Here is a 57,671-nt window from a genome sequence, read left to right as displayed (position 1 = left end):
AAGACATTGAGGAATCCCCACACATCGAAGTCCTTCTCGCGTGTACGCTTCTCCTTGAGAATATCCTGATACTCGTCACGGATAAACTCATAGAAGGTATTGAACGAGGGCTTGATGCTCTTGTCGGCACGAATACGCTCCAAGAAGAGGTTCACGGCATTGGAGAGTGCCACCTCCTCGGCTCTCGTCGGTGGCTCATCGTCCCTTTTCCACAGCGTGAGGATAAGTGTCTTGATGGACTCCTTCTTCTCGATGTCGAACACACCGTCCTCGACATAGAAAGGATTGAAGGCTATCGGATCACTCTCTTCATAGGTGAAGTAGATGCCGTCCTCGCCACCTGTACGGGCATTGATAAGGTTACACAACCCCTGATAAGAGTTACCCGTATCGACAAGCAATACATGCGTACCCTGCTCATAGTACTGCCTTACCATATGGTTGGTAAAGAAGGACTTTCCACTGCCCGAAGGACCGAGGATGAACTTGTTGCGGTTGGTGATGATACCACGCTTCATAGGCAAATCCGAAATATCCAGATGGATAGGCTTGCCCGTCAAGCGGTCCACCATACGCATACCGAACGGAGAGAGTGAATCCTGTCCTGTGGTCTCCTCGATGAAGAGGCATAGTGCCTGCTCGATAAAGGTGTAGAAGGACTCCTCGGCAGGAAAGTCGCCTGCATTGCCGGGGATAGCAGCCCAGAACAAGGTGGGTGTATCTACCGTATTGTGTCGGGGCTTGGCCTCCATCAAGGCGAGCTGACTGCCTACATCGTTCTTCACACGCTTGAGGCGTTCCCTATCATCGCTCCACGCGAAGACATTGCAATGGGCACGGATAGCCGTCAGCCCCTGGCTGTGTGCCTCGTTCAGGTACTCCTCAATCCACTCGCGGTTAATCTGGTTGGAGCGGCTGTAACGCGATAGCGAGTGCATATTGCGTGCTGTCTGCTCGAACTTACGCAGCATCTCCGCAGAGTCATCGATGAAGAGGTACTGGTTCACGATGTGGTTGCAGGTGAGCAACACCCCGATAGGTGCGGCAAACGAGAGGCGGCAATCGCTACGGTCTGTCGAGAGACGCTCGTAACGGCTGTCGGTAGCCACGCTTGTCGGCAGGTCTTCGGGATCGGAGAGCGTGTGCAGGCAGAGGTAGTTGTCGCCAATCTTCATCTCGCCAGCTCCGAGGGTGATGTCCTGCAAGCAGGTGGTATCCTCCTGCGAGAGCGAGAAGTATTTCTCGATGATGCCCGCAGTTGACTCCGTACCTGTAATCTCATCGCCCGTAAGTCGGGTAAGCGTGATGAATCCGCTGTCGTTGATGATACGCTCGAACTGCTCGCAACACTCCAGGAATCGGCTTACCGCCTCCTTGTCCTGCATCTCCTTCGGGATAATGAAGCCACGGGTAAGGGCATTAAAACTGCTGGTCGTGCGGCTATGCTCCTTGGTGGTCTTAGTAAGGAACAGGTAGCAGTAGTGCTTCAGGTAAGGACGCTCGTTGAAGTGACGCTCAAAGGAGCGGCTGAGGAAACTGAGGTCTTCCTTCTGCAACTCGGGGGTGTAGCTCTCCTCAATGAAGAAGTCCTGCTTATGCACGATACTGTAGTTCGGCAAGACCTTGACCGCCTTAGCCCACGCCGAGTGTATCGCCTCATACTCCGCCTGTGTGACGGTGAAGAGTTCGGGAAGCTCCACACGATAGCAGACCGTGATGTCGGCATCCTTGCTGATGATGCAGTCGTGCTCAACCGACAGAATCGGGAACTTGCTTTCGAGGGTAGCTGCTTTCATTACATTTCTCATGACTTTCTGTTTTTGAGGTTAGGAATAATCAATCGCAAGAATCGCTTGCGGCTGATGATGTAGCGGGGATGGTTCTTTGCAGCCTGTATCTTCATCAAGCCCCACTCGCCATACTTGGCATTCAGGTGGAAGGTCGCCCAGACAAGTACCGAAGCGGAGATGACTCCCAGTGCGATACATATCCATTGATTCACGCCTGCCATATACAGCACCATAAAGGCAATGAGTATGGCGAGCAGACCGCCGGCGAAGATGAAGAGGTATTGGCTGCGTAGCCCCTTGAACTCGGGGCTACGACCAATCCCTTTGTTGATTGAATAGACCGCCATATTAGAGGAAGAATGAACGTAAGATGGTGGCGGCTACAATGAGGAAGATACAGGCACCGAACCAAGAGGCGGCGGTCTTCGAGGTGTCGGGGTCGCCCGAAGAGAACTTCGAATAGACCTTCACGCCACCGATGAGACCGACTACGGCTCCCACTGCGTAAATCAACTTGGTACCCGGATCGAAATACGATGTTACCATGTTGGTAGCCTCGGTGATACCTGCGATACCGTTACCCTGTGCGTAAGCACCTACTGTTGCAAGCATAAATGCTGCTGCGAATAATACTTTTTTCTTCATACGTCGAAATGTTTTTTAGTTATACAAAAAGTGATTTCGACTGCGAATATATAGCACTTAATCCATTGATTTTCAAATCGGTCTATACACGTCATAACGTGTCATCAGATGTCATGGTTGGGACATTTTGGAGGGTAGATTTTGGGGTGAAAAGAGGGACAAGAAGGCTTGTTTGAAGGATGAACTTTCAACCTTATATTGTCGGGTTAAGCGGGCGAAAACTTCCAAAAATCACAAGTTTTTGCCCGCTTAAAGAGCAAAAAGTATAGGTGTAATGAAATAAACAATGGATTCTTTTGTCACTTCGCAATATTTTCATACCTTTGTGGTCGGAAAAAAACGCTTTTATTCCGACTTAAAATAAGCTAAAAATCGTATGCAAAGAACTGTGGAACATAAAGTTAAGGCAAAGATAACCTACGCAAGATATGGCGAGGTGTTTTTTGTGTCTACATTCCATCAATTTGATGTGGAATATGTAACCAAACTCCTTGCTCAATTTGAGAAAGAGGGTTTGATTACACGAATAGCCAAAGGCGTATATGTTAAGGCAAAAAAAACACGATTTGGAGTGGTATATCCTTCTGCTTTTGAACTGGTGACGGAGATTGCCAAGAGAGATAAGGCAATAGTATTTCCAACAGGTGAAACCGCTGCTAATAGATTGGGATTTTCCACACAAGTCCCAATGAATGCTTGTTTCATAACATCAGGAACTCCAAGAACTCTGAAATTGGGCAATAGAACTGTAACATTAAAACATGGCGTTCCAAGAAATTTTGCATACAAAGGAAAACTAATGCCCGAATTGGTACAGGCTCTTCGTAGCATTGGAGAGGATAATATAACAGAGAGCGTGGAAAAAAGAGTTGCTCAACTATTATCTGCAACACCTGAAACAGAAACAATTGAACACGATCTATTATTGGCACCGGTATGGGTAAGACAGATTATTAAAAGAAACCTCAAAACGAATACTGACAATGAGTAAATGGATAGACTTTTCGATAGATGAACGCAAGGCCATGATACAGGGCGTTGTGGAGGCAAAGAATATTGATGAAGCCGCAGCGGAGAAAGATTGGTGGGTAACAGCCATATTGTACGCCTTGTTCCACACAAAAGCTTCCGAGTATCTACTTTTCAAAGGCGGTACAAGTTTGAGTAAAGGTTGGGATATTATAGACCGTTTCAGTGAGGATATTGATTTGGCTCTTGGTCGTGACTTCTTCTTAAATGAAATGAATTTGTCGTGTGCCAGCTGCACCAGCAACACCCAAATCCACAAGTTCAGAGAAAAAGCTCAAGATTATCTTTTCGGTGAATTTAAAGATGACTTAAAAGAACAGCTGGCGAAATTAGGTTTGGATGTGATTGTACTTGCAGAGAATGAAGTTGTTGAAGAAAATGGTGAACTAAAGAAAGTGGATCACGACAAAGATCCATCTGTGATTTTTGTTCAATACCCATCACTCTACAATAGCGATGCTCCCTATGCAATACCGACTGTGAAGATTGAAATCAGTGTCCTTTCTATGGCTGAACCATACGAAATGAAACGCATATCTTCATTGGTTGAACAGGTCTATAAGGATGAAGATGTTGATTCTGATATTGTTCAGACCATCAAGACCGTGAGTCCTGCAAGGACATTCTTAGAGAAGGCATTTTTGCTTTGTGAGGAATACCAAAAGAAAGAGCCAAGAACATATCGTATGTCTCGCCATTTCTATGATTTGGAAAAGTTATCACATACCGATTATATGGATAAGGCATTGAATGACTCTAACCTTTATTATGACATTGTAGAGCATAGAAAGAAATTCTATCATGTCGGATATGTAGATTATGATAAGGAACTGCCAGAATCCATTACGATTGTTCCAAGTGAAGAACTTGTCCCGAAATATGAGGTGGACTACAGCGATATGCGTTCTAGCTTTATCTATGGAGAGGCTCTGGAGTTTGCAGATTTGCTTAAATTCCTCGAAACATTGCAGGAGCGATTCCGAAAAGTTCCTCCATGTGGAATTGATTTTCAATGACTTTTGTTGCTGAAAATCAACCATATAATAAAATAACGGTACAACTATCCGTAAAGGAAAAGAGGGAGTGAAAAAGTTGCTTTGAGGGAGTGAAAGGATTAGAAAAGGTGTGTGTGTTGAATGAAAGATTTAACTAAATCTTAACAGTTGATAAGCATTTTTAGTGTTTTGAAAAATAGCGAATTGGAAGGATAAAAGACACCAAATGCAACTCTTGAAATTGTTGATATATATCAAGAATACTATAATTCTACCCCAAAAGGCAACGTATCATTTTGATATATCGCTATAAAGTAGTACCTTTGCACAAAATAGTTATTTGCAATCATGTAAAAAGAAAGGTTATACACGAAATACAAATTATAGAGCGGGCTGGATTTATGCCAGATCCTTGTGTATAACTTATGTCATATCCCGTTTTGTTTTACATTTAATAATTGCAAATAATTATGAGCTTAATAGTTCAAGATTTATCGTATATACATCCAAATAAGGATTTCCTGTTTCAAAATATCACTTTCACCATACCGGCTGGAGAGAAATGCGCTATTGTCGGGAATAATGGTGTAGGAAAATCCACACTCCTGAGAATATTGGCAGGAAAAATCCCTCCTGCAACAGGAACCATCGTGTGTGATGACATCTTGTACATGATACCACAGCATTTCGGGCAATTCGATGGTATGAGTGTTGCGGAAGCATTAGGATTGGCAGATAAGTTAAGAGCTTTGTCAATCATATTGGACGGGCGTGGTACAGAGAAAGAATACGAACAGCTAAACGATGAATGGGACATTCCGGAAAGGTTGACGGAAGCTTTCGCCAAATGGCAAATCGGACATATCGCTCCAGATATGCTCATGGGCAACCTTAGCGGCGGCGAGAAAACAAGAGTCTTTCTTGCCGGACAGGATATTTTCAAACCCTCCATTGTCCTAATGGATGAACCGACCAACCACCTCGACACGACAGGCAGAGCTTTGGTGTATGAAGACATTGCCCATACAAACCGTACCACCGTCATTGTCAGCCATGACAGAACGTTATTAAACAGGCTTTCCGCAATTTATGAAATGTCTCCGACAGGGATGCAATTCTATCCCATGAATTATGATGCGTATCGGGAAACTGTTGATGCGGAAACTAAAGCTAAAGTGACACGGCTGGAAAATCAACAGAAGGAGCTAGCAAAAGCCGAGAAGTCTGCCCGTAAAACAATAGAACGGCAACAGAAACATGCTTCGAGAGGAGAAAAGCAGAATGCAAAGAAATGTGTCGCACGCATTTCCATGGGATTATTACGTAACAAATCGGAAGCAACAACATCGAGGCTGAATAAGGTGCAACAGGAAAAAATGGAGGCAATGAGACGAGATATACACGAAATACGTTCGTCCATCAATGAATATACAGAGATAAAAATCGACATGGGAAATTCTGCCTTGGCAGGCAAAAAGCTACTTGTGGAGGCAAAACATGTTACTTTCAAGTATGTTGGTCGGAATACTATGTGGAGGCAACATCCCTTGGATTTATCCATATTCAGCGGTGAACGCATACGGCTTCAGGGAGATAACGGATGTGGTAAAAGCACTTTGCTCAAACTTATAACAGGGGCATTGCAGCCTACAAGCGGTAAAATACTTCGTAAAGAAACGCTGAACATATTGTATCTTGACCAAGAATATTCGTGCCTTGACAATGAGTTGACTGTTTACGATCAGTTGGAGGCTTGTAACTCCAAGAGACCAGAGCACGAACTTAAGATGCTGTTGAACCGTTTTCTGTTTACACCTTCTACATGGGACAAGAAGTGTAGAAGTCTTAGTGGAGGAGAGAAAATGAAACTTGCCTTATGTCACCTGATTGTCTGCGAAGATGCGCCAGACATGATCATCGCTGACGAGCCGACTAATAATATCGACATAGCAAGTATGAATATACTGGCAGCGGTATTAAAAAACTACAAAGGAACATTGCTTGTAGTCAGTCATGATGAGCAATTCATCCATGATCTGGGTATAGAGCGGACAATAAAATTTTCTTAATATAGTTGTCAAGGAATTATCTTTTGCCATTATAAAACAGGCTTTTGGACGCTTTGAGGAACAATGGCGGTACAAAAAGAGGAAAAATGAGCTTTGAAACGCTGATTTTTACCTGTAAACGAAGGTTCTTTAAGGTATTTGTATTACCTTTGTATTTGGATTGGGGTAACTCTATCCAAGACATACGAAATTAAGAAGCGTTATGCTCAATCTTGTAACTTGAAAACGTAGGACACTTTCAAATGGGACAAGGATTAGCATAGTGACTCCCTCGCATATGCGTGGGTCACTATTGTTACATCTGTCCTAATGGTTTCCTACGACCTTCAAGTTAAGACGTGGCATAGTTGGCTCACGTTTTCTTATAGAATCAACCTCTTGATAGAGTCAATCGAGAATATAGTAAGTAAAAAATGAATAAACTTTTAATCACACTATTTTCATTCCTTGCTATCGCTGTTGTTTCATGCAGTGATGACGATGAACCGAAAATGCCGACTAATGCTATCGCATTGAATATGATGATTGGAGATAGCGAAACAACCATTGGCGGCTCTGATGTTTTCATCAATGCTTCCAATAACTTCACATCGTATGATTGTGGAATTGCAGACCTCGGTAGAAAAGGAGGTTTCAATCAGAACCCAAATCTATCGCAGCTTGCCCAGGAGATTGCGGTTACGCCCGGCAATTTCTACCAGATTGTTCTTGCCAACAAGGTTCAGACAGTTGCCGGAGACCGGGCACTTCCTATCAACACCAACTACTACAACGTTTATGTTGATTCATGGATTTACGATAAGGACAAAGATATAGCCGGAGCAAAAATCAGCTATACTGAGTGTTTCCCCGAAGTCAAACAGCTTCCCGAATGGGACAGCCATTTCTCCGGGACCCATCAAAATGACGGGTACGGCAAGGAAAGAGCGACATTCACGTTCTCCAAAGGCTGCCATATTGACAAGAATGTAGATGCCTATTTCACAGATGGATATAATAACCTAACTGATGAACTCGAATTCGAGATAAAAGAAAATCAGATAGTGATAACTTATCCGTATTTAACCAGCCATCAGCCGGATGTCAGACTTTTGATCCGCTATGAGAGCGTGTATACACGTGTATTGTTGGACTTCGAATAATCCGATGCAGAATCATGAACCATCGATTCAAATTTCTTTCAATACTTGCTGCCTTAATATTGTTTACGGCTTGCACTACATCGAAGTCTACAGTTTCAACGAATGTCAACCTGTCACGATATGAGTATGCATCTATAATCAATAACGACACCTATCATATTCCGGCAGAGTTGATGGAGTACGAGATTCAGCTTTTTGATGCTGTGGAGAACTCACACTTAAAACTTGTAAGTGATGCCAGAATCTACGAGTTGACACCGTCACAACAGGAAAAACTTTTGTTAGTCAAGTATGGCGTAAACGTGAAGTACAAAATTGGATTTTTGCCCGCTGAATATCAGGGCTTTAAGAAAGGAGAATAAACAATGGGTAACGATTTAGAGACGAACGAAAGACTTCGGTCTGCTTTCTTTTTCCATTGTTTCAAAAAAACTCAATACAAAGATATTACTTTTCAGAAAAAAAGCCTATCTTTGCATAAAATTTAGTATAAACAAATCATGTCAAGCATACGCTGTACATTAGCACGTACCTTTAGAATCCGTGCATAGTCTATACTGAGAAAGGTTTTCTCAGTTTTCTTATAGCCCTCAAATCTTCTGAGGGCGGATTTTCTATTATTATTTATTAATCAGGATTTTGATGCAGATGCTATATCTGTGTCTATATTCATTTATAAGAAAACAAGTATGGACTTAAATAAAAAGCATTTATTATATCTTACTGTATTTTTCCTATTTCTAAGTTTGAATGCTTCGGGACAATCGAATAGCATTTCAGGAAGAGTACTTAATCAAAACACAAAAGAATCTGTTGAATACGCCAGTGTTGTTCTATTCAAGCAGGATTCCGTATTCCTAAACGGAACGACAGCTGATTCAATTGGAAGATTTGTATTTACAAACCTCACTTCCGATGATTACGTATTGTCGGTATCTTGTATGGGCTTTGAAGCTAAAAAAATCTTGTTACAAAACCTTTCAGAATCGGCAGAAATAGACGTGTTATTAAATGAAAGTGTATTGTCGCTTGGTGAGATTGTTATTTCAGCTTCATCCACAATCAATAAAATAAATCAGCGAATAGTTTTTCCGACAAAACTACAACTTAACCATTCGGCAAACGGAATGCAACTATTGAATACTATGATGCTTCCAGGATTGAACATTAACCCAATGACGAATACGATTTCATCCTTCGATGGCGGGAAAGTCATGTTGCAAATCAATGGAGTAAATGTTACTTCAGAAGAGATTCAGACTTTGCAACCATGTCAAATTAGGCGGGTTGAATATTTGGATTACGCAGGAATAAGATATGGAGCAGCATCTAAAATCGTTAATTTTATTGTTATAAGGGACGATAAGGGTGGTGTTATCGGAGTGGACTTGATGAACTCTTTGAATATTCTTGCGGGCGGCGATGTGCTTTTCGCCAAGTTTAACAAAGGGAAGTCGGAATATACATTAAATTACACAACCGCTTTTCAGAAATTCAATAGCAATAATCGGACACGTACCGGAAGCTATCAGTTTGAAAACTCAACTCCGATACAGAGAGATGAAATCGGAGATGGTGGAGATTATTCATATCAGATGCATGATGTTACTTTCGGATATAACTATCAACAAAGTGATTCGGTATTCTTCAATGCAAAGTTGAAGTATGCTTTGACAAATCATCCGCATAATGATTTCAAAAGTAATTTGATAGAAAATGGCATAAAGATAGGGCAGATATTTGATGGCGTTAGTCAGAAAATAAATACCCCTTCAATAGACCTATACTATGAGCGTGGTTTGAAGAATCAGCAAAAAGTCTATGCCAACATTGTTGGGAGTTATGCCAAAGTAGAAACAGGTCGTAATTATATAGAATACGACAATGCCAATACTCTTTTCAAAGAGCAGTTCGGTTTGTCATCTGATAAATATTCATTGATAGCAGAAGGTATTTACGAGAAGGGCTTTACTTATGGCAGTTTGAAATTTGGAGCAAAGCATATTCAATCGTTTACGAAACAAGAAGTTCAGCAAAATGGAGTTTTTAAGTCCGATTTGAATCAAATGGAAACTTCCGTTTTTTCAGAATGGAATCACAGTAAAGATAAATTCAGCTGTTCTCTTGGGTTAAAGGCTAATCGGGTACATTTTTCTAATATCTCAATTAATAAGAGTTATTATAACTTCTTGCCTAAAGCCATGTTGGGATATAGATTAAATGAAAATTCTTTTATTCGTTACGATGTGGAGATGAGCCAAACCAACCCGACTTTAGTTGAGTTGACTGACACGGAAATAAGGCTCGACCCTTATCTTGCCGAAAGAGGAAACTTGTTATTAAAGCCTTACAGCAATCTGAACAATAACCTTTTTTACGAACACAAAAAAGGCTTGTTTACATTCAATGCTAACCTACGACATCATTACAAGCATAATCCCATCATGGAATCAGTCAAAGAACAAGGTAATATTTTCCTGATAATACCCGAAAATATGAAGAGTTGGAACAAGTATAATGCAGAAATGAACCTAAAGGTGGGAATGATAAAAAACATACTGCAATTTTCGCTTACAGGTGGGTACAATCATTTCAACAGTCAAGGGAACAATTATTCTCATGAATACTCTAATTTCTATTATAGTGCGAATGTCTTGGCAATGTATAAGAAATGGATGTTTATCGTTCAGATACAGCCATTTGATGAGAAGCTGTATGGTGAAACCGTTATTAAGAGTGGTAATTATCATTATTTAGCCATTCAATACAATACCGATAACTTCTCTTTTGGTATAGGAGCGTTCAATCCATTCAAGAATGTTTCACGTACTGTGATAGAGAATAAAAATAATCAAGCACCTTTCAGACGGGAAAGTTTCAGTAGTGCTTCACAAACCATCGTTGCTACTCTTACGTGGAATTTTAGTTTTGGAAAAACTCATAGTTCTGGAAACAAATCTCTTAATAATCAAGATGCGGATTATGGAATAAAAGGCAGTTACAAATAAAGTCTATTATGAATAAAATAGATTTGAAGTTATTCAGGCTATTGTCTGATGCTTCACAAGTGACAAATGAAGAAATGCAAGATGCTTATACGCACTTTATGGAGTTGGTAAAGACTATTAGTCAATCTAAACAAAGCTATTCTGAAATATTTCGGATGTTAAGTATTACTCGTATTGAGCTTGATTTTCTGGGAACATCACCTCTTTGCGAGTTGGAAAAAAAATAGGCTCAAAAAAACTTATCAGCGAAAGGCGATTTTATTTCTTGAGTCTGAAATTGACTTACTGAAATTCACATTTAGACAAACGAATCAGCTTATTAATAAAAACGTTATTCCCTACAACTCAAAAGTATATTTCGTCCCCAAGTCGCAAGGCTTGGGGATTGATAGCGTGGGAGAATTTGCTGTTTCATTTGAACTTTCAGGACAGTTCTTTAATGAAGAAGGAAATCCTGCTCCATATATTCATATCGCCCATGCTCTGGAGCAGGCATTCAATTTCACGTTCGGGGATGCCCACAAGTCAAAAGAACGAGTATTCAAACGCAAGCCCTACAACTTAACCAAAGCGTTAGATTACCTGAAAAATCTTATCGTTCGTGAAAGCCGCAAGAAGAAGATGAAAAAAGATGATTTTGTAAATCGTTAATTTACATGAATTTACAAATCTATTTTAGGGGAGTCCATAGAGATTCCCCTATTTTTGTTGCTTCGTTCTGCCGAACTTTGCTCCGTCAATGCATTGGACATAAGTAGTATTAATCTGTAAAACGAAACAAAATGTATATCAATAACGAAGATTTTGAAAAATGGATGCAAAAGCTGTCCAAGAAATTGAGTGAAATTGGTCAGGATTTAAAATCACTCATCAACACAAAAGAAGTATTTGACCCTGACGAGAAACTGCTCGACAATCAAGATTTAGCCTTTCTCCTAAAAGTATCTTATCGTACTTTACAAAGGTATCGTTCCAGTAAAAAACTTCCTTTCTTTATGATAGGTCATAAGACCTACTACCGAGTAAATGATGTTCGCTCCTTTGTCCGTGAACACATGGATTTTCAAACCTATCAAGAGTTTGACAAGAAGCACCCAACGGATGATAAGGATAAAGAACCTGAATAACTCTGCTTTTTGTGTTTAAGCAGAATGGCGCAAGCGGATGAAGGCTTGTTTTAAGTTTACGCCTTCAGAAGTTGCTCCGCATTTGGCTGAAACAACCTCGCCTCCCGGCTCTGTCAGTTTCGCTAAATTAAGCAAGAGGGAACTGGACTTCGTCCTGTTCTTCCTCTTGCCCTGCGGGGCAAAGCCTTCGGCTTTAGTGCTTTAGGATAAAGCACAGTTATAACACTTGCTTATTTGAACAATGTAAACCGAAGACAAACAGCGTTATAGTCAGCCACTTAAAGACACTCAACTGCTGTGTTTTGCTCCGCCTAAAATGGGTAACGGGATAGAAACGGAATGTTTGCTTTTATCCGCTAAAAACTGCATTTCACCCACTCGGCAACCAAAGACATTCAAAGCCAATTACTTCTCATTATCAATCAATTACTCTCTTTTTCTTCCTTTCTCGTTTTGTGCTTCCTGTATAAACGTGCAACCCGAAGAGACTATTGTTACAGTCAATTTTATAGACTATAATACAGGGCGTCCTGTAGCATCATGCAAAGGCGCATATTCCTCTCTTGGGGTTGCAGGAGCTTCGCATGATATAAAAGGAGCAATAAACAGGGTTGCAAAGCAAATATCTGACACATTCAACCCTCAAAAGTGAAAATCTATCTTAGGATTCCACCTCGCCCTCTATCAATCTTCCAATCATACCGACCTTCCGCGACATCGCCAACCTCGTTGAGTGTATGGCGATGTTTTATTTCATCAAAGGGCTGTCGGTGTTCCGCATAGTCACAGAGCCATGTGCCGACCGCTTTCCGCTGCTCGATGGTTTCGCCGTAGCTCTGCATGACGCTCTTGATGTCGGCGGCTTCGGAGGGAGAGAAGATTGACTTGTGCCGTTCCGTGGCGAAATGGATAATCGCTTCAATGGCTCGCCTGAACACCTCGCTTGCCTTGTAGAGAATATCGGCGATGATATTCAGAATATCCCGGCTCGATTTCAGCGCACCTTGCAACTGTCTTATGGTCTTGTCCTTCTCCGCCGTTGCCCGGCTCACCGCCATGCTAATGCGGTGCTGCTCCCCGGTCTTCTGCTCCCGGAGCTGCCGCAGAGCCGTGTCCCTCTCGGATTCATAAGTGTCAGCGATTGCCATAGCACTGTCTCGCTCCAGTTCGACCGTCCGCTTCGCCTCGGTCAGTGCCTTTGTCCGCTTCGCCACCTCTTTCCTGACTTCATCGGGGAACGATTCTTTGATATGTTCGTTCTCGGCTTTCAGTCTCTCGTTCTCCTGCTCGATGGCTGCGTACTTGCCCTTGCCGAAAAGGTTGGCGATGCCGGACTTTATGCTGTCCGTATTCTCCCTGTCAACCTCTCTCGCACGTTCCTCCTTTTCGGCGATTTCGCTGTCAAGTTCCTCGCTGCGCCGCTGCTTCTCCTCGTTCCTGATCTGGAGTTTTTCATGTTCGGATTTGGCATTGTCCGTCTCACGGATCGCGGCATCCCTGTCGGCTTCGGCTACTTCCTTTTCCGCCTTTACCTGTTCGGCTTCCTGCTTCTGCTTGGCAAGAATGAAGTCAGCGCGTTCAAGATGCTCCTTTCCCGTCAGCTCCTTTGAGCTGCCCCTTTCCATGTCAAGACACTCAGCCAAAAGCGTCTGCATATCGCTCATGGCTTTCTCGTCCAGTTTGCAGGATTTCCCGGTGTCGTGGTTCATCCAGTCCCATACGATATGGGCGTGAAGGTTTGGTTTCCATGTGGCGGTATCTCCGGGAGTGCCGTAATGCCCCTCGTCACGGTGGATGAAGATTTGCAGTGCCGTGATTCCCCACCGCTCCTTGCACACCTCACAAAAATGCTGCAACTGCTCCAAAGTGGTATCATTCTTGATTACCACGACACCCTCTTTGAGCGGAGTGCTGCCGCGCACGACGGTCACCTTCCCGGTCTTCTTGTTCACACGTTCACGGTCTTTGGTCTGCATCGCCCGACCTGTCTTTTCCTTTACCATCGCGGCTATCTGATTGTAGCGTTCCGACAGCGAAGTGCCGCCGAAATCAGGTGCTACCCATGTCTCGTTTGCCGCCATGAGGTCAGTGCGGACATAGAACTTTTCCTTGCCGATATGTGCGAGGTATTCCGCTGTCCGCCTGTTGTGCGCCTCGCTGCTTCCGATGTTGCAGGGCTTGATGTTGATTGATGTCTTCTGTGCCATAGGCATGATGATGTTTACAGATTTACAATAGGGAAAGGGTCATTAGGGCGGAGCCTTAATCGGAGGGTGCAGGGAGAGGGTCACTTCCTGCTCGGGGTTCTCAGGGGTAGAGACCTCTGAGCGGAGTTTCCAAAGAGAGGGTCACTCTTTGGTCAGGGGTGTTGGGGACTGAAAGCCTCCGACCGGGTTCTTAGGGCAGAGCCATAAGTGGGACGGGGCAAAGCCCAGCCCCTCGGGAGAGCCCACAACTACGGAAGCGAAGCGTGTAGTTATAGTGGGCTATATCTGGGCAAGCCCAGTCAGTCACCCCACGACAACGGAGTACCGCTCAAAACCGCGCTCTGCGCTTCCCGACCTGCCGAGCCTATGCCGGAGTAGTCTCGCCGCCATTCGTGCCGTCTTGTGCCTCGCTGTGGCTTCCTGCACCGTTCTCGCCGGATGCCATGTCGCCGCTGTCTATGATATGCCGATTTACGGCTGTGTCCGCCATGAACATATCGGACGAAGGATTATGGCAGTCGCCGTCATGCACATCGGCTGACGGATTGGAACTGGCTGACAAAAGAAGGGAAGAAGAAAGGGATGCCGCGCCTGTCGTCAGGCTGTCCGTTTCCTTCCCTCTTGTGTGGCAGTCAACGGCTGCGCCTCCCGGTTCATCCCCTGACGGCAGACTGTCGGAAATAGGTGTCCGCACATCGCCCGTCTGTCCTTTGGCGGTAGCCGAGGGTCTGACATAGTGGGGATTGGTGACAAGGACACCTCCGACATACCAGCCAGTGAGAAAATGCAGGGAATGGACGGAAGTGCGGTTGTTGGTTCGGGTGGTCAGCATACCGAGGCGGTTGAAGCTGTCGATGAGCTTGCCGACCGTCTTACGGTTGCAGTCCAAAAAATCCGCCAGTTCCACATCGGAAGCAGCCACCTGTCCCACCTCCAGCACAATATCAATGCCCTTGATTCTATAAGCGGTTCTTGTCCTGACGGCACCGTTCATCAGGCGGTAGAGGCACTTTTGCCTGAGAGGGGAAAACCTGCCTTCCAAAAGAAAATCCCACTGTCCGGCTGATAGTATGGTGCAGTAGTGTATGGTCTGTATCTCGTTGCTCATGGTCTGTGACATTATGGTGCTACTGCGGACATCCGGCTGTTGCCGTCCGTCAACGCTCCCGGCTTTCGCTTCTTGCCGTTGCGCAGTTCCTCAAGCCGTCTTTCAATCTCGTTCTCGCTGGCTACTCCCGATGTACCTCCCTGTTCAATCCATGCGATTATTTCATTCTGGAAAAAGTAGAGCTTGTTGCCCCGCTTGTGGTATGGAATACGCTTGTCGGAGGTCATTGCATAGATGGTGGATGCCGATTTGCCGAGAAGTGCCGCGACTTCATTTAGGGTGAGCAGGGTGCGGCACTCGCCATGCTGCTGCGGTGTCATGCCGAGCACTTTCTCCACCTTGTCGGTGAGCAGCCCCACCTTTTCAATCAGCATGGAGACCGCCTGCGGCAGTTGTTCAAATGTTATGTTGTTCATATACTGTTGTGTGTTTATTGCTGTTTGAGTGTAATCTGTTCGGATGCCTTGCGCTTCAGGTCGCTCACGACATCGACATAAATCTGTGTCGTTCCCACGTTGCTGTGGGTAAGCATCTTTGAAATGGTATAGAGGTCGGTCCCGGCGGCGAGTTGCAGGGTCGCGTAGGTGTGCCTGAACCCGTGGAACGTGATGTGCTTCGTTATCCCGGCAGACTTAATCCAGTCTTTGAGATAGAGGGGAAGGATGGTCTGCGTCAGCCCCTTGAACACCTGCCCCTCGCCACGCTCGCCGCACAGTGCGAGGGCTTCATCAGACAGCGGCAGCACGGCTTCCGTCCGTGTCTTCTTGGTGACGATGTGCATGCACCAGCCGCCGTCCGCTCCCTTGACGATGTTCTCCCATTGCAGACGGATGATGTCGCTGATGCGCAGACCCGTAAGGCAGGAGAACAGCGCGGCACTCCTTATGACAGGCTTCTCACATGGGGTCTCGGCAAGCATCCTCACCTCTTCAAGAGTAAGAAACTCGCGCCTTGTGCTGTCTTCCTTCGCGTGTTTCAGCCGTGGGGCGATATTCTCCTTGATGCGTCTTTCCTCGTAGGCGATGCGTAGGACGCATTTCAGCTTGTTGAGGTTGTTGTTGGCGGTCGAAGCCATCATCTTGCCCTTTGTCTGAGTGGTGAGCGACAGCAGGTAGGTAAGGAATCCCTGGCAGTATTCCAGTGTCAGGTCATCGAAGGTGCAGCTTCCGCAGCAATACTTTTCAAAGTGCTTGTAGGCTGTGTTCCAGTTCCTGAAATTGTCGTCGTCCGCCATCTTTGAGCGGAAGTATTCAAGGAAGCTCTCCTTGCCACGGTTGCGGTCGAGAAAGCCGTATTCCTCGTTGATGATGGCTTCGGTTCTGCGGCACTTGATAAGCTCTGCATTGCGGAGCATGGTCTTGTTGAACTCTGTCTCGAATTTGTCTTTCGGGTCGGCATAGATGTATATGCCGAGATATTCCCGTCTTGTCGGCTTGCCTGTCTTCGGATGCCGCACCGCCGGGTAGTAGTCAAGGTAAAGAGATACCTGACCGTTCTTGATGGGTCGTTTCCTGACCGTCACTTTCGTGCAGATGTTTGTCATATCGGTTGTGATTTTTAATTGTTGTCTGATTCATTGTCCGGCTCTCTCTTGGCTTTCGTGCTTGCACTCTTACGCTCCGCCACTTTCCGTGCCTCGTCCCAGTCGGCTTTGAGATAGTAAAGACGGTTGCCGTGGATGCGTTTCGTCCTTACCCCGTGGGTGAGCGCGAACCTGCGGACTTGGGTCTTTCCCAGCCCGAACAGGCGCATGATGTCGAAACAGGAATACCAGTGTTCCGACAGGTTGCTTCCCAGCCGTTCCGCTTCCTCAGCCATAGCCTTGTCAACCTCGGCTTTCGGGAAGCACTTGGTGGCATTGGCTTTGACACAGGGTATCGAGTAGCGCATACGGAGATTGTAAAATCGCCCGTAGGTATAATTGTATTTCCGGCATATCTCAGCCATCGTATAAAGGTCGCCTCCGGCACTCTCCCTGTCCGTGAACGTGTCGCGCACGGACTGTTTGTAGTTAGCCGCCGGAATGAGCTGCCGTTTCGGGCTGCCCTTCGCTTTCTTCTTTCCCTCCTTTTGGGAAAGGTCTTTTTCAGTGTTCGGTGTATCTTCGTTCATCTTCTTTTTTGTCTTTTTACCCTGCCTGGCGAAGATTGACACGCTCCGCTTGCAGTAGGTTGTCTCTCTAATCATCAGAAAGAAATCCTCCCTGGTGATGATTGTGATGTGGTATGTAAGTCTGCAAGCCCGGAGAGTGCCTTTATAAATGAGGTTATACACTGTCCGGCTGCTCACTTGCAGGATGTCCGCCACTTCCCCGATGGTGAGGAAAGGCTTGTCGGTCATGCCCCGGTCATAGCCGGGCTGACCTGTTAAATTGTGTTTAATTTGACGGTCCATTATCGAAGAAATTTGTTGCACGCTCTTGAAAGCTGTTGCACGCTGCTGAAAGGAAGTCGTGCCGTGTGACCCCTCTCGCGTGGTACAATCGCGGTACAAAAATACTCCGAAAAGGACGAATCGCCAATAGGCGAAAATCTCGTTTGTTAAAATCTATTAGCTGAAAATCAAGGTATTATAACGCCGATTTTTGCAGCCGTTTGCCGCCGTTTTGCCCTCCGAAACTCCAAGAGCAACAGTAGATTAATTACAATTAAAACAACATAGCACAAGGCAAGAATCATAATGCACGAGGCATTACGATACTTGCCTTACTTGTTAATTAAAATAGCGGACTCCATAAAAAACGCTGGCACCACGATTCACATCGGAGTGCCAGCCAACACTGTTTAAGTAATAAAAATCATTAACCATGTACAAATACTAAGCATACTTATTTATATCGAACGACTTGACTTTACTTGCTTTCCTTCGTTTAGGCAGAGGATTCCCATTAGCATCCAGACATTCTTGGAGCAACTGATTTACTTTTTTCTCATTGCTGACCTTATTGACAAGAAAGTCCAATATCACCGTATTAGCCAACTTGTGATGGATGGTTGATGCTGCACGAATAGACTTCTGCTCGTCAGGATTATCTGAGTTTAGCACATCCACAAGGTTGTTCATATCCTCATATGTTAAGGACTTGTCAAAGTCCGGATCAGGTATCACTCCTTCAGGCTCCATCAACTCACGCTTATCCTCTTCGGTCAAACCCTTCTGAGGTTCGATGTTATCCTCTACATCATCGGGATTGATGTCCTTATCTACAGGAAGTTCTACCTGTTTTAACTCCAACGAATGTGTGGGTGTTGTACGGGCTGCTTTAATATCCTCATAGTAGATAATGTTGGACTTTCCCATTACCTCATTCGGATCATCATCAATAGGAGGACTCTCTTCTACCTTCTGAAGTGTTTCTGCTTGGATTGGCTTAGGCTTATCAGTAGGCAGATCCTTACCGTATATTTTCTTACGCCTTTCACGCTTGGCTTTTTCAGCCATTCGTTTCTTTCGGTACTTCCATAATCTGATACGGGCTATGCGTGCCCAGTTATGCAGTTTGTCCCACAAATCGTAAATCTTACGGCAGAATAGGAATACCCATAGACGATAGAATACAACCAAGGCACATGCCACCTTTACTGCGAAATATATCTTTGCTTCCATAGCTAAAAGAGTTTAGTTTTACTATCCTCAAAAATCTTATTGATAGTCGTAGCATTTTCAGCAATATGGTCTTTGATAATTCTACTGACATAGCCTGCCATACTCGTATCTGGTGCAGCAATTGATAAAAATCGCTTCATACATTCGTGACTACTTCTATCAATATAGACCTGGACGCGATTTTTCATCATATAACTACCAAGGAATCTCTTTTTATATTCCGCTTTATCAATTCCTTTTGCAGAAGAAGTATCTTCAGATAGCGAAGGATTCTCTACAAGAGCAACTATGGTCTGTTTCTTCACCATAGGAATATTAGTTCCCTGATGATTTTTGTGTCGTACAAATCGACTATAGATATACTTTATGATAACGCCTGCTGTTACCAAATAACAAGCTCCTGTTGTGATATTTACTATTGTTTCAATCATACTTAAAATGGTTTTAATGGTTTGTAGTACTCTTTGTTATATAACTCGTTAATCTCATCCCAGTGCTGCTGTAAATGCTCCACAAGGATATTACTGATGTAACCTGATACACTCATATCGGGAGCAATGACAGGCAACACCCGTTTAATGCAGTCCGCCACTTCGCGATTGATATATACATGCGAGCGGTTTGAGGCAGGTATATTCACAAGATACCTCTCTTTATATGTATCTGTTTCCTCACGCTTCTTTCGTGGCTTGGGTACACTCGGCTTTGAGGCTACCGCCTCAGTGCCTTCGTCCGAATCTGTATTCGAATCCTCGGTCTCAATGACCTTCGGCTCCTGATAGTTCGGTCTCTCCCTGCCAAAGACAGGGATATCACCGACCATAATGTCTTTGAGCATATCCTCATTGACTTCTACTTTCTTCTTAGCCATAACTATTTCAGTTTAAGTTTCACAATCAGTTCATCGGCCAATTCTCCGATACCACTGCCCTTAAGAAGTTTCGCAGGAGGCGGTAACATCGTGCAGCGGAAGAATGACTTTTTCGCGTGGGTAATCTCCTTCTCATACCTGCATAGGTCTGGCAGAGTGGAATCGAGAACGGATAGGTTCAACTCTCCCATAATCTGTGAGTAGGTCTTCAACACATCCGTATTGCTGCGCTTCTTGAGCCTGTTCCAAAAGAAGATGATGTCTTTTAGGGGAACATCCTTCTGGCTCTTTGCATAGTCCAATACGGTGGTAGCAAAGGATAGAGTACTCTGCATCACAATCAAATCGGGAATTGAAGGTGTAAGCACATAGTCCATATTAACTATGGTGCGGAAGACACCCGTTGATTGTACCGTTCCCGGAAGATCCACAAAGACAATATCCAAGTTCTCCTTCTCGGCAAGCTTGTCTGCCGCCTCTCTTGCCTTTTCTGCCGTAGAGCCGATGATGGGATATGCTCTCTTTTGTATGCGCTCCCATTGCTTCTCCACGAGCTGCTGATGATAGGGACTTGCAGAGATTGCCTTCTTGTCACGCTCGCGCATACGCACGAGGCTGTGCTGCGGTGAGTCGCAGTCGATGATTGCGACATTAAGGTCTTTCTCATAGTGAAGGTAGCTGGCGAGTACTACCGTAAGGGCTGACTTACCAACCCCGCCTTTCTGGTTGCTGATAGCAACTAACAAACACTCTTTACTCATAATACTTAAAATTTAAATTGTTAATAAATAAGTTAACTGTCCCTTCCAATATCCCGTGAACGCATCTTTCCAACTATCCATTAGCGGTTGTTTCCGTTATCGGAATCTTCCGTTGTTCCGACCATCATAGCAACCGTTATCGGGTACTTCCGACTATCCAACCGCTACTGGTCGGTATATTGGTCATGACCTTCCGTTAACTGTCATTTCCGACATTGCTTCCAACTATCCAACTGTTCACGGAAGCAACCGACAGTGTGACCATTATTCCGTTATCGGAGGGTAATTTCCAACCGTTCACACCGCAAAGAAATAGCGAAAAATTGGAATAATCACTATGTCGTCAAGCCTCTGACTACACATGTCATCAGATGTCATCACATTGCATATAACTCACTATTTATCAATAGAATACACCTGTCTAACTTTGCACCCGAAAGGTCTATGGACGCACGACGAACGGAGTTTTCGGATGCTTCTCTCTGAGGGGAACGGCGATAGCCAATTTTACGAAGGAAAATTCATGTTCAAGCGAACATAGCAAGTTGTGTTTTGGGCAGCCCGAAACGATTCGGGCAACCCCAAAACAACTTGCCACTCGCCTGACGGCTCGGGGAGGGATTCACTCCAAAGTCGTGAATCCATAGCGGAAGTTAGTAACCAATTAAATGTAAAGTTATGGTAAATGACAAGAGACAAACAAGAAGAGATGTAACAGGAAGGCGACCTAAAAAGGATCCCGCTGTTTATCGTTACGGCATCAAACTGAATGCTGAAGAGAACGGACAATTTGAATTGCGGTTTGCAAAGTCTGGTCTTAAATACAAGGCAAGATTTATAAAGGCAATGATTCTTGACCGTGAGATGAAGGTAGTAAAACTCGACAAGGCGGCTATGGATTATTACATACGCCTAACGAATTTTTACCATCAGTTCCAAGCCATCGGCAACAACTACAACCAGACGGTGCGAGCTGTGAAAGCCAATTTCGGAGACAAGCGGGCATTCGCCCTTGTCGCCAAGTTGGAGAAAGCCACACTGGAGTTGGTAGTGCTGAGCAAACAGATTATCGCCCTCACACGCGAGTTTGAGGAGAGGCACTTGAACCGTAAAAGCGGAGGTTGATATGGTGGCTAAGATCAACAGAGGTGCTTCGCTCTACGGAGCCATCATCTACAACCAACAGAAGGTAAACGAGGATACGGCACGCATCATAGCGGGCAACCGTATGATTACCGATTCTCTCTACGACCCTGACAGGATTGTTCGTCAAACGATGTTCGCTTTTGAGAGTTATCTCGCTGCCAACCGCAACACCGAGAAGCCTATTCTGCATATATCGCTCAATCCTACATTGGACGACAGTCTTACCGACAGGCAGTTTGCGGATTTGGCAAGAGCCTATATGCAGAAGATGGGCTATGGCAACCAGCCCTACATCGTCTATCTCCACGAGGACATTGACCGCAGACATATACATATTGTATCTACCTGCGTGAATGAGAATGGTGAGAAGATAGACGATGCCTACGAGTGGAACCGCTCAATGAAGGCATGTCGAGAGTTGGAGCAGATGTTCGGACTCAAACAGATTGCCGACAAACGCAGGGAGTTGTTGGAACCTTATCTCAAGAAAGCGGACTACACCCGTGGCGATGTAAAGCAGCAGGTATCCAACATTCTCAAGAGTGTTTTCACCTCGTATCGTTTCCAATCCTTCGGCGAGTACAGTGCCATGCTCTCGTGCTTCAACATCGAGGCAAAGCAGGTCAAGGGCGAGTTCGATGGCAAGCCCTATTCGGGTATCATCTACACGATGACCGATGACAACGGCAAGCCTATCTGTACGCCAATCAAGTCCTCGCTTATCGGCAAGCGTTTCGGCTTCGAGGGTGTGGAGAAGCGTATCGCCTACAATGCTCAGGAGTTCCGAGCGAAGAGGTGGCAACCCAAAATCCGCAACGATGTGGCTCTGGCAATGCACGGCTCTCGCGGCAACCGCGAGGAGTTTGTGCGTCTGCTTGGCAGCAAGGGCATTGATGTGGTGTTCCGCGAGAATGATGCAGGGCGTATCTACGGTGTCACATTCATCGACCACCACAATCGTGAGGTCTATAACGGTTCCCGTCTGGGTAAGGAGTTCTCGGCAAACAACTTCGAAAGACTCTTCAACTCGCAAGGCGACATTACATGGGCCGATATGCCACAAGGTTTCACCGAGAGCCAAAGCCTCTCATCGGCAGACCTTGAATCGGGACTGGAGCAAGCCTTCGGAATCTTCTCGTTTGACGTTCCTGCAAATGATCCGCAGGAGGAGATGCTCGCCAAGCAGTACCAGAAGAAAAGGAAGAAGAAAAAACGCCGTTCACGCGGCATATCGTAAACCAATTTCACTAACCATTAAAACGAATTTATTATGCAACAGGAAGATGATTTGAGAGGATTGGCAAAGGTCATGGAGTTTATGCGTGCCATATCCATTATATTTATTGTAGTACATATCTACTGGTTCTGCTATCAGGCCATCGTAGATATGGGTATCAACATCGGAGTGGTAGACAAGATACTGCTCAACTTTCAGAATACGGCAGGGCTGTTCAGCAACCTGCTTGTGACAAAGGTGTTCGCCATCATATTCTTGGCTCTGTCGTGCCTCGGCACAAAGGGAGTCAAGAATCAGAAGATGACCTGGCAGAAGATTTATGCGACCTTCCTCGGAGGTCTTGTACTCTTCTTTATGAATTGGTGGTTGCTCGATCTGCCATTCTCGCCAATCGTGAATATGGCAATCTACACGGTTACTATGACTGTCGGATATATCCTTCTGCTTATGTCGGGAGTATGGATTAGCCGTATGTTCAAGCATAACCTTATGGAAGATGTCTTCAATGTGGCCAACGAGAGCTTCATGCAGGAGACACGACTGATGGAGAACGAGTATTCGGTAAACCTGCCTACGAAGTTTGTCTATCAAGGCAAGGAATGGGACGGTTGGATAAATGTCGTGAATCCGTTCCGAGCAACCATTGTATTGGGAACACCTGGTAGCGGTAAGTCGTATGCGGTAGTCAATAACTACATCAAGCAGACCATAGCCAAAGGATTTGCCACATATATCTACGACTACAAGTTTGATGACCTGTCGGTAATTGCCTATAACGAGCTGTTGAAGAATATCGACAAGTACAAGGTGAAGCCGAGTTTCTATGTCATCAACTTTGACGACCCACGTCGCTCACACCGCTGTAATCCCATCAACCCAAAGTTTATGGTAGATATCAGCGATGCGTATGAGTCCGCATATACCATAATGTTGAATCTTAACAAGACATGGATTCAGAAGCAGGGAGATTTCTTCGTTGAGTCACCGATTATTCTTTTGGCTGCGATTATCTGGTATCTGAGAATCTACAAGGACGGTAAGTATTGTACCTTCCCGCATACGATTGAGTTCCTGAACAAACCGTATGCGGATATCTTTACTATTCTGACCTCTTATCCTTCGTTGGAAAACTACCTATCTCCATTTATGGACGCATGGAAAGGAGGAGCCCAAGATCAGCTCCAAGGCCAGATAGCAAGTGCCAAAATTCCGCTTTCGAGAATGATTTCTCCACAGCTATATTGGGTGATGACGGGCGATGATTTTACCCTCGACCTGAACAATCCCAATGAGCCGAAGATACTCTGCGTTGGCAATAATCCCGACCGCCAGAATATCTACTCTGCGGCACTCGGACTATACAACAGCCGTATTGTTAAGTTGGTGAACAAGAAGGGTCAGTTGAAGAGTTCCATCATCATTGATGAGTTGCCGACTATCTATTTCCGTGGTATCGACAACCTCATTGCCACAGCACGAAGCAACAAGGTTGCAGTCTGTCTCGGTTTTCAGGACTACTCGCAGTTGGCTCGTGACTATGGCGACAAGGAGGCAAAGGTTATCCAAAATACGGTGGGTAATATCTTCAGCGGACAGGTGGTAGGTGAAACGGCAAAGAACCTATCTGAGCGTTTTGGCAAAATACTCCAACAGCGTCAGTCGGTATCTATCAACCGTCAGGACACATCAACATCTATCAATACGCAGTTGGACTTCCTTATCCCAGCCTCGAAGATTTCAAACCTCTCGCAAGGCACATTCGTGGGTAGCGTGGCGGATAACTTTGGTGAGGAGATTGACCAGAAGATTTTCCACTCACGCATCATCGTGGATAGTGCAAAGGTAAGTGCCGAGACAAAGGCATACAAGAAGATTCCTATCGTCAATGAGTTCAAGGACGAGAACGGCAACGACATCATGCAGGAGCAAATAGAGCGTAACTATTCCCGTATCAAAGACGAGGTTGAGCAGATCGTTCAAGATGAGATGGAACGAATCAAGGCTGATCCTGAGTTGCGTAAACGATTGTTGCCAGACGAGAAGGACGAAGAGGATAACGATTAGAATCTGTATCCTATTTCTTACCGCAAAGGTTGTTCCGAGCCTTTCGGATTGAGCAAGGTCAAGCCCTGTGGGTGTCGTGGAAAAATCATCCTCGCCCCACGGGGCTTGCGGTATTTTTCCCGCCAACCTTGCACAATCCTGCACGGAACAGTCAAGGCGGTAAAGAAATAGAATACAGTGCTTCGCCTGTAATGTATAACTTAAATGATAATAGGTATGGCTGAAACGAAGAGCAAATTGAAAGTATGGGATAATATCCCGTCATGGGCTATCTATGCTCTTGAATATGGCATAGAGGAAGACCCTATATTGGAAGCAGATGAAGAGGAGATGATTATAAAGTTCCTTGAAGAGAATTTTCCAAGTGGCTACATTATGACCGTAAATTGGGATTCTCGAAGAGAGTTCAATCCATTTCCGGCATTTGGAAAGCCTTGTGCAACTTATAAAGTAACCTTTAATACATTATAGATATGATTAGAATGACATTATCAGAGTATCTCCGTAAACCGAAGGAGTATCGTGGAGAATGGACTACCGAGAGATGGGATATTCCCAACTGGGAAGAAGAACGCAAAAAGTATATGGGTAAGCGTACTCTGATGACAAACATTGACGGTGCCACCTGCTTGGTTATCGAAGGTCTCAGCCTTGAAATTATTGACGACACCGATTGGAAGAAACCCGATGCAGTCAGAAAAGAGATAAGTCGCCAATGCTTGAAGTTCTTTACAGAACGCGGCATTGAGCCTCACTATGCAGATTGTCTTATACGCTATAAGGATAACTACGATACCGTTGAAGTGCGTATCGCCATCGGAATGCCTGCTGATACCGAAAAGGATGATGACATTTTCTTCTATTGCGATACGCTGGAAGATATGAAGTCACTTGCAGAAATCGGCTGTGAGGACTTTTACATTGCCGACTGCTACAGCTTTGGAGTATATGAAGATTTATTATAAACCTTAGAAAATATCGAGTATGAAGATTTTATGTCAAGAGCGTTATGACAAGGCTGTTGCCTACGCAAAAGAAATCAAGAACGACACCCTGCAAAAGTGTATTGACCGTTTGAAGCAATGGGAACAGAACCCGAATTGTCCGTGTGAAATTGAACTCTACTATGATTCGGCTCCACACTCATTCGGATTTCGACAGGTATATCCAGATGGCAGAACGGGAATTGTCGGAGGATTGCTCTATCACGGACAGCCCGACCAATCATTTGCGGTATTGCTGAATCCTATTCATGGGTGGACTATACACACATAGGATGTTGCACTCATAAAAATAAAAAGCCAACTTAGGTCTGTCAGCACAGGCTTAAGTTGGCTTTTCTTATGTCATTTATGGGACTGGAAAAATTATCCTCCAATTCTCGTCAGGGTTATATACATCTTCGGGATTTTCTTCTAGGCTACACCATGCTCCGAAGAAATCTTCAACCATCCCTTCTGTCATTGTATTTATAATTGAATATGGACGGGAAACTTTTCTTTTTATGTAGCCTAATCTATATCCATCTTCTGGGTCAATGAATCTAAATCCCTCTTCTCCATAGGAATACAGTTTACTTAACTCCTCATCATCTATTTCATACTTTTCTGTACAATGCTTTGTAATAGCTGATTCTAAAATAGCACTTTGGAGTTGTGCTATTTCAGACAACAAAGCACATATATCCACTATCTTATCAAAGTTCAATTCTATTTCTTTCAGCCCATTTGCGGGGAATTTATACGAATAGATTTCTCTATATATTCTTGATTTATTAATGAGAGACTTAATATGTTCACCCTCTGCCTTATCATATCTTGATACAATATCGCCTATAATATTTATAGTTTTTGAATGATTCATGGCAATAAGATCATCGCTCCATTCTTGATATGGATTTGTAAAGACTACTGCTCTTGCACAACTTAAAAGAGGATAATACATCAAGTAAGGATTTACAATTCTCAAATTTTTGGATTCAGCATATTCGGCAGAAGTAAGCATCACAGAAGAAGCCAATATCATCTTTGATGCCAAATAGGTACGAACAATCCATTGAGTATTCGTTGTAATATCTAGGTTCTTGGCTATATCAGCAAAAGGCTGTCGCAAACTATTTATTACAGACTCTATTTTTTTACTCTCGAAATTCTTGAATAGTTCATTATATTCAAAATAGTCATCTTTAATATTCGACCTACACATAAACCTATCTTTATTTATTTGTAAATTTTACTTCTTGAGTTTTACCACAAAACTTTTGGCAGGTTTGAATGCCGGTATATTGTGTGCAGGAATAATCATTGTCGTATTCTTGGATATATTGCGAGCTGTTTTCTCTGCACGATGCTTGATGATAAAACTACCAAATCCACGAAGGAAAACCTCATCACCATTAATCATAGAGGCCTTGATTGTTTCCATCATTCCTTCAACGACCTGCATCACAACTTGTTTCTCAACGCCTGTCTTTGCTGCAATCTCTGTTACTATTTCTGCTTTTGTCATAATAATGTTATTTATTTGTTTTTCAGTTATGTGTAAAACGGCATTTTGGGTAATTTGAGCATCCCCAAAAAGTACCGTATCTTCCTCTCCGTTCAACAAGACTACCACCACATTTCGGACATTTACCATTGGCTATTGCTATATCCCTATTTTGCTGAGCTGTCTGCACATTACGGATATGGCTTTCTCGACTGCCTTCAGTGGTGATATTTGTCGAAGATATTTTACTCACGATTCTCTGAATATCTTCTTGTGAAATACATTGTGTCCTATATGATTTGATGGCGGAACGCAAATTGCACCAGTTTATCACGATATGGTTAGGTGTAGTTATGTTCAGTTCCGCACTGTCTGCAAAAACCACTATAGGAATAATAGGGTAATCACCGATCTCTTTCAATATCGCTTTAACGGCTCTCGCATGGGCGGCATTCTGACGAATAGGATTTCTCAATTTATGCTGTTCACTTGACCAACCCCAAAATCTCTTTTTGCCAAGCAGACTCTGTTTCCACTCTTCCGAGTTTTCATGTCCGAATATCCAACCTTTATAATTTTTCGTTTCGATTACAAAGATGCCGTATGGAGAAACTACGATGTGGTCTATCTGAGTTGTTCCATAGTGAGTCGGCAATAATATATCATTAAGCGTGGTGTATTCTTTCGAGAGCCAATCCAGCTTTCGAGCCACACGCTTTTCTCCGAATTTGCCTATATTCTTGGGCGAAGACATCCAAATCTTAAATGCCACAAGTAGGACAAATATGCAGATGATTATTATTGAACTCATTATATTATGCTTTATACACTGCAAAGGTACTCCGTTTTTTACGAATGAAAGACAGAATAAGCTACAAAAAGTATATGTAGCGTGAAAATCCCGCTTCACTCGCAAAGTCCCTTCAAGAAGTTAACTCGGAGGGACAATACCTCCACGTTCAAGCCGAGGGTTTTCGGGCAAAAAATTCTCTGCGATAATTTTTCACCCAAAAAAACGCTCCGGTATCGCCGTCCGAGTTGAGACAGAGGTTGGGACTTAGCAAGCGAAGCGACCTACGACGCATAGTACAACAGGTCAAAAATCCATTGCGGTAAGATATGCCGCATCTCTATTCTCAACCTGACTGCCATATCTATATTTCATTATAAGGTCTATCAACCACCGCCATCTTTTTAGTGCCCGATTTTTTAAGTGGGGACAAAAGCAGCTCAGCTCTCAACTCTGCATATTACAAAAGTTATTGCTTTTCGGTCATACCACAGCTTTTTTCTCGCACATTTTTTTGCCTTCGTTTTTCGCTCCTTCCGACCCCGTTTCGGTGTGGAGCGTTTTCCCTCCTTTCACCCTTGTTTTGCCCCTTTTCGTGACTTTGCTTTCGTTCCTGCTATGACAAGTGATGACACCTTATGTCTTGTGTAGTCTAACGGCTTAAATGTCAATGTTTTATCAAAATTTGCTATATATATTTGCGGTGACAACATTAGTTATTAACGCTAAAAACTCACAGTTATGGCAAAGAAAAATGTAAGGGATGACCCCTCAAAAACACAAGTCACCGAGAACCCGCAGATGAGCGACATCGTGCTGGTTTTAGACAAGATGGAACTGCTCATTCAAGCGGTATCCGAAATCAACAAGAACGGCAAGTATTCCACCGTGCCGGCAGACAAAGAGCATCAGAACTCCTTTCTCAAGATTGACCGCTATGCGACCTTCTTCGAGAACTTCCTCAAGAACTTCTGGAGTCAGTTGAAAGACCCTACACACTTCGGCCTTTTCACGATGAAGGAGGAGGAGTTCGACAAACCCGAAGTCAAGCAGGCCATCGAAGACCTTGCCGAAGGTAAGAAAACAAAAGCAGTGGAAGAGTTTCTCAAGAAGTATGAGATAACACCCAAAAATCAAACAGAACAAAGTATTAACAATCAAAATTCAGAAGCAATGGCAAAGAAAAATCAAACCCAGCAGCCCGTCGTTGAAGCTAACGACCAGCAGCAGAACAATCAGTATCGTTACAACGAGTCTATGATCAACTGGGATCAGTTGAAGAACTTCGGACTCTCGCGTGAGTATCTTCAGGAGCGAGGGCTCCTTGATTCGATGCTCAAAGGCTACAAGACCAACCAGCTTGTACCTATCAACCTTAACTTCGGCTCTGCCGTACTGCGTACCGACGCACGCCTGTCGTTGCAGCAGTCCAACACAGGTGAGGTGGTACTCGCCATCCACGGTATCCGCAAGCAACCCGAATTGGAGCGTCCTTACTTCGGACACATCTTCTCGGAAGAGGACAAGAAGAACCTCCTCGAAACAGGCAATATGGGCCGAGTGGTGGAACTCAAAGGTCGCAACGGAGAGTATATCCCATCGTTCATCAGCCTTGACAAGATGACCAACGAGGTGGTGGCCATGCGTGCCGAGAATGTCTATATCCCTAACGAGATTAAGGGTGTTCAACTCACCGACCAGGAGAAGAACGACCTGCGTGAGGGTAAGAAGGTCTATATCGAGGGTATGACAGCCAAGTCGGGCAACGAGTTCAACGCCCACATTCAGGTGAGTGCCGAGCGCAGAGGCATTGACTTCATCTTCGAGAACGACCGCATCTTCAACCGCACCGCCCTCGGTGGTGTGGAGCTTACCAAGCAGCAGATTGAAGACCTCAATGCAGGCAAGGCAATCTTCGTGGAGGATATGCAGCGTAAGGACGGCGAACTCTTCTCATCGTATGTGAAGCTCGATGAGGCGACTGGCAGACCTAACTACACACGCTACAATCCCGACTCACCCGAGGGTGCAAGAGAAATCTACATCCCGAAGGAAATCGGTGGCGTGAAGCTGACAGCCGAGGAGCAGAAAGACCTGCGTGAGGGTCGTGCCATCTTCCTCAATGATATGGTGAACAACCGTGGCGAGGAGTTCTCCTCGTTCATCAAGGCAGACCTTGAGACGGGACGACTGATGTACTCACGCACTCCCGATGGCTTTGAGGAACGTGCCAAGTTCGAGATTCCGAAGGAGATCTTCGGTGCCAAGCTCTCCGGTCAGCAGCGTGCCGACCTTCAGAACGGCAAGTCGGTACTCGTGGAGGGCATGAAGGGCTTCGATGGCAAGAGCATCTCGCAGTATGTCAAGCTGAACTCCAACCAAAACAAGCTCGACTTCTACAACGAGAATCCCGACCGTAACCGCAACGCCTCACAGCGCAATGTGGTAGCCGAGAAACAGGAGAAGCGTCAGTCAAAGGGACAGAGCATCTAATCCGTAGTCGGACAAGTCAAATCAATGTATAACTCTAAAATGAATTTTAAGATGAACGATAAGAATAAAGCACCTTTCAAGGTGGAAGATGTAAACTGGGACGAACTTTCAGGAATCGGTATCCTCAAGGATGAACTCGAACAGGCCGGAGAGCTTGAGACACTGCTCCGAGGCGAGAAGACAGGTGTCGTATCGCTGAGCCTCGTACTCCTCGGTGTAGATGTGGTGATGGATGCCACTTTGCAGCTTGTACGCAAGAACGACTCTCCGCTGCTCGAAATCATCGGTATCAACCCCACGCAGTAACACGATTCTATTACTAACCTGACAGCCGTTTCCCGCACCGTAATCGGGACGGGAGACGGCTTCTTTAATTCCCGAATAATTATGATAGCAATTATAGCAGAAAAGCCGAGCGTAGGTCAGGACATCGCCCGCGTCATCGGTGCAACAGAGAAGAAGGACGGTTATATGGCAGGTAACGGTTATCTCGTGACCTGGGCTTTGGGACACCTCGTTTCCCTCGCCATGCCATCGGCATACGGATACGGTAAGGCTTCACATGAGGATTTGCCTATGCTCCCCGAACCGTTCCAGCTTGTGGTAAGACAGATCAAGACCGACAGAGGTATGGTAACGGACATCAGTGCCGCCAAGCAACTCAAGGTTATTGACGAGGTATTCAGCAAATGCGACAGCATCATCGTGGCAACGGATGCAGGGCGTGAGGGAGAACTTATCTTCCGATACATCTACCACTACCTCGGATATACCAAGCCCTTCAAGCGTCTTTGGATATCCTCACTCACGGACGAGGCTATCCGTGTAGGTATGAGCAACCTCAAGGATGGCGAGGCTTACGATAGTCTCTACCACGCTGCCGACTGCCGTGCAAAGGCTGATTGGCTCGTGGGCATGAACGCCAGCCGTGCATTGGCTTTGGCTTCAGGTATGCCCAACAACTCCCTCGGACGAGTGCAGACACCTACATTAGCGATGATATGCAGTCGCTACAAGGAGAACCGTGATTTTGTTTCCACACCTTATTGGCAACTGCACATCACCCTTGAACGCTTGGGCGAGTTCCGTCAGTTCGCCCATATCGAGGACTTCAAGAGCAAGGAGCAGGCAGAAGCGGCACACGCACGATTCTCGCCCGACTCAACGGCACTCATCACAAAGGTGGAGCGCAAGCGTACCTACCAGCAGGCACCGTTACTTTACGACCTTACCACCTTGCAGAAGGACTGCAACACACATCACGATATGAGTGCGAAGAAAACCCTTTCTGTGGCACAGGCTCTCTATGAGAAGAAGTATATCTCATATCCGAGAACAGGTAGCAGATATATCTCGCACGACCTGATGGAGCAGGTCTATGATTCCCTTTGGAAGATTGCCACTATGCCCGAGTTCAAGGAGTATGGCAAGCGTTTCGACTTCGAGCATCTGAATATGCGTAGTGTAGATGATGACAAGGTGACGGATCACCACGCACTCATCATCACAGGCATAGAGCCTGAGGAGTTGAACGCCCACGAGCAGATTGTCTACACAATGATTGCAGGGCGTATGCTTGAAGCGTTCTCGCCACGCTGCGAGAAGGAGTCATTGGTTATGGAGGCGGCAGCCGAGGATATGAAGTTCCGTTCACGCTCTACTACCATCGTCAATCCGGGCTGGCGTGCAGTCTTTGCCCGTAAGGAGGATGCTGAGAAGGATGAGACGGAAGCCAACAAGGGTACGGCACGCTTTGCCGAGGGTGAACAGATACCCGTTACGGGCTATGGCACGGCACAGCGCAAGACAATGCCTAAACCTCTCTACACCGAAGCGACACTCCTTGCCGCTATGGAGACCTGCGGTAGGAACATCACCGATGAGAAGGCAAAAGAGGCAATGAAGGAACTGGGTATCGGAACGCCTGCCACACGAGCCGCCATCATCACGACACTCTTCAAGCGTGACTACATCGAGCGTTCAGGCAAGGCACTTGTACCTACCGAGAAGGGACTCTATATCTACGAGGCAGTCAAGGATATGCAGGTTGCCAATGTGGAGCTGACAGGCAGTTGGGAGAAGACGCTCCTTCAAATCGAGCAGCATACTTTGGAGACACGCTCCTTTATGCACTCCATCGAGAGTTTCACCTCGCAGGTTACACGCGAGGTACTCGGACTGAAGTTCCCTGCACCCAAACAGCTTTCCCTTCCTTGCCCTAAATGCGGTACAGGCAAAGTGATGATACGCCCGAAGGTCGCCAAGTGCGACAATCCGGATTGCGGTCTGCTTCTATTCCGCAAGGTGCTGAACAAGGAGCTTAACGAGCAACATCTGGAACAGTTGCTCTCATCAGGAGCAACCAAGCTTATTAAGGGATTCAAGGGAAAGAAAGGCAACTCTTTCGATGCCGCCGTAGCCTTTGACGATGAGTTCAATGTAACGCTGGCATTTCCCGACAAGAAGAGAGGTAAGAAAAGATGATGTCAGTCATCCCGATCCGTAGGCAAAGGTAGTGAACCGCCCTCATTCCACCCCGCAAGGTCGTGCCGCAGGCGGTTTCGGCAAAAATCATCCTCGCACGGCTGCGGTATTTTTCCCGAAAACCTTGCAGGTGGAGGCGTTTCACATCCAAGCCCACGAAATCGGGAATGACTGTTCCCACTAAATAATATAGGATATGAAAACAAATGACCCGACCGTAAGAAAGAGAATGAAGTGGATAGGTATGATCCTTTTAGCCGTAGTAGCAGCATTAGGTTTCAGCTATCTCTATACACGAGGTGTATCACCCGTATGGGCTGCGGTAGCCATCGTATGCTTCCCTGGCTTCTTCCGATTCATATACAAGATTGCCTGTATCGTAATGGCAGCACTGATACTGTTTGCTATCCTTAGTTTCTTGGTCTTCTAAATATAATAGGAACATCTATAAGATTGTTATTGGCGTACCACCATAATGTGTGAAGTGATAATACATTGATGAAAGCATACTGTTAGTATCAAAGGGCGTTAGATATATCTCATTTGCTATGTCAGCAACATGCCAATTCCTAATCTGTGAAGAGTTAGTACTCTGACGTTGATAATTTCTTACACTCTCTATAAGCATCCTGTCTTCCTCTATTGCCAACTTGTACTCATCAGGAATACGTTTATATATCTCTCTTCCGAGGAAGAGTATAACGGGATGCTTATGATCAAGTAATATTTTGAGAATCTTTTTCTCTAATGGAGAGTGGAACCCACTAATGACAATATAGTCGGTTTTACAGATAAATTCAGCCCATGCAATACATCTTCTTTCGGTTTCAGATGTGACCGAACGCGAAGCAAAGAATGCGACAAGATACCCCTCCAATAATTCCCTATTTCCCAGCGAACTCACAAAAAAAGCGTAGGCTGTGCATTGACTTATCCTACGCTAAGGTCTTGGCTACCTGTCTTTCGAATAAGCAATACAGACAACCCACGCCAGATGTATATAACACAATTTACGCCAAGCGTAATGTAGATATACAACATTAGCAGTGGATGTCCCATTGCCGATCTTCGAAAGACTTAAACGGCCAAGTTTTAGCGTAGAAGCATCGTCAATAAACATCAACTATTTATACATGGCTCAATCCTTTTTGACATAGAGCCACTACAAAAATAAGTCATTTTTGACAAATAACAGCATTACTGTTAATAATTCTTTACATCAATATTTTTCAGGATGTGCAAATATTCAAATACGGATAGAAAATAAACTCCTAAATACCAGCCATTGGCAAGCCGATGAACTACAGGGCAAAGTTGGCCAATGCTTCTTGTCGGACAGCAAGGTCGGGCCACAGGTGGTTTCGGAGAAAATCATCCTCGCTGTGCTGCGGTATTTTCCCCGAAAACCTTGCCTTACCGGAAGCATTAGCCGTAACGCCCTCGTAGTTCAACGGACTGCCAAAGTCCGAGTATTAACCATATAATAAAAGATAAAGCTATGAATCAAGCAATCATCGCAAGTGTACCGATGGCACCGATGCAGATGCCTGTGGTACGTAGAAGAAGAGTAAAGGTCGCAGAACCTGAAATCAAGTTGCCGCCAAGAGGCTCACGAGGTCCGGTACATATATCGGAGCTGCTCAATCCCATTCTGGAGATAAGCAAGCATCCTGACCGTAACAGACTGCTTGCAGAGTTCTTCAACCAGTGAACATCACAAGAAAATAATTCAGTATTAACATTAAATCATAAAGTTATGTTTTTCACATCAATTTCACAGATGATGACCGAGAGCGTAGATCTTACGCTCGTCATCCGCAAAGCGAACGGACAACTTACTGTATCAACACTGCCGAAGGCCAACGGTCTGAAAGATGAGGCTGCAAACCACATCATTCCGCTGACACTAACGGGCACTCCCGAAGAGATGGATGCAGAGTTCCTGCAACACATAATGCAGCCTATACGCAAGGCTACGGGGCTTATCTCCAATTTGATGGAGTTCGAGAAGCAGGCAGATAAGGCTGCTGCCAACAGCAAGGCGGCAAAGGATGCCAAAGCCAAGGAAACCAAAGAGGAGAAGGAGAAGCGTGAGAAGTACGAGAAGCATATGAAGAAGGCTGAGGAACTTATCACAGCTAAGAATCATAAGGATGCCATCACCGCACTCCAGCAGGCTCGTATGTATGCCACTGCCGACAAGCAGAAGGAGGTAGATGAGAAGATTGCCGCACAGAAGAAGGCGATGAACCAAGGCTCGCTCTTCGAGATGATGGAAGAGACTTCTGCACCAGCTCCACAAGTGGCACAACCGCAGAATGTGGCACCGCAACCTGCACAGCAGACTATCCAGCCGCAGGCAGCACCACGACAGATGCCGCCACAGCCACAACAGACGGTAATGCGTCCCGTGCAGCAGCCTATGCAACGCCCTGTTCAGCAAGCCCCACAGCCTCAGTATGGTGGGCAGCCTATGTTCTCCGCACCACAAGGCGGTTATCCACCTCAAAATGCAGGACAGCAGCATCCTCACTATCCGCAGGGTGAGATTCCGATGTTCCCACATCATGAAGAGCCTCCTATGCCTGAAGAGTTACAGCAGGCATATATGCACGAAGGCCCTGCATATCGCCCCGAGGATTATGAGGAATATCCCGACTTCCCTCAGTCAATGTTAGAAAATCATTATTCACAGGCATACGCCCAAACAGTTTAAGATTATGGCACTTTTAAGAAACGAAATGCAGCGATCATTCACCTTCAAGAAAGGTACAGAGATGATTACACTTCCTGATCCTAATCCGAACGACTCTCCGGAGAGTGTTATGAGCTTCTACTCGAACATCTATCCAGAACTGACCACAGCAACCGTACACGGCCCGACCATCAAGGATGATAAGGCGGTATATGAGTTCAAGACAACCATCGGAACAAAAGGATGAGAACTATGAGTAAGGACACTAAAAAGAAGAAGTCATGCAGACCATTGGACGAACATCAGTCGGAACAGCTCGCGAGGATGATAATCGCATCGACCAAGCGGGAGGTACGATACGGTGTGACAAGAGTAGAGAGAGTTACGGCGCCAACGGGTGCCGTAATTCTTTTCTAAAGACACCTATTCTCCCCATAGCACCACAGACTATTATGAGGGAGAGCTATAACGGAAACAGTTATAACCTAATCACGCAGGAGAATTACGAATACCTGCGTGATTCTTATTTCCGCTATGCCGAACTTATGAATGTAAAGGCGGAGCATACGCCAGGCAGAACTATTGGTGAAGGTATCGTCAATCTCTACAATGAGATGAACGACCTCGTAAATAAAAGCGGCATGTATCTCAACCTTGAGGATGACAATGGCTGTCTATACTTCAATGTGTGGAACACACATACTTGGGGTGAGTACACACTGTACTACTTTCCTGTAAAGTTCATTGAGGAACTGAATCCCACACTCAGACGCATTGTCATCACATTCTATCATAATTTCATGAAAGAGAACGGTATAACCACTATCAACGATGAGTCAGACATGGACTGGGCTATTGATATGCTGACTGAAGGCTGCTATGAGGATGAAGATGCCAAAGAGAGGCGAGCAAGGGAAAAGCTCGTGAAATCATACAAGGATGGTAGAGCATATAAACTCCTCGACAGGGTGTGGCGAAAGTCCTACTACAAGAACCTGCCGAAAGCCATAGAAGAATATGAGTGTAAAAATGGCTTTGAACAAGGTCTTATCGAACTGCTGAGAAGAGGACTTGAGTTCATAAAGACGGATAAAGCCATCATGTACTATGGCTATGACCCGTTTTACGATGAGGAGCCCGATTATCTGCCGATGACACTCGAACAGCAGATAAGGGTCGTCTATGACAGCGATGATATAATGACGGAACACCTTATCGACTTCTATAATTCCTCCCGTCAGGAGTCATACGATATTATTCCTGCATCAACCTTTGCCGTCTCTCCAACGACCGACAAGGTTTTTACACTTGAAGATACCTATCCTGAAAGGTTTTTCAAGTGGGCAGATGATTTTATTCACTACATACGATAATCACTATGGATACCAACAAACTTACCAAGCAGATAAATACGATGCTGCGCCCCCGTGCGGCATTGATAGCATACTCCACAGATGGAGGAGATACATACTTCCTTGAAGTACGGAGCATAGATAATGAGGGAGCCATGAGCGAAGGACGTCCCGTGACGGTGGACTTCATCAACGAACTCATCAAGGGATATTCCGAGAGGCACAGCAGCACACCGCATGGTCGCATCCCAACAAATATGCTATGGAGTGATACACGCAAGGGCTACGAGAAATATATATGGTACAATCCACCACAAAAGCGTATGATGTTCTTCAAGGAGTCGTTACATATTGAAAATGCCGAGTACAACCTGCCCGGTGTCATCTATGAGGTGCGCGATGAGCGTATGAATATCTATGCATACATAGACAAGGAGCTGAAGCCCGAAACGGAACTCTATGCTGCTCCGTTCTTCAATGTCACGGGGTCAAGCGTCTGTCTCGGCTCGGCAAAGATTGACAAGCCGACAGAGATTACCTACGACAAATTACTTGAGTACTGGGAGAAGAAATTCTGGCTCACGGAGTTCTCACACCTAGGAGGTAACGGAAATCCCACAAAGAGCAACCTTGTGCTCGTGACAAAGGCAGCAAAGGATGCTCCCTTCAACCTCGAAGAGTTAAAGCCTCTAAAGAATTTGAAACTTAAAGATATACTACGATGAAAAGAGTACATTATACCGACAGCTATCTGCTCGTACCACAACACCCCGTGACGGTAAACCTGATAGGTGGTGGAGGTACAGGCTCACAAGTATTGACAAACCTTGCACGATTGGATGTAACACTTCGTGCCCTCGGACATCCGGGACTATTCGTAACGCTATACGATCCTGATATTGTAACGGAAGCAAACATTGGGCGACAGCTCTTCGGATATTCCGACTTGGGACTGAATAAGGCGAATTGCCTCATTACACGCATCAACAACTTCTTCGGGAATGACTGGAAGGCTGTACCTACACTCTATCCCTCCAATATGAAAGATGTACGACAGGAACATCTTGCCAATATCACTATCACCTGTACGGACAATATAAAGTCAAGAATAGACCTCTGGAATGTACTCAAAGCATTGCCGCAGTACAATTATACAAACTATCAGACACCTCTGTATTGGCTTGACTTCGGCAATACGCAAACATCAGGTCAAGTAGTATTGGGCAGTATCCCGAAGAAGATAAAGCAACCTACCTCACAAATCTATCAGACCGTACCATCATTAAAGGTCATTACCAAACTTGTGAAGTATGCCCGAATCAAGGAAGAGGACTCCGGTCCGAGCTGTTCACTTGCCGAGGCATTGGAGAAACAGGACCTATTCATCAACTCCACATTGGCACAGCTTGGCTGCAATATCCTCTGGAAGATGTTCCGACATGGAATGATAGAACATCACGGACTCTATCTAAACCTCACAACGATGAAGGTCAATCCGATAATGGTATAGTTAACAGATAGCTGTCATATTCACACAGATATGATGGCTTTTTTTATGCTATCGCCCCATTTTGTTACAATATCGTCACAAATTTTAGCGTTCTATCTATTAAAATGCCCTTAAAATGTTATTAAAAAATAATAAAGCTATATAGATTTTTAGCATTATTAGTAATTTTGTGGCCAAGGCATATATGATAAACAGATCGGACTAACCCGATTCTTAACATAGGACGCAATGAAGATTCAAAGGAAGTTAGCCATAGGCTATACTATTATTGTCGCCCTAATTGGTGGTATCGTATATACGTACCTGCACGAGTGGCGGCAAATGGTATTGTTGGAGCGTGAAGTAAAAGAGATTCACGAACTCCGGCAAAGTGTACACGAGGCATACGTGCATATGCTTGACCTCACGATGTTCGGTGAGACGATCCTCGAATGGGATGAGGCAGACACCGCACTCTATCGTGTCAAGAGGTTAAAGGTCGACAGCATTCTCTGCGAGTTCAAGAACTTCTATTCGGGTGAACGGATAGATAGTCTGCGGCATCTGATGGCAGAGAAAGAAATCCAACTATTCAATATCTCCCAGTTGTTTGAACAACAAGTGGAACTCGGCGAAGAACTTGCCGAGCGTGTCCCCGTAATCGCTTATGAGAGTACACAGGAGCCACCTAAGAAGAAAGGCGGTTTCTTGGGACTATTCAAGAAAAAGGAGAAGACTCCGCCTCAATCCACAACTTCTACAAAACTCTACACCCTCAATCGTGATATCATCAGGAAACAGTCCGAGCAGAGTAGGCAACTATCCGAAACGGCAGATAGTCTGGCACAGCGTAATCTCAACATCAACCAACGTCTGAAGAGTCTAATTGCTGCAATGGATGAGCGTGTCACGACAGACCTGCAAGAGAGTGAGCAACAGATCATCGAGACCCGTGAACGGACAAAAGTATGCCTGGGAGGTATAACAGCCTTCATCTTCCTTGCTCTGCTGCTATCATACATTGTCATTATGCGTGACTATGGTCGTAAAGAGCGTGGTCGCCACAAATTGGAGGCAAGCAACCGCAAAAATGCCGAGTTGCTTGAAATGCGTAATAAGATTATCCTGACTATCTCTCATGATATACGAGGGCCACTCAACAACATTATCGGTTATACGGAGCTGGCCATGAATACACGGGAGAAGAAAAAAACGCAATCTGCAACTGAAAAAGGTATTGGGTCGTAGTAAGCATATACTGCATCTTGTAAACAACCTGCTTGATGTCTATCGTCTTAATCAAGCGAAAGAGACAATGCACCCTGTGCCATTCCGAATATCCGATCTGCTGAATCGCGTGGTAGATGGTGCCACACAGCCCATCAATGACAAAGGACTTCTCTTTGAACATGAGTTCGTAGGTGCAGATGCAGTAGTCAAAGGCGATGTCGATAGAATAGAGCAAATCATCAACAACCTTATTGCCAATGCCGTCAAGTTCACTTCCGCAGGACATATCGGATTCAATGTAACCTATATAGACGGTACATTCACAATGAAAGTCAGCGATACGGGTATGGGTATGACCGAAGATATGATGAAGCGTATCTATTTGCCATTCGAGCGTGCCGCAAGTGCAGAAAACTCCGATGGGTATGGTCTTGGGCTGCCAATCGCCCACGGAATAGTAACAATGCTTGGTGGAACAATAGATGTGGAGAGTACATTGAATCAAGGTACAACATTCACCGTCACTTTGCCTCTTCCTGTTACCGATGAGCCGATAGAAGAGGAAAATGTTTCGTTTGACGCCTCATTGCATCTGCCGAAGAATATCATCGCCATCGATGATGATATGCTGCAACTTGAACTTGTAAAGGAGATGTTGGAGCGTAATGGAGTGTCGTGTACAATATGCAACAAGGTAGATAAACTGACCGAGGAGCTGCGTAAGAAGAACTACGACCTGCTTTTGAGCGATATCCAGATGCCGAATACCGATGGCTTCAAGTTGCTTGAATTGCTCCGCAAATCACGCATCGGTAACTCTAAGGATATTCCGATAGTGGCAATGACAGCACGAAGCGAAAGTGAGCGTGAAGCACTTCTTGAGGCTGGATTTGACGGTTGCATCTTCAAGCCGTTCTCCATGAATGAACTGTTGAAGGTCATTGCTTCAGTAGTCAAGGGCCGCGAACCAGGCAGTGATACGGACTTCTCAATGATACTTGCCAATGTATCGGACAAAAAGAAAATATTGAGAACGATGATAGAGTCCTGCGAGAAGGATATTGTCGATCTGAAGATTGCAATGACAGCCGAGAACAGGGAGTCGATGCGAAGCATAGCACATCGTATGTTCCCGATGTGGGAGATGGTATCGATGGATGAGATTCTGCTTGCTTACCGCAATGTCCTGAAGGATACGGACTGTGATATTCAAACCGTGTTGAACCACACGAATCATATAATAACCCACATAGAGCACCTGATTGAGGATGCCCGAAATGAGATAGAAAGAATAGCCGATGAAGAAAAGAATACTGATAGTAGAGGATAATGTAACCCTGTCACAGATTATCAGGGACTGGCTGGAGCGTGAAGGATACGCTGTGGCCACTGCAATAGACGAACCCTTTGCCCGCAAGTTGCTACGCAAGGAGCAGTTCGATCTGATACTCTCCGACGTGCGTCTGCCACAAGGGGACGGCATACACCTTCTTGAATGGATCATCAAGGAGAAGATGGATATTCCCTTTGTGATAATGACCGAGTACGCTTCGGTAACTGATGCTGTCAAGGCAATCAAGTTGGGTGCAAAGGACTATCTCTCCAAGCCTGTATTCCACGAGCAAGTGGTGGAGATGGTCAAGGAACTATTGAAACCTGTATCAACGGTACGCAGCAAGGAGAAGGAACTCTTCAAGCGTATAAGTCCAAAGGCAAAGGAGGCGGAGCATCTTGCAGAACTGGTTGCTCCATCGGATATATCGGTACTCATACTCGGAGCCAACGGTACGGGTAAGGAGTCTGTTGCCCGAAGCATTCACTTCCATAGTAACCGTAAGGATAAGCCATTCGTGGCGGTGAACTGCGGTGCCATACCTCACGAACTTGCAGCCTCTACATTCTTCGGACACGCAAAGGGTGCGTTCACGGGTGCAGACACCGACAAGGGCGGATGCTTTGAAGCCGCCAATGGCGGCACGCTCTTCCTCGATGAGATAGGGACATTGCCATACGATATGCAGTCTTCGTTGCTGCGAGTGTTGCAGGAGGGTACATTTATGCCGGTAGGCTCAAGCACAGAGCGTGTGGTGGATGTCCGCATCGTGGCTGCAACCAATGAGGATATGGAGAAAGCCATCGCCGAGGGTCGTTTCCGTGAGGACTTGTATCATCGTCTGGGAGAGTTTGAGATAAGGCAACCGTCGCTTGCCGAGTGTCCCGAAGATATTTTGCCACTTGCCAACTTCTTCCGCGAGAAATTCTCAAAAGAACTGCACCGTGAGAGAACAGGCTTTACCGCTGAAGCGGAACGGTTATTGCTCTCACACTCCTGGTCAGGCAATATAAGGGAGTTGCAGAACAAGATTAGGCGTGCGGTATTGATGGCCAAAGATACGCTCATTGACTTTGCAGATTTGAATATTGCACAGGCAAAGCCAGTAGACATTTCGGAGGCTCCGCTGTTACCATTGAAGGATGATGAGCTGGAAAAGCAGAGCATCATAAGAGCCTTGCAGTCGTGTGGTGGCATCAAGACAAAAACGGCTCAAATGCTTAATGTAGACTCATCTACACTATACCGCAAGATGAAAAAGTATGGTATAAAATGATGATTGTGGTGGCAATATGAACCGCATATCGGCAAAAAGTTGTATCTTTGAGCCGTAAAATTGAAATATCGCGGCGGAACATTCGTTGTTCCTGTCCGTTTATATAGACATAAGTTCGCAAGAATCCCGAACAGAAATCTGGCAGTTGAAGTTAAGGAGAGTATTGCGTATGCTTATGCTATGCCCATGGCATAGCGTGGTGTTACGTACTCTCCTTAGGCCCATGCCAGAGCCTCTGTTCGGATGCGTGATGACCACGCTTCTTTTTTGGACGGAGGTAACGATATGGCAAAGATTCAGATCATAGCAGCGATGACAATGGACGGCTTTCTTCCGAAAGCTGACGAGAATTTAATGCAGTGGGTAATGAATGATGCCAAAGGCTTTCCATATTGGCACGAGCATAGCATATACCGCCTTATGCCACACTATCCTTTGCTTGACCTGCTTGCTGAAAGGCACTCCGACAACAACCAATCCGATACATACATCGCTGAAATATCCGACAAGGATAGCATAGAGCTTCTGCGAGGACTATCCCGTTACAATCTCATTGATGAGATGGTTGTCTATATCCTGCCTGTCATCGCAGGTAAGGGAACTCCCGTATTCGATGACCTTACCCCAAGCCGTTGGAATATGTATAAGACTACATCCTTCTCCAACGGAATAACTCGCATCATCTATCGCAACTCTTGCATTTTGCAATAGCAGGTTGCGAAAAAGTGTTGCATTTTGCAATACTCTGAAAATCCTCAAATTTCACGCTGAAAATTTTTATTTCACTGATACACAATGATGTATCGGTGTCTTTTTGTGTCATTCCATGTCATTGGCACGCAGGATGCCATTTAATAAGTATAACCTGTTGCGCAACACGGTGTAGTAACCCGATTATTTACACTTAAACAGATTATACAATGTTACAAATAAATAGTGAAACCGCCCACAAGATGTTCATCCAACTGATGGAACGCTTCGATAAGATTGAGAAAATGCTGGAGCGACAGAACAAGATGAAGGAGTGTCTCGATGGCGACACATTGCTGGATAACTACGACCTGAGCAAACTGCTTGGCGTGACTCACCGTACCCTTGCACGCTACCGCCAGAAAAAGCTTATCCGCTACTATATGATTGACGGACGCACATACTACAAGGCTTCCGAGGTCAAGGACTTCTTCGAACAAAAGGGCTTGCCACTTCCGGCAAGCATGAGAAATAATCCCAATGTCTAACCTCAAAACAAGTATGGAATATGGAAATCGTATGCATAGATAAGAAGGCATTTGATGAGATATGCAGCCACTTCAACGAGTTTGAGGATAGAGTGAACAGACTATGCCGACCAAATCAGGATCTTGGCCTAAAGAACTGGATGGATAATCAGGATGTGTGCCAGATACTCCGTATCTCGAAGCGAACACTGCAAGTGTACCGAGAGAAGGGCTTGATACCGTTTGCACGCATAAAGCACAAGATATTCTACAAACCCGAGGATATTCAGAGATTCATTGACAGCACTTATCACCCCATTAAAAAGAAAAGACCATGAGCAGCTTTTTTATAGACAAGAGCGACCCGCATATCGCGGAGATACTTGAGCGTCTGAGACGAGTAAACAAGATTCTTCAAAAGACGGAGACTCTGGCACAACCGACATTGAACAATGAGAGGTTCCTGACTGATGAAGAGTTATCCAAGATACTCAGAGTGAGCCGCCGTACATTGCAGGAGTACCGTTCGGCTGGTGCAATACCTTACTACCTTGTTCAGGGCAAGGCTCTTTACAAGGAGTCAGAGATTGAAAAGATTCTCAATGATTCCCATAAACGCTGCGTAGAGGAACAGCGATGGGTATGACCCTAAACAATAGCAACGACCCCGATTGAGGCCGTTGCTATTGTTTTTATACTGTTGTCCGCTTCCATTTGATACATCTCTCAAACTTCAGTCCCTCATCTGCGAGTTCTATCTTCTTGTCTGCTGTAACCTCACGCAAGCGTTTCATATCCTCATCAACCTTCTTATCCGTAACATGGGCATAAATCTGTGTGGTGGTGATGGAGGTATGTCCCATCATCTTGCTTACCGTCTCAATAGGTACGCCCAGCGATAAAGTCATATGCGTTCCGAAATTATGACGAGCTTTGTGGTAGGTAATATGAAAGCCATACACTTCACTCAACTCCTGCATTAGCATTGACATATAGTTTCGGTCCCAGGTATTGAATACCTTTTCACTTTGCCGCTCATGCTTGTACTTTTCGATAATCCTAAGTGGTATATCCAACAGACGAATAGATGATAGTGTGTCAGTCTTCTTACGCTTGATATGTATCCACCAGCTGCCATCTTCTGCCTGTGTTATATCGTTCACGGATAACCGTCTTAAATCAGCGTATGCCAATCCTGTAAAAGTCGAGAAGATAAACCAATCGCGTACCCGTTGCAATTGAGGCTTATCTACAGGCGTTGACATCAAGGTTTTGAGGTCTTCCAACTTCATATGTCGGCTCTTGCGTTTAGGCAACGGTGGATGCAGTCGGCAGTAAGGATCTCTACGCAAAGTGCCTTGACTGACGGCTCGCATTGTCATCTTTTTCAACCTGTACAAGTGTTCGTGTACCGTCTTGGGGCTTAGACGGCAATCGCTTTGCAGGAATATCTCAAAGTCGTCATAGAACACCTTGTCAAGGCTTCGCAATGTGACATCTTCTACACCCCGTTTCTCCTGAATAAACGCCGCAAGGTGCTTGTATGAGCGTTGGTAACAGTCGTAGGTCTCCTTGATTCTATCCACACCAACACGCTTCTTGAACTCCTCGTTATGCTCACGGAAGAGGGCGAGCAATGTTACAGGCTTTTGACCGATACCCTTGACTGCGTTCTTGACAAGTTCTGCGGTAACAAAGCCTAAACTCTTCTTGATATGATTGTAGTGTCCCGTAATCTCCTTGGTAAGTTCGTCAATGGCTCTGTTTACCGTTACGGCATTTTCGCTACGACCATCGGCACGACCCTTGTCGGGATTCCAGATGGCTGGATTCACTGATACTTTCGTACCGATTTGTTCCCATTCAGCATCAATGCTTACTTTACACAATAGTTGGCACATACCATCCTTGCGTACTTTCGTGCGGTTGATGTAGAACAATATGGCGAAGGTGCTGCGACGCTTCGTGTTCTGATTCTCTGTATTCTTGTCTGCTTTCATATATAGTCGTTTTAATGGTTGTCAAATGGCGATTGTAAAGCGTTCACTAATCTTGCTGTCGAGCCTTTTAGTGTCGGCATCAATCTTTTCATCGGTTACTTTGGCATAAATCTGAGTGGTATCCACCCGTGTATGTCCTAGCATCTTGCTGACCGTTTCCAATGGTACACCATGCGAGAGAGTAATCTCTGTAGCGTATGTATGTCTGGCGGCATGAAAGACGATTCTACGGTTGATACCGCATATTGCGGCAATCTTTTTTAGGGAAAGATTCACATCAGAATTACAATACATGGGCAACAGCTTTCCATTAGGTTCTACATCACGATACTTATTAAGTATATGTAAGGGAACCTCAAGGAGCGGAACCTCATACTCGACCTTGGTCTTTTTACGGGAAGTCCGTATCCATAGCGTGCCGTTCTCATCCGTAACCAAATCTTCTTTGGTCAGCAGACACATGTCTCCATAAGATATTCCGGTGTAGCAGGAGAACAAGAATAAATCTCTGACGATGTAAAGTCTTGCATTATGCAATGGTGTTGTCATAATCAACTCTAATTCCTCTGCCGTGAGATACTTCTGTTCACGCTGTGGGCGTTCAGGCTCGTAACCCCAGAATGGATTGAAAGTAAGAATACCGTCTGCTACGGCTTCATTGATAATGGTTCTAAAAGAGGTCGTAAGATGGACTATCGTACCAAGAGCCAAATGACAGTCTGTTCGTAAGTGAAGATCATATTTCTCAATAAACGAACGATCCAATGCCGTAAAGGGAATATCGGTCAGTTTGTATTTCTCATTGAGGAATTTCTCTACATGCATATAGGCGTACTTGTAAGCACGAAGAGAACCTGCGACACGATTCACACCTACACGCTTCTCGAAATTCTTGATGAAGGTGCGGAAATAACTCATCAAGGTCTGCTGCCCCGAAGCCATACCCAAAAGCAGGCACTTGACATCTTCGGCACTTACTCCTTCTCGTATTGCCGATTGTTCCTGATAGATATGTAGAGCCGAGGCTCTGATTTCGTCTAACTGACGATTGATTTCGCGTGCTGCGACACTCTTACCTATAGCACGACCTGAGTGCCACATCGTATGTGGTACCGACAATTTCACACTGAATGCCGCCTCGGAGTACTTGCCGACATTCAACCTTGCCATTACAGGGCAGTTCCCTTTGGCATCTGCTTCGCTCTTTTTGAGGTAGAACGACACCTTTACATCTGCCTGATTCATAACTCATTTCTTTGGTTGCAAAAATAAATTTTACAGAGTTAATGAACGGCATGTAGAACATAGCGGAACAAGGCAACAAGTACTTGACAATTAATCTCATTCCCGTATTTTTCTTCCAACGAGAAAAAATGATTACCTTTGTCAGTGCAATGATAGGAAAAACAAGCGTTCTTTGTGGCTGTTGTAGGGTATGTGCAAGAGATTAAAGATGCTGTTTCTACCAACTTTCCCTTTAATAAAAAGGCAACGGATAGGTAGCATTTCTTTCTCTAATACCCACCATATACGGCTCCTTCTGCCAAATTTAACAATATGGTGAGGTAACACAAAAATGGTATATGTACCAACCACTTATCAAATTTCACCCTCATCCTGCCATTATTACGCAAGTTCTTGCTATCTTTGTATATTTAACATGGAAACATTGAACCGTATGCCTTTTAAAGCTCAAAAAGCCGTATTTAAGAAGTTGGAAGAGATTGTTGACGTTCATTCTCTTTCGGAGGAAGATTGTGTGCGCTATGAAAATAGTGTCAATGCCTACCGTGACTATTTGGCTACTATTGACTATGCTGCCAAGAAGGGTATCGAGGAAGGTTTTGAAGAAGGTGTTCAGAAAGGTATTGAAGAAGGTATCGAGAAAGGCTTGCAGAAAGGGGAACAAAAAAAAGCTCTTGAAATTGCCCGCAATCTGAAATCCATGGGAATGACACCGGAGCAGATTATGAACATCACCCATCTTTCCCTTGCCGAAATTGATTCCCTCTGAATTGATTCCCTTTGATAAGAAAGAATATATTTTCAGTAAAGGTGAGCGTAATGTCTCACCTTTTTTTATTTCCGGTCTTCCGTAAAAAGAGTATCATTCGTTCTTGCCGATAGCTAACTGATTATATCAGTCCGACTAAGCATTTCCCTCCTTTAGATTATCTCCTTTTATAAGTCGAACTATTACAGTCTCCGGCAGCAGACTATAGTAATCTTCCGCTCAAAAGACCTTAGCTGACGGCATGAAACACCTTACCCTTCCCTTTGTATGCGATAAGCAGTAGGAAAGCGTCGGCAAATCCACCTTTAGGCACTGAACGTTTTACCTCGTGGTGGGCAATTCATTGAATAATTTAACAATTGAAAAAAGGAGACTTGAAAAAGCTTCTTCCCGCAAAAAATAATTGGAAAAAAGATAGTGGGTATTTTGTGCATCGCAATGTGTGTATCATTCAAAATTGAATTAAATGCCCTTGAAATTACCCATGAAATGCACTTTTCCGAATTTGCCAATCTATTTTGCCGAAAACACCGATTAAGACCAATCCTAAAACGCCCTTATCTTTGCAATGTCGAAAGACAAGAACGAATGCGAGAATGAAATTTACAAAACATAATAATTGCAAACTTAAAAATTAAAATTATGAAGATTAAGGGTTTATTATTCGGACTGTTTGCATGCGCTGCATTAGCTGCATGTACAAACGAAGACATTGTGGATAACAATGGTAATGAAATTGAAAAAGTGAAAGCTAATGTAACATTGAGTATTGGTACTGCTTCTAATTCAAGTCGTGCGACTGATAATGAAGAAGGTGATACGACTGAAGGAACTTTGGAAAAAGAAGCTGCTGTTTCAGATGCAGTAATTGTTATTGCTCCTAATGCTGGACAGACCGTAGGTGTGGTGGATTATACTTCCGTAACGGCATCCAATGGCATGGTTGAAAAATCATATCAGATAACAGAGGGAGGACAATATAAGGTTCTAGTGGTGTTAAATCCATCTCAAGCAGTAAAGGATTTGGCTACTGGGTCTCAGGTAGGTACTGTTGCAACTGCAGCGTATGAGGCTATTTTAGATTGTAATGCCGGTGATGTAAATGCGGTAACGGGTGGCACCGAAAGAAATCATTTCATGATGGCTAATCAGAAAGAAGAAATAATTACTGTTACATCTAATGATGCTCAACATCCAACGATAGTAGCAGGTATTAACGTAGAGCGCGTAGCTTCAAAGATTTGTTTCAAGCCTGCACAGGATAATAAATATGTTGTTCCAACTGAGGTTACGCATATTATACCCGCTACATCAAATGGTGCTTGGTATGATACAGAAAATAATATATGGAAATTGATTGGTGTATTGAATCATGCTAGGACAACTGAAGGTGTTGATATTTGGATTTATCAGAGTGATGATGCTTATAACGGCTCTCAATTTACAATGACTGAGGAAACTCATGAGGTTAATGGTGAATCAGCTCCGGTGGTAACAAAGAATGCGACAAACGTATCTGACTATACTTTAGTTGAAGAAAAGGAAGTAAAGGACGATGTTGCTAATTGGTCTGTTACTCTTGATAAATATGCTTTGGTAAACCTTTCCAAGTCTGTTTATGCAGTGAGACATAAAACTGTTTCATCTTGGGAAAATCCTACTATTTTGGGATTATTATCAAATAGTGAATATATCGTTGATCCTAAATCTGCTGCTAAAAACAATGTAACATTGGATAGTAATGGACGTTATGCAGATACTGAAACTCTTGCAACAGAATTCTTTACTAATACTTTAAAGGAGGTCGAAGATACTCAATATAGTAGCAATTCATATTTTCAGTCTATGCCTACCGGTGACGATCAACTTACTACAGAAGGTAATGAAGGCTACAAATTTATGTCATACTGTCTGGAAAACTCTGTAACTGGAGGCCAACAGAAAATGGGTTTGGTAACAGGTATTATATTCCGTGGTCGGATTGCTACTGCCGATGGCACTCCCGTAGGAACAATATATAAGTATAATAATCAATTCTATCGTGATGAAGCTGCTTTAAAAGCTAAAGGCATCAATAAAGCTGATGCGGAAGAATATACAGATGGATATTGCTACTATTATGCACCGATTGAACATGCAACGGAGGGCGCTATGAACTATGCTATCATGCGTAACAATATTTATGCTTTAAGTATTAAAGAGTTTAGCCAGATTGGTTATTCAAGAATTGATTTGATACCGGGCGAAATGGACGGTGATAAGGCTTTCTATCTGAAGTTATCAGCTAAGATTCTTCCTTGGAAGGTACGTCTCAACAACATTATATTCTAATCCGAACACAAAAACTCTCTAAATAAAGTGGAGGAGGCAATCCTCCTCCACTCCTTTTTCAGAAATTACTATTCTAACATTCCATTAAAACAATAAAAGCATGAAAACAGTAAAAACATTCGCCCGACAATTCTCTTTTGGCTTGATGATGGCCATGACATTGGGAAGTGCCGTTGTGTCGTGCGACAGCATACTCGATGAAGATGATGTAGATTGCTCTGTAGAATATAGAGTAAAATTCAAATATGACTATAACATGAAGTATGCCGATGCTTTCTCTCGCGAAGTAAGCAGTGTTGCTCTTTATGCTTTTGATGACAACGGCAAGCTGGTATACCAGAAAACTGAGGCAGGCGATGCTTTGGCCGCCGACGGCTACTCGATGGTGGTCGATATGGAGCCGGGCGATTACCACCTTATAACATGGGCGGGTCTGAGCGATGAGGCCTCCTTCTCCGTTCCTTTGATTACGCAGGGAGTGTCTTCGTTGGAAGAACTTCAATGTAAAATGGACCGCATTTACTCTCGCGCAGCCGACGGAAGTGCTGTGGTAAGCAGCAAGCTTTCTTCTTTGTGGCATGGCGAGGTGACCAAACAGTCGTTTACCCGCGCGGCAACCCAACAAGTGGTGACTGTTCCTTTGGTGAAGAACACCAATACCATCCGCGTTATCCTCCAGCAAATGGANAAGTGCTGTGGTAAGCAGCAAGCTTTCTTCTTTGTGGCATGGCGAGGTGACCAAACAGTCGTTTACCCGCGCGGCAACCCAACAAGTGGTGACTGTTCCTTTGGTGAAGAACACCAATACCATCCGCGTTATCCTCCAGCAAATGGACGGGGTAACGGTAGATGTAGATAAATTTGAATTTACGATTACGGACGACAACGGTTTGATGAACTACGACAACAAACTGATTTCGGACGAAACTCTGACATATTATCCTTATTACCGTGCACAAGGCGGTACGGTGGTAGGCAAGTCGGCACGTGCCGAAGGCGACACGGCTGGCGAAGATGACAACATCAGCGTGGCGATTGCCCAAATCACAGTGGGCCGGTTGGTGGAGGAAAACAACCCCAAGCTGACTATTACCAACACCGAGACCGGCGAAACGGTTCTCTCCATCCCCTTAGTGAAATACCTGTTGCTCACCGAAGCCGAAGGTCATGACATGACTAACCAGGAGTATCTCGACCGTCAGGATGAGTACAACATGACTTTCTTCTTAGACGAAAGTATGAAATGGATTAATACCCGCATCATTATNTCTCCATCCCCTTAGTGAAATACCTGTTGCTCACCGAAGCCGAAGGTCATGACATGACTAACCAGGAGTATCTCGACCGTCAGGATGAGTACAACATGACTTTCTTCTTAGACGAAAGTATGAAATGGATTAATACCCGCATCATTATTAATGACTGGGTGGTCCGTTTCAATGATATGAATATGTAATGTGTAACGCATAACAAAAAGAAATTATGAAGAAATGGTTATCATATATAATATTGGCGGTTGTCTGTGGGATGGGGCTTGCTTCGTGTGCCGATGAGAATTTGGTAGACGGAGGCGGTAAAGTGACTTCTTCTCCTACCTTCAAGCTGACCTTGTCTCTGTCCGGAGGAACCGATGAAGGTGCATTGCGTGCTGCCGGTGATTATACTGAAGGTGGAATAGACAATACAACAGATGAGCAGCGCTATATAGCTGATGACGATGTTTATGCTTTGGAGTTTGATAAGGATGGGGTATTACAACATGTGGTATCCGACCTTCACTTTACTGATAATAATGCTCAGGGTAAAGCAGAGCGGACATTGGAAGGTACATTGGTTCCATTGGAAGGAAAGATTACTTTGGCCGTACTTGCTAACTTGAAGCAGAACGGAATCAGCGATGCTTTAGAAATGCTGAAAAGCAAGATTGGCAAGTCTAAACAAGAGGTTTACGAAAGGTTGATATATACTTATCCTACTTCCGAATGGGATGTAACTCAACGTTATTTACCAATGCACGGAGAAGTGACGACTACTTTGGCTTCACAAATAACCAATCTGAATTGCAACATTTATCGTGGTGTGGCAAAGATGGGTGTGAAGAATAGTGCTGGCAATTTTACTTTAAAAGAAATATATGTATATTATGTAAACACTCAGGGTTATTGTGTTGCTCCTACCAAGGTTCTCGGTGCAGACGACCAATATACGGAACCGGAAGTTCCTGCAACTTCTGGACAGCGCGCTATAAGCGAACGGTTGAAATATACAATTGCTGATGGTGCAGCACAGAAATGTCTGAATAGGATTTATGTATCCGAAGCCAATAATAAAACTCCCGGCGAAGGGAAGAGTGCTTTGAAGATAGTAGTAGGCGGTGTATTTACCGGTGAAGGATTGATGGAAGAAGACGGAATGAGTTATTATCGCATTGATATGGAAGATGATGAAACGGGTGAAGTCACTCCGTTTGATATCATCCGGAATCATTCTTATGTATTTAATATTACGGCTGTCAAGAATCCGGGAACTCCCACTCCTGATGAGGCATTGGATAAGGATGTGATTTCTGCTTTGGTGGTGGGTGAATGGACAACGGAGTCTATGCGTGGTATTCCTGACCAATATACACTGACCACGGACAAGAGTGTGATAAAGTTTGATAGTTATAGTGATCTTCGTGAAAAGACATTGGATATATGGACAGATTACAGTGATGGTTGGGAGATTATCAAGATTAATGATAGCGATGATTTGAGTTGGCTGAATATCAGCAGTGAAGCAGGTACGAGTGATATCACTGCAACTGTATCTATTTCGCCCAAGAAAATAAACAGGGGAATATCTCGTGTTTCCAGATTCTATGTGATGGCTGGTAATATCAGAAAAGAAATTACCGTCATTATGCCTCAACCACCTACTGCAAACTGTTATATTGTAGGTGAGGGTGAGAATGAATTGATTGTTTCTATCAAAGGTAATGGAAACGATGGTATTAAACCGGAAGATCATAACATCATCCCTAATGAGGGAGATGCTTCATTGAAACCTGCTAAAATAGGTATTATTTGGGAAACTAATGGAGGATTGGTAAAGCTAAAAGACCCTAATGGTAATACAGTTAGTAATACTGCAGGCGAGTTGACTTTAGTGGATTATAATAAAGAAACCAACTCTATTAAATATGAAGTAAGCCTTAATGGTGCGTCGATTGGTGGTGTAAAGGGAGGTAATGCATTGATTGGTGCATTCAATAGTTCGGAAGAAGTGATTTGGTCATGGCATATTTGGGTATGTCCGGACATGATTGATTCACAGACTCAGGAAGTGAAAGAGCAATATGTGGAATCTTGGACTTTGAATGATTATGATGTGCTTGACCGTAATTTGGGTGCACTGAGTAATAGACCTGGCACTAATAACAGCGTGGCTTCCATGGGATTGTTGTATCAATGGGGGCGCAAAGACCCATTTATTGGAGCGGGCTATTCTAATGATGATTTTGGGGGTGATGGTACATTGCCTGTAGTACATTATTATAAGAAGTGGGGAGTGATAAACTATTCCACTGTTAGTAGTAAAAAGCCTACAGCTATAGAAGAAACAATTGCCAATCCTACTCAATTGGTTTATGGAAAGGTCTCCGGAGGTCAAGCGGAAGGATTGTCGACATTGGCAAAAGAGGGAGGTTATTTGTGGGGAACAAATGGCGGATTAAGCGCTACTGTAAAAGACCTTGGCTCAAAGACTGTTTATGATCCGTGTCCTGTAGGGTATAGAGTTCCACCGGTAGATGCATTTGTGTTTACTAAAAAAGAGACAGTATGGACAAATGGTCAACTTCTTGAAAGCAAACTAAAAGTGGAAGCAAAGTCAAACAGTAAGAACTTTGGAAAACCTATACGTTATAAACGTACAGACAAAACTTCTTGGGAGGTTATTGATACTCCTCCATATATCATCTATAATGATAGCAAGAGCAATCGTACTTATGTGGTTTATGAGGCAATAGAGACTACTTCTTGGGAAGTAACTAGAACTAGTGAAAAAGATAATTGGAACGAAAACCTTATTTATATACCTCATTCCGTTAAAGAATATGGAATAAACGATGGTATGCATAGATTTACAGGTAATTATGTAGAGGATGCTAAGTATTATGGATTTTATTTGAATTATCAGCAAATTGAAAAGCCTTTAATTAAAGGAGGAAATTATACTGATAAATTAAATGGTGATGGTGATATGTATACTTTGGATAAAGATTATCCTACAGTAACATGGCTTCCGCTGACAGGTGCTTATGATCCGACAAAAGGCTTTGGGTTTAAATCTGATGGAAAAACCATTGGAATACAGCGAGGCTCTTCCATAACAGTAAATAGTTTTTTATGGACTAATTCATCAGTAGAGAATGAGGATGGGAGAACTATTCCGGCTGCAATGTTTTTGCATGGAACAGAAACAGGTGGAGGAGGCAGTGGTCGTCATATTCATGGTTTGACTCAGTCGAATATTAAAGCAGAACCTCATTATGCCGGTGCTGTGCGTTGCGTTCGTGATCGTGCAAAGACAAAATGGGATATCAATTCATTGACAGAAACTGCCACTATTGGCAGCAGCGAAGGAAGTACGACAACAATAAAAATCATTTCTGTCAACGCCGATTGGGAAATGACAGACCCGGGAGCACCATGGTTGCAAGTAACTCCGGACAGAGGAACAGCTGATAAAGGTCTGGGTAGCGCCATTACGCTGAAGATGTTGGAAAGCGGACATAGTGGGGAGACAACAAAGCTTAGATTCCAGATTGCTAATGAAACGGAACCGCGCTATGTAACTGTGACGGTGAGATAAAAAAATAACAATAAACGAAATTGTATATATGAAAACGAATATTAATATAGCATTCTTGTTCCTGCTGCTGGTCGGCTTAATCAGTTGCACGGAGGCAAATAGCCCCATAGAGGAGGTAGATGCAGGGCATGGAAGTGATAAGAATATACAAGTCGCTTTTAATGTCGCAGTGCCATTGGCCAGTTTACCGTCGGGCAGAGCTATCACGGATGATCAACAGGTAGATGATTATACGGTATGGGTGTTTAATGGCGGCTTGTTTAAAGAAGCTGTCAATAAAGGAGATACTTACTCTAAAGAAGAGGCAGATGGGACTACTCGTACCTATCCTAAAGTGTCATACGATAGCGCAAGCGGAAAAATGTATCTTCTTTTGTCTGAAGAATACAAGCAGGTGAGATTGGTGATGATAGCCAATGTAGATGTGAATCCTCCGGCTGTGAATACTTCCTTGACAGAAGTACAAAATCAATTAGCCTCTACCGAGTTTAACTATAATGTTGATAGGATGCCTCTTTATGGCGAAACTGATGGTGAGTTTGAAGTAAAATTGGGCGCTGAGGGGCGCATAACTTTGCTGCGGGCTATGGCAAAAGTAGAGGTGGATGCAACGACTGCTGCTGACCATTTCACGCTCGAGAAGATATATGTGTATAATGTGAATGAGCATGGAACGGTTTACTCAGCCGGTATAATCAATACTCAGGATGAATTGTTGGATTCTCCGGTAGAAGGAATGGCAGAGAGTAATATAGCATCAGTCTATATTCCCGAAAGGGCCGGGGTAAATGGTACAAATAAGAGCTTTGTTATTGTGGAAGGTAAATACACGGGTGAGAGTGTATCCAGATTTTATCATTTGGATTTCATAAAGCGTATTACTACTACAGGAGGTATTAAGTATGAGCGATTGGAAAATATTCAACGCAATCATCGCTATGTATTTAAGATGGATTATGTGACAGCCACCTCCGGGTATTCTTCTTTAAAGGAAGCAGTAGAGACTGAAAAGGCGGATAATGAGATTGGAGATGCAGGAAAGTTGATGGTTATTGATGATTTGGGAGTAATGGATATCACAACTGACAACTATACTTATCTCGGAGTAACAGCGGGAAAGATTGATGCTTATCTTAATATGGCAGGAACTCACTATGTGGCTTGTATCAGGGTAGTGACGAACAATGTGTCTGGATGGAAGACAGAAACTCTTCCTGACGGTGTCTCTTTGACATTGAGCAGTTGGGCACCCAGAACAGGAGAAGCAGCGGAGACAGTTCAATCTGTGTGGGTCTTTATTGATAAGAGTGAAGTTTCACGGAATGATACTCGAATTTTGTATATTTATAGTGGGAACATTAGAAAAAAAGTAGAGATTAAGATTCCGTAATGTATAAGTAATAGTTAGAAGGAGATAACAATACTATGGATATTTTTGAAATCATGGATAGAGAATCATCAAGTCGCTCGGAAGTGTACTTGTATGAAGAGAATGGTAAATGGTATGCATACGACCGTTCGGCAGTTCTGCTTAAGAAGTTGGCTGCCGGGGCTGTAGAGCTGAAAAACCATGTGTGCTCCTTCTACGGTGTCATGCTGGAGAAGGTGGAGGTAGACCTCAATCTGCTGCTCAATGCGAGCTGGTTTGTCGCTCTATGCTCTGATTCGGAAATGCTGTTGCTAAAGAACGATTAAAAAAAGGAAAATTATCATGTGTGAGGTCGTAAAAGTATTGGAAAGAGAACTGGATAACTCCGGCTTGATATACATCTATCAGGAAGGGGACGAAGGCAAATGGTATGTTTACGAACGGTCTGCATATTTCTTGAGCCGGATAATGACCGGCATCTCATTGGAACGCTATGTCATGGACAATACGCTGTGGCTTGCACGTGCCATAGTGGATATTGACCGTATACCTCAAGACTTGGTTATCAGTTACAGTCATAAAGAATATGTGCTGAGATATACTCTTCAAAACGGTTTCCAAGAGTGGCTCTCGGAACTGGATGGAGTAATTCCCAGCTGAATGATTTAACAGTTAAGTAAAAAAGAAGTCCCCCTCCGTGTTTCTTCAAAAATAAATAAGAAACCGGAGGGGGGCTTTTCTTTCATTAGGACAGGTATATTATTCAAAAGTGAAGGAAATGCCCCATATAATGCCGTTAATACCCACTCTTCACATTTTGCCAACCTTATTTTGCCGAAAACACCGACGGACACCGTAGTGGAAAGTCTTTATCTTTGCATCAGTGATGAACAATAAAAGAAAGAGCTCAGTGCTGGGCCGGAAAGGAACAAAGATATGAAGATTAAGGGTTTATTGAAGATTAAGGGTTTATTAAGTAGAACGTTCGCATGTACTACAATGATGGCTGTGGCAGTAGGGTTCACAGCCACGTCATGCGACAGTATTTTGGACGAAGACGATGTGGACTGCTCTGTGGAATACAGGGTGAAGTTTAAGTATGATTATAACATGAAGTATGCCGATGCTTTCTCTCGCGAGNTGAGGCAGGCGATGCTTTGGCCGCCGACGGCTACTCGATGGTGGTCGATATGGAGCCGGGCGATTACCACCTTATAACATGGGCGGGTCTGAGCGATGAGGCCTCATTCTCCGTTCCTTTGATTACGCAGGGAGTGTCTTCGTTGGAAGAACTTCAATGTAAAATGGACCGCATTTACTCTCGCGCAGCCGACGGAAGCGCTGTGGTAAGCAGCAAACTTTCTTCTTTGTGGCATGGCGAGGTTACCAAACAGTCGTTTACCCGCGCGGCAACCCAACAAGTGGTGACTGTTCCTTTGGTGAAGAACACCA

52 protein-coding genes and 6 pseudogenes (1 of these 58 running past the window's edge) are annotated in these 57,671 nt (G+C 44.4%); 41 read left to right on the top strand and 17 right to left on the bottom strand.

The window, feature by feature from the left end:
• The 3 genes in view from IR173_RS15345 to IR173_RS15335 are tightly spaced (at most 1 nt apart) and all read right to left on the bottom strand, a layout consistent with a single transcriptional unit that may run on beyond the window.
• Positions 1–1,808, bottom strand: the 5' portion of a protein-coding gene (locus tag IR173_RS15345) for a TraG family conjugative transposon ATPase (protein ID WP_237040402.1). The gene continues 691 nt to the left of window position 1, outside the view; 1,808 of the gene's 2,499 nt are visible here — the first part of the coding sequence; the start codon lies at positions 1,806–1,808; its stop codon lies beyond the left edge, outside the window.
• Positions 1,805–2,137, bottom strand: coding sequence for a DUF4133 domain-containing protein (locus IR173_RS15340; RefSeq protein WP_237040401.1), 333 nt, complete (start codon positions 2,135–2,137; stop codon positions 1,805–1,807). Before IR173_RS15340 ends, IR173_RS15345 begins: the two co-directional genes overlap by 4 nt.
• A gap of 1 nt (position 2,138) precedes the next feature.
• Entirely contained in the window at positions 2,139–2,435 is a 297-nt protein-coding gene (locus IR173_RS15335) for a DUF4134 domain-containing protein (RefSeq protein ID WP_005794045.1), read from the bottom strand.
• A gap of 388 nt (positions 2,436–2,823) precedes the next feature.
• Here IR173_RS15335 and IR173_RS15330 point away from each other — a divergent pair, with 388 nt between their 5' ends.
• The 9 genes and pseudogenes from IR173_RS15330 (at position 2,824) to IR173_RS15290 (ending at position 11,805) form a co-directional block, all read left to right on the top strand.
• A complete protein-coding gene (locus tag IR173_RS15330) occupies positions 2,824–3,426 on the top strand; it encodes a DUF6088 family protein (RefSeq protein WP_237040400.1) in 603 nt (200 codons plus the stop codon).
• Positions 3,419–4,480 (top strand): nucleotidyl transferase AbiEii/AbiGii toxin family protein, encoded by a 1,062-nt coding sequence (locus IR173_RS15325; protein ID WP_237040399.1) that lies wholly within the window; start codon positions 3,419–3,421, stop codon positions 4,478–4,480. The genes IR173_RS15330 and IR173_RS15325 overlap by 8 nt, the downstream gene beginning before the upstream one ends.
• A 449-nt stretch (positions 4,481–4,929) precedes the next feature.
• On the top strand, positions 4,930–6,528 hold the full coding sequence (locus tag IR173_RS15320; protein WP_217713340.1) for an ABC-F family ATP-binding cassette domain-containing protein: 1,599 nt from the start codon (positions 4,930–4,932) through the stop codon (positions 6,526–6,528).
• Between the two features lie 413 nt (positions 6,529–6,941).
• Positions 6,942–7,670, top strand: coding sequence for a DUF5036 family protein (locus IR173_RS15315; RefSeq protein ID WP_008151886.1), 729 nt, complete (start codon positions 6,942–6,944; stop codon positions 7,668–7,670).
• Positions 7,671–7,684: 14 nt separating this feature from the next.
• Positions 7,685–7,975: pseudogene (locus tag IR173_RS15310) on the top strand (hypothetical protein); the annotation flags it as partial.
• Positions 7,976–8,359: 384 nt separating this feature from the next.
• Positions 8,360–10,678, top strand: coding sequence for a carboxypeptidase-like regulatory domain-containing protein (locus IR173_RS15305; protein WP_117852450.1), 2,319 nt, complete (start codon positions 8,360–8,362; stop codon positions 10,676–10,678).
• An 8-nt stretch (positions 10,679–10,686) separates the two neighbouring features.
• Positions 10,687–10,905 (top strand): hypothetical protein, encoded by a 219-nt coding sequence (locus IR173_RS15300; protein WP_039848391.1) that lies wholly within the window; start codon positions 10,687–10,689, stop codon positions 10,903–10,905.
• Complete coding sequence (locus IR173_RS15295) at positions 10,859–11,329, top strand: hypothetical protein (RefSeq protein WP_151061735.1); 471 nt, start codon at positions 10,859–10,861, stop codon at positions 11,327–11,329. The genes IR173_RS15300 and IR173_RS15295 overlap by 47 nt, the downstream gene beginning before the upstream one ends.
• Positions 11,330–11,460: 131 nt before the next feature.
• Entirely contained in the window at positions 11,461–11,805 is a 345-nt protein-coding gene (locus IR173_RS15290) for a helix-turn-helix domain-containing protein (protein WP_117852452.1), read from the top strand.
• Between the two features lie 656 nt (positions 11,806–12,461).
• Here IR173_RS15290 and IR173_RS15285 read toward each other — a convergent pair.
• The 9 genes from IR173_RS15285 to IR173_RS15245 all read right to left on the bottom strand — a co-directional run bounded on the left by IR173_RS15285 (position 12,462) and on the right by IR173_RS15245 (position 20,358).
• On the bottom strand, positions 12,462–14,012 hold the full coding sequence (locus tag IR173_RS15285) for a mobilization protein (RefSeq protein ID WP_117852511.1): 1,551 nt from the start codon (positions 14,010–14,012) through the stop codon (positions 12,462–12,464).
• Positions 14,013–14,376: 364 nt separating this feature from the next.
• The gene (locus IR173_RS15280) at positions 14,377–15,120 is read right to left on the bottom strand and encodes a hypothetical protein (RefSeq protein ID WP_117852513.1); all 744 of its coding nucleotides are present in this window, start codon (positions 15,118–15,120) and stop codon (positions 14,377–14,379) included.
• An 11-nt stretch (positions 15,121–15,131) separates the two neighbouring features.
• Positions 15,132–15,536, bottom strand: coding sequence for a helix-turn-helix domain-containing protein (locus IR173_RS15275; RefSeq protein WP_117852453.1), 405 nt, complete (start codon positions 15,534–15,536; stop codon positions 15,132–15,134).
• 14 nt (positions 15,537–15,550) lie between these two features.
• Positions 15,551–16,663, bottom strand: coding sequence for a site-specific integrase (locus IR173_RS15270; RefSeq protein ID WP_117852455.1), 1,113 nt, complete (start codon positions 16,661–16,663; stop codon positions 15,551–15,553).
• Between the two features lie 14 nt (positions 16,664–16,677).
• On the bottom strand, positions 16,678–17,514 hold the full coding sequence (locus IR173_RS15265; RefSeq protein ID WP_117852457.1) for a helix-turn-helix domain-containing protein: 837 nt from the start codon (positions 17,512–17,514) through the stop codon (positions 16,678–16,680).
• Between the two features lie 423 nt (positions 17,515–17,937).
• Positions 17,938–18,726, bottom strand: coding sequence for a DUF4122 family protein (locus IR173_RS15260; RefSeq protein WP_237040398.1), 789 nt, complete (start codon positions 18,724–18,726; stop codon positions 17,938–17,940).
• Between the two features lie 2 nt (positions 18,727–18,728).
• Positions 18,729–19,157, bottom strand: a complete 429-nt coding sequence (locus IR173_RS15255; protein ID WP_237040397.1) for a DUF3408 domain-containing protein — start codon at positions 19,155–19,157, stop codon at positions 18,729–18,731.
• Between the two features lie 2 nt (positions 19,158–19,159).
• Positions 19,160–19,597, bottom strand: coding sequence for a DUF3408 domain-containing protein (locus IR173_RS15250; RefSeq protein WP_237040396.1), 438 nt, complete (start codon positions 19,595–19,597; stop codon positions 19,160–19,162).
• 2 nt (positions 19,598–19,599) lie between these two features.
• On the bottom strand, positions 19,600–20,358 hold the full coding sequence (locus IR173_RS15245; RefSeq protein ID WP_057327281.1) for a ParA family protein: 759 nt from the start codon (positions 20,356–20,358) through the stop codon (positions 19,600–19,602).
• Between the two features lie 678 nt (positions 20,359–21,036).
• Here IR173_RS15245 and mobA point away from each other — a divergent pair.
• The 6 genes from mobA to IR173_RS15215 all read left to right on the top strand — a co-directional run bounded on the left by mobA (position 21,037) and on the right by IR173_RS15215 (position 26,080).
• On the top strand, positions 21,037–21,483 hold the full coding sequence (gene mobA, locus IR173_RS15240; RefSeq protein WP_237040395.1) for a conjugal transfer protein MobA: 447 nt from the start codon (positions 21,037–21,039) through the stop codon (positions 21,481–21,483).
• 1 nt (position 21,484) lies between these two features.
• Complete coding sequence (mobB, locus tag IR173_RS15235; protein ID WP_237040394.1) at positions 21,485–22,741, top strand: conjugal transfer protein MobB; 1,257 nt, start codon at positions 21,485–21,487, stop codon at positions 22,739–22,741.
• A 33-nt stretch (positions 22,742–22,774) separates the two neighbouring features.
• On the top strand, positions 22,775–24,805 hold the full coding sequence (mobC, locus tag IR173_RS15230; RefSeq protein WP_237040393.1) for a conjugal transfer protein MobC: 2,031 nt from the start codon (positions 22,775–22,777) through the stop codon (positions 24,803–24,805).
• 216 nt (positions 24,806–25,021) lie between these two features.
• Positions 25,022–25,276, top strand: coding sequence for a DUF6926 domain-containing protein (locus IR173_RS15225; RefSeq protein ID WP_237040392.1), 255 nt, complete (start codon positions 25,022–25,024; stop codon positions 25,274–25,276).
• Positions 25,277–25,278: 2 nt separating this feature from the next.
• On the top strand, positions 25,279–25,770 hold the full coding sequence (locus IR173_RS15220; protein ID WP_237040391.1) for a hypothetical protein: 492 nt from the start codon (positions 25,279–25,281) through the stop codon (positions 25,768–25,770).
• 19 nt (positions 25,771–25,789) lie between these two features.
• Complete coding sequence (locus IR173_RS15215) at positions 25,790–26,080, top strand: DUF4120 family protein (protein ID WP_237040390.1); 291 nt, start codon at positions 25,790–25,792, stop codon at positions 26,078–26,080.
• 75 nt (positions 26,081–26,155) lie between these two features.
• On the opposite strand, the gene IR173_RS15210 is transcribed toward IR173_RS15215, so the two are convergent.
• From IR173_RS15210 to IR173_RS15200, 3 genes are read right to left on the bottom strand one after another with little or no spacing between them, the layout of a single operon-like run.
• Entirely contained in the window at positions 26,156–27,010 is an 855-nt protein-coding gene (locus IR173_RS15210) for a hypothetical protein (protein ID WP_202578461.1), read from the bottom strand.
• A 27-nt stretch (positions 27,011–27,037) separates the two neighbouring features.
• Complete coding sequence (locus tag IR173_RS15205) at positions 27,038–27,313, bottom strand: HU family DNA-binding protein (RefSeq protein WP_237040389.1); 276 nt, start codon at positions 27,311–27,313, stop codon at positions 27,038–27,040.
• A gap of 22 nt (positions 27,314–27,335) precedes the next feature.
• The gene (locus IR173_RS15200) at positions 27,336–28,103 is read right to left on the bottom strand and encodes an NERD domain-containing protein (protein WP_237040388.1); all 768 of its coding nucleotides are present in this window, start codon (positions 28,101–28,103) and stop codon (positions 27,336–27,338) included.
• A 720-nt stretch (positions 28,104–28,823) separates the two neighbouring features.
• Between IR173_RS15200 and IR173_RS15195 the strand changes: the two genes are divergently transcribed.
• From IR173_RS15195 to IR173_RS15115, 16 genes and pseudogenes are all read left to right on the top strand, one after another.
• A complete protein-coding gene (locus IR173_RS15195; RefSeq protein WP_237040387.1) occupies positions 28,824–30,575 on the top strand; it encodes a DUF3945 domain-containing protein in 1,752 nt (583 codons plus the stop codon).
• A gap of 51 nt (positions 30,576–30,626) precedes the next feature.
• The gene (locus IR173_RS15190) at positions 30,627–30,881 is read left to right on the top strand and encodes a DUF4099 domain-containing protein (protein ID WP_005794016.1); all 255 of its coding nucleotides are present in this window, start codon (positions 30,627–30,629) and stop codon (positions 30,879–30,881) included.
• Positions 30,882–30,962: 81 nt separating this feature from the next.
• A complete protein-coding gene (locus tag IR173_RS15185) occupies positions 30,963–33,059 on the top strand; it encodes a type IA DNA topoisomerase (protein ID WP_237040386.1) in 2,097 nt (698 codons plus the stop codon).
• Between the two features lie 196 nt (positions 33,060–33,255).
• A complete protein-coding gene (locus IR173_RS15180) occupies positions 33,256–33,489 on the top strand; it encodes a hypothetical protein (RefSeq protein ID WP_005794012.1) in 234 nt (77 codons plus the stop codon).
• Between the two features lie 1,068 nt (positions 33,490–34,557).
• Complete coding sequence (locus IR173_RS15175) at positions 34,558–34,770, top strand: hypothetical protein (protein ID WP_005794008.1); 213 nt, start codon at positions 34,558–34,560, stop codon at positions 34,768–34,770.
• Between the two features lie 45 nt (positions 34,771–34,815).
• Entirely contained in the window at positions 34,816–35,775 is a 960-nt protein-coding gene (locus tag IR173_RS15170; RefSeq protein ID WP_237040385.1) for a PRTRC system protein E, read from the top strand.
• Positions 35,776–35,779: 4 nt separating this feature from the next.
• Positions 35,780–36,001: a PRTRC system protein C gene (locus tag IR173_RS15165; protein ID WP_025018924.1), complete on the top strand. Its 222-nt coding sequence runs from the start codon at positions 35,780–35,782 to the stop codon at positions 35,999–36,001.
• Between the two features lie 34 nt (positions 36,002–36,035).
• On the top strand, positions 36,036–37,127 hold the full coding sequence (locus tag IR173_RS15160) for a hypothetical protein (protein WP_237040384.1): 1,092 nt from the start codon (positions 36,036–36,038) through the stop codon (positions 37,125–37,127).
• Positions 37,128–37,132: 5 nt separating this feature from the next.
• A complete protein-coding gene (locus IR173_RS15155) occupies positions 37,133–37,831 on the top strand; it encodes a prokaryotic E2 ligase family D protein (protein ID WP_195664420.1) in 699 nt (232 codons plus the stop codon).
• A complete protein-coding gene (locus IR173_RS15150) occupies positions 37,828–38,616 on the top strand; it encodes a PRTRC system ThiF family protein (RefSeq protein WP_237040383.1) in 789 nt (262 codons plus the stop codon). The genes IR173_RS15155 and IR173_RS15150 overlap by 4 nt, the downstream gene beginning before the upstream one ends.
• A gap of 228 nt (positions 38,617–38,844) precedes the next feature.
• Positions 38,845–41,155, top strand: a pseudogene (locus tag IR173_RS18250) (ATP-binding response regulator).
• Positions 41,124–42,434 (top strand): sigma-54-dependent transcriptional regulator, encoded by a 1,311-nt coding sequence (locus tag IR173_RS15135; protein WP_237040380.1) that lies wholly within the window; start codon positions 41,124–41,126, stop codon positions 42,432–42,434. Before IR173_RS18250 ends, IR173_RS15135 begins: the two are co-directional and overlap by 32 nt.
• A 285-nt stretch (positions 42,435–42,719) precedes the next feature.
• Positions 42,720–43,145 (top strand): dihydrofolate reductase family protein, encoded by a 426-nt coding sequence (locus IR173_RS15130; protein WP_237040379.1) that lies wholly within the window; start codon positions 42,720–42,722, stop codon positions 43,143–43,145.
• Positions 43,146–43,354: 209 nt separating this feature from the next.
• Entirely contained in the window at positions 43,355–43,672 is a 318-nt protein-coding gene (locus IR173_RS15125) for a helix-turn-helix domain-containing protein (protein WP_237040378.1), read from the top strand.
• A gap of 20 nt (positions 43,673–43,692) precedes the next feature.
• Entirely contained in the window at positions 43,693–43,989 is a 297-nt protein-coding gene (locus IR173_RS15120; RefSeq protein WP_005793990.1) for a helix-turn-helix domain-containing protein, read from the top strand.
• Positions 43,986–44,297, top strand: coding sequence for a helix-turn-helix domain-containing protein (locus IR173_RS15115; RefSeq protein ID WP_237040377.1), 312 nt, complete (start codon positions 43,986–43,988; stop codon positions 44,295–44,297). Before IR173_RS15120 ends, IR173_RS15115 begins: the two co-directional genes overlap by 4 nt.
• A gap of 46 nt (positions 44,298–44,343) precedes the next feature.
• On the opposite strand, the gene IR173_RS15110 is transcribed toward IR173_RS15115, so the two are convergent.
• Both IR173_RS15110 and IR173_RS15105 read right to left on the bottom strand, forming a co-directional pair.
• The gene (locus tag IR173_RS15110) at positions 44,344–45,651 is read right to left on the bottom strand and encodes a site-specific integrase (RefSeq protein ID WP_237040376.1); all 1,308 of its coding nucleotides are present in this window, start codon (positions 45,649–45,651) and stop codon (positions 44,344–44,346) included.
• A gap of 21 nt (positions 45,652–45,672) precedes the next feature.
• Entirely contained in the window at positions 45,673–46,896 is a 1,224-nt protein-coding gene (locus IR173_RS15105; RefSeq protein ID WP_237040375.1) for a site-specific integrase, read from the bottom strand.
• 415 nt (positions 46,897–47,311) lie between these two features.
• On the opposite strand from IR173_RS15105, the gene IR173_RS15100 reads away from it, so the two are divergent.
• From IR173_RS15100 to IR173_RS18165, 10 genes and pseudogenes are all read left to right on the top strand, one after another.
• Complete coding sequence (locus IR173_RS15100; protein WP_237040374.1) at positions 47,312–47,665, top strand: hypothetical protein; 354 nt, start codon at positions 47,312–47,314, stop codon at positions 47,663–47,665.
• Positions 47,666–48,307: 642 nt separating this feature from the next.
• A complete protein-coding gene (locus tag IR173_RS15095; RefSeq protein ID WP_237040373.1) occupies positions 48,308–49,996 on the top strand; it encodes a fimbria major subunit in 1,689 nt (562 codons plus the stop codon).
• A 100-nt stretch (positions 49,997–50,096) separates the two neighbouring features.
• Positions 50,097–50,669 (top strand): annotated as a pseudogene (locus tag IR173_RS15090) (FimB/Mfa2 family fimbrial subunit); the annotation flags it as partial.
• Positions 50,670–50,685: 16 nt separating this feature from the next.
• Positions 50,686–51,279 (top strand): annotated as a pseudogene (locus tag IR173_RS15085) (FimB/Mfa2 family fimbrial subunit); the annotation flags it as partial.
• Positions 51,267–51,452 (top strand): annotated as a pseudogene (locus tag IR173_RS15080) (FimB/Mfa2 family fimbrial subunit); the annotation flags it as partial. The pseudogenes IR173_RS15085 and IR173_RS15080, both read left to right, overlap by 13 nt.
• Before the next feature lie 26 nt (positions 51,453–51,478).
• Positions 51,479–54,850 carry a hypothetical protein gene (locus IR173_RS15075; RefSeq protein ID WP_237040370.1) on the top strand — a complete coding sequence of 1,124 codons (3,372 nt, stop codon included), beginning with the start codon at positions 51,479–51,481 and terminating at the stop codon, positions 54,848–54,850.
• Between the two features lie 28 nt (positions 54,851–54,878).
• The gene (locus IR173_RS15070) at positions 54,879–56,240 is read left to right on the top strand and encodes a hypothetical protein (RefSeq protein ID WP_237040369.1); all 1,362 of its coding nucleotides are present in this window, start codon (positions 54,879–54,881) and stop codon (positions 56,238–56,240) included.
• A gap of 35 nt (positions 56,241–56,275) precedes the next feature.
• Positions 56,276–56,545, top strand: a complete 270-nt coding sequence (locus tag IR173_RS15065; RefSeq protein ID WP_237040368.1) for a hypothetical protein — start codon at positions 56,276–56,278, stop codon at positions 56,543–56,545.
• Positions 56,546–56,561: 16 nt separating this feature from the next.
• On the top strand, positions 56,562–56,879 hold the full coding sequence (locus IR173_RS15060) for a hypothetical protein (protein ID WP_237040367.1): 318 nt from the start codon (positions 56,562–56,564) through the stop codon (positions 56,877–56,879).
• Positions 56,880–57,173: 294 nt separating this feature from the next.
• Positions 57,174–57,671, top strand: a pseudogene (locus IR173_RS18165) (FimB/Mfa2 family fimbrial subunit); the annotation flags it as partial.

This window comes from Phocaeicola faecalis (genome assembly GCF_021730445.1).
Lineage (GTDB): Bacteria > Bacteroidota > Bacteroidia > Bacteroidales > Bacteroidaceae > Phocaeicola > Phocaeicola faecalis.
The sequence above is the reverse complement of the archived record's forward strand: the minus strand, read 5'-3'. Positions and strand labels throughout refer to the sequence as shown.

Excerpts from the sequence above, each read along its gene's own strand:
- IR173_RS15340 (WP_237040401.1), bottom strand. The coding sequence starts at position 2,137 with ATGGCGGTCTATTCAATCAACAAAGGGATTGGTCGTAGCCCCGAGTTC.
- IR173_RS15335 (WP_005794045.1), bottom strand. The coding sequence starts at position 2,435 with ATGAAGAAAAAAGTATTATTCGCAGCAGCATTTATGCTTGCAACAGTA.
- IR173_RS15325 (WP_237040399.1), top strand. The coding sequence starts at position 3,419 with ATGAGTAAATGGATAGACTTTTCGATAGATGAACGCAAGGCCATGATA.
- IR173_RS15320 (WP_217713340.1), top strand. The coding sequence starts at position 4,930 with ATGAGCTTAATAGTTCAAGATTTATCGTATATACATCCAAATAAGGAT.
- IR173_RS15315 (WP_008151886.1), top strand. The coding sequence starts at position 6,942 with ATGAATAAACTTTTAATCACACTATTTTCATTCCTTGCTATCGCTGTT.
- IR173_RS15305 (WP_117852450.1), top strand. The coding sequence starts at position 8,360 with ATGGACTTAAATAAAAAGCATTTATTATATCTTACTGTATTTTTCCTA.
- IR173_RS15300 (WP_039848391.1), top strand. The coding sequence starts at position 10,687 with ATGAATAAAATAGATTTGAAGTTATTCAGGCTATTGTCTGATGCTTCA.
- IR173_RS15290 (WP_117852452.1), top strand. The coding sequence starts at position 11,461 with ATGTATATCAATAACGAAGATTTTGAAAAATGGATGCAAAAGCTGTCC.
- IR173_RS15285 (WP_117852511.1), bottom strand. The coding sequence starts at position 14,012 with ATGGCACAGAAGACATCAATCAACATCAAGCCCTGCAACATCGGAAGC.
- IR173_RS15280 (WP_117852513.1), bottom strand. The coding sequence starts at position 15,120 with ATGAGCAACGAGATACAGACCATACACTACTGCACCATACTATCAGCC.
- IR173_RS15275 (WP_117852453.1), bottom strand. The coding sequence starts at position 15,536 with ATGAACAACATAACATTTGAACAACTGCCGCAGGCGGTCTCCATGCTG.
- IR173_RS15270 (WP_117852455.1), bottom strand. The coding sequence starts at position 16,663 with ATGACAAACATCTGCACGAAAGTGACGGTCAGGAAACGACCCATCAAG.
- IR173_RS15265 (WP_117852457.1), bottom strand. The coding sequence starts at position 17,514 with ATGGACCGTCAAATTAAACACAATTTAACAGGTCAGCCCGGCTATGAC.
- IR173_RS15260 (WP_237040398.1), bottom strand. The coding sequence starts at position 18,726 with ATGGAAGCAAAGATATATTTCGCAGTAAAGGTGGCATGTGCCTTGGTT.
- IR173_RS15255 (WP_237040397.1), bottom strand. The coding sequence starts at position 19,157 with ATGATTGAAACAATAGTAAATATCACAACAGGAGCTTGTTATTTGGTA.
- IR173_RS15250 (WP_237040396.1), bottom strand. The coding sequence starts at position 19,597 with ATGGCTAAGAAGAAAGTAGAAGTCAATGAGGATATGCTCAAAGACATT.
- IR173_RS15245 (WP_057327281.1), bottom strand. The coding sequence starts at position 20,358 with ATGAGTAAAGAGTGTTTGTTAGTTGCTATCAGCAACCAGAAAGGCGGG.
- mobA (WP_237040395.1), top strand. The coding sequence starts at position 21,037 with ATGGTAAATGACAAGAGACAAACAAGAAGAGATGTAACAGGAAGGCGA.
- mobB (WP_237040394.1), top strand. The coding sequence starts at position 21,485 with ATGGTGGCTAAGATCAACAGAGGTGCTTCGCTCTACGGAGCCATCATC.
- mobC (WP_237040393.1), top strand. The coding sequence starts at position 22,775 with ATGCAACAGGAAGATGATTTGAGAGGATTGGCAAAGGTCATGGAGTTT.
- IR173_RS15225 (WP_237040392.1), top strand. The coding sequence starts at position 25,022 with ATGGCTGAAACGAAGAGCAAATTGAAAGTATGGGATAATATCCCGTCA.
- IR173_RS15220 (WP_237040391.1), top strand. The coding sequence starts at position 25,279 with ATGATTAGAATGACATTATCAGAGTATCTCCGTAAACCGAAGGAGTAT.
- IR173_RS15215 (WP_237040390.1), top strand. The coding sequence starts at position 25,790 with ATGAAGATTTTATGTCAAGAGCGTTATGACAAGGCTGTTGCCTACGCA.
- IR173_RS15210 (WP_202578461.1), bottom strand. The coding sequence starts at position 27,010 with ATGTGTAGGTCGAATATTAAAGATGACTATTTTGAATATAATGAACTA.
- IR173_RS15205 (WP_237040389.1), bottom strand. The coding sequence starts at position 27,313 with ATGACAAAAGCAGAAATAGTAACAGAGATTGCAGCAAAGACAGGCGTT.
- IR173_RS15200 (WP_237040388.1), bottom strand. The coding sequence starts at position 28,103 with ATGAGTTCAATAATAATCATCTGCATATTTGTCCTACTTGTGGCATTT.
- IR173_RS15195 (WP_237040387.1), top strand. The coding sequence starts at position 28,824 with ATGGCAAAGAAAAATGTAAGGGATGACCCCTCAAAAACACAAGTCACC.
- IR173_RS15190 (WP_005794016.1), top strand. The coding sequence starts at position 30,627 with ATGAACGATAAGAATAAAGCACCTTTCAAGGTGGAAGATGTAAACTGG.
- IR173_RS15185 (WP_237040386.1), top strand. The coding sequence starts at position 30,963 with ATGATAGCAATTATAGCAGAAAAGCCGAGCGTAGGTCAGGACATCGCC.
- IR173_RS15180 (WP_005794012.1), top strand. The coding sequence starts at position 33,256 with ATGAAAACAAATGACCCGACCGTAAGAAAGAGAATGAAGTGGATAGGT.
- IR173_RS15175 (WP_005794008.1), top strand. The coding sequence starts at position 34,558 with ATGAATCAAGCAATCATCGCAAGTGTACCGATGGCACCGATGCAGATG.
- IR173_RS15170 (WP_237040385.1), top strand. The coding sequence starts at position 34,816 with ATGTTTTTCACATCAATTTCACAGATGATGACCGAGAGCGTAGATCTT.
- IR173_RS15165 (WP_025018924.1), top strand. The coding sequence starts at position 35,780 with ATGGCACTTTTAAGAAACGAAATGCAGCGATCATTCACCTTCAAGAAA.
- IR173_RS15160 (WP_237040384.1), top strand. The coding sequence starts at position 36,036 with ATGCAGACCATTGGACGAACATCAGTCGGAACAGCTCGCGAGGATGAT.
- IR173_RS15155 (WP_195664420.1), top strand. The coding sequence starts at position 37,133 with ATGGATACCAACAAACTTACCAAGCAGATAAATACGATGCTGCGCCCC.
- IR173_RS15150 (WP_237040383.1), top strand. The coding sequence starts at position 37,828 with ATGAAAAGAGTACATTATACCGACAGCTATCTGCTCGTACCACAACAC.
- IR173_RS15135 (WP_237040380.1), top strand. The coding sequence starts at position 41,124 with ATGAAGAAAAGAATACTGATAGTAGAGGATAATGTAACCCTGTCACAG.
- IR173_RS15130 (WP_237040379.1), top strand. The coding sequence starts at position 42,720 with ATGGCAAAGATTCAGATCATAGCAGCGATGACAATGGACGGCTTTCTT.
- IR173_RS15125 (WP_237040378.1), top strand. The coding sequence starts at position 43,355 with ATGTTACAAATAAATAGTGAAACCGCCCACAAGATGTTCATCCAACTG.
- IR173_RS15120 (WP_005793990.1), top strand. The coding sequence starts at position 43,693 with ATGGAAATCGTATGCATAGATAAGAAGGCATTTGATGAGATATGCAGC.
- IR173_RS15115 (WP_237040377.1), top strand. The coding sequence starts at position 43,986 with ATGAGCAGCTTTTTTATAGACAAGAGCGACCCGCATATCGCGGAGATA.
- IR173_RS15110 (WP_237040376.1), bottom strand. The coding sequence starts at position 45,651 with ATGAAAGCAGACAAGAATACAGAGAATCAGAACACGAAGCGTCGCAGC.
- IR173_RS15105 (WP_237040375.1), bottom strand. The coding sequence starts at position 46,896 with ATGAATCAGGCAGATGTAAAGGTGTCGTTCTACCTCAAAAAGAGCGAA.
- IR173_RS15100 (WP_237040374.1), top strand. The coding sequence starts at position 47,312 with ATGGAAACATTGAACCGTATGCCTTTTAAAGCTCAAAAAGCCGTATTT.
- IR173_RS15095 (WP_237040373.1), top strand. The coding sequence starts at position 48,308 with ATGAAGATTAAGGGTTTATTATTCGGACTGTTTGCATGCGCTGCATTA.
- IR173_RS15075 (WP_237040370.1), top strand. The coding sequence starts at position 51,479 with ATGAAGAAATGGTTATCATATATAATATTGGCGGTTGTCTGTGGGATG.
- IR173_RS15070 (WP_237040369.1), top strand. The coding sequence starts at position 54,879 with ATGAAAACGAATATTAATATAGCATTCTTGTTCCTGCTGCTGGTCGGC.
- IR173_RS15065 (WP_237040368.1), top strand. The coding sequence starts at position 56,276 with ATGGATATTTTTGAAATCATGGATAGAGAATCATCAAGTCGCTCGGAA.
- IR173_RS15060 (WP_237040367.1), top strand. The coding sequence starts at position 56,562 with ATGTGTGAGGTCGTAAAAGTATTGGAAAGAGAACTGGATAACTCCGGC.